Here is a 57,671-nt window from a genome sequence, read left to right on the forward strand (position 1 = left end):
AAGTTTCTATAATCAAATTTCACCACATCTACAAAACGTACATCATACCCGAAAAAAACTCAGGTACTCACAAGCACATTCATTAATAATCTAATAAACATGATAAATTATAGCTACATGTGGAAAAGCAGTCATCATAGTTAACATTGCTCAATGCAATAAACTTAGACCATCGCCATAAACACATAGCACATCTTATAGATACAGAAATTATACTAACAAAATCAATTAAAAAATATTGCAAAAATAAATAAAAAATAAAAATAAAAATAAATAATCATAATAATAGTAAATTAATAATTTATAACTAATTAATTAAAATAATATTTGATTAAAACAAAAATAAATTATAAAATTATCAAATAATTCCACAAATAATTCTAAAAAATCAAAGTAATAAAAAAAATAAAATAGTTAATAAAAACTTGAAATTTAGCATATCTCAAAATGAGCAAACACAAACACTATATAAAATTTTCTATTTAAACAAAAAATTTTCAAGAATATATTATCTTAAATTTCAATAATGAGAAATAAAATTATTTAAAAATAGCTAAAATATAAAATAAATTATAATTAAAATAAAATAAACAGAACAATATAAAATTAATAAAATTAAACTAATTTAAGATTATTAATCCATATTGAACAAAATACATTGAAAAATAGTTAAAAATTAGAAATTAACCAATCCATGAAGTCAACCTCACCAACTGGAAAATCTAGTTTATCTTCAATAACATATGAAATTACATTAACTGCTTCTTCAATTGATAATTTACTAACATCAATTTCAGAAATCTTGTCACCATACTCATCAAAAGCTTCCGCAGTACATACTCCCATTGCTTCAGCTTCCAAGTTTTCACGAATCTTGCTTTCAGAGTAATTACGGGCTTCAAGTCTTGGACGTAGAATATTTGGATTTACTCTCAAAACTATTACCTTATCCGCCCCAGAACATAAATGAGCCAAATGACCTTCAAATATGATTAACTCATCACTTTTTGAAATAATCTCTGAAACTTTTTCATCAAGCGCATCAATATCAATGATTTTATATCCTTTCTTATCATCAATTCCTAAAACAAAATCATTTTCAATAGCTAAATCATTGATTTTAATTAATTTACAATTCAATTTAGAAGACAATACTTCACTAATAGTTGTTTTACCAGTACATGGAGTACCAGTTATAAAAATAGTATTATTCATAATATCAAAAAAAAGAAGAATTATTTTTTAAGAATAATTCTTAAAACATCTTCATCGTCAAGTACATGATCAGGACCTACTTTCTGACCTGGGAATTTAACTGATGTTCCCCAAACCTTAGCATGACGGAAATTTTTCACAAACTCACGGTGAAGTTTACGGCATGCACCAATTACAGTAGTACCCTTCTTAATAACCAAAGGATCATTCATGTCTGCTTTTCTACCTTGCGGTTTTAAATAAACCCTAACCAAGTTAAGATTATCAAAAATAATATCCTTTAACTCATCGATATTAGTTTTCTTGTCAGCAGAAATTGGAATGAATTCTGGAATGTATTTCTTGAGTTCTTCAAGGTATGCATCATCTACAAGATCAACCTTATTTAATAAGATTTTCATTGGAACATATGATTTATTTCTATCAAGAACATCAATAAATTGATCCATAGTTACATCATCACGGAAAAGTATGTCTGCATTATGCATACCATACTCATTAATGATTGATCTAATGATTTTTTCATCCAAATGAGTAAGTGGGCAAGTTGATGAAATGTGAATACCACCAAGCTTTTTTCTTTTAACAGTTACATCAGGCTCTTTTTCATTAGGTCTGATACCAATATTTCTTAATTCATTTAAGATTACATCCAAGTGTTGTGGATTTAAAGTATCTAAAACAATTAAAATTAAATCTGCAGTTCTAGCAACGGATAAAATTTCTTTACCTCTTCCTTTACCACTACTTGCCCCTGTAATAATACCAGGAATATCAAATACTTGTATTTTAGCATTTTTATGTTCCATTACACCAGGAACAATATCTAATGTTGTGAATTGGTAAGCTCCAACTTTACTTTCAGCGTTAGTAATTTCATTTAAGAGAGTAGATTTACCAACAGACGGAAATCCAACAAGCACAACTGTTGCATCTCCAGTTTTTTTAACATGAAATCCTTGACCTTTATGGCCACCACTACTTCTTTGTAATGATTCTTCTTTTAATTTTGATAATTTAGCTTTAAGCTTACCGATATGATGTGAAGTAGCTTTATTATATGGTGTCTTTTGTATTTCATCTTCAATATCTTTTATTTTCTCCTCTATCCCCATTAAATCACCATATTTAATTATAATAAAAAAATAAGATTAGGAAAAATCCTAATCCAATAACTGCCAGTTAAGCTCCGGCAGTAGTTTTATCAAAGTTTACTTTAAACAGCATTACTCCATTTTCAGTGTGGACGTTTTCAAAGATGTCTTGACCTGCTCCACCATACAAGTATAATTTAGTAAACATTGAGTCTGCTAGTTCATTACTCATTAAGATTGGAGTGTACTGATTCTTTTCACCTATTAATAAAAGGGTGTAGTTTGCATCTTTTACATGTCCGACAGTTTGGTTTTTCATTACATATCCATCTTCAATAACAATTAAGTTTGAAATATTCAATGGATTATATGTAGTGTTGTTAACCATTATTTGTTCTCCACTGTCTGTATATACTGCTTCAGTATATGCAGTAGTTGAGTTGTTTCCTGAACCTCTTTGGATAACTGCATTTATAGTCATACCTTGATCATCAAGCAAGGACAATTTACCGGTTGAACCAGGATTTACTTTTACCTGTTCAGTTGGAATATAATAGTTGTAGTTTACAGAACTTTGATTTGTGAAGTTCCATGCACCGAAGTAACTCCACCAGCCAGCTTTTTGAAGCATATCGGAAGATGCAACAAATATTACCGGACGTGGGTTTTTAGGGTGTGTATAGCTAACAACCTCTTTTGCCTGAGCAGAAGTTAAATGGTACTTGCTTTGTAATGTTTTTTGAGCATCAGCAGATTTCATTGGTAAAATATCAATTAAGATATCAGTTGATTTACCAGTATCACCTGTGATGTTCACTAATGAATCAACAGCCTTTTCACCAGTTGTATCAAGCATTCTAAATATTCCTGCAGACAATTCCAAATCATCTGTTGTCATTGCCTTACCAAGCCAGAATGCACGGTCACCAGACTGTGAACCTCCATCGAATGTTACTTGTTTATCAGCAGCAATCTCAAAGAGGTAACCGAAGTCCCACCAGGATGTCAATACAGTATCATTACTTTGAGTTTCATTTACCCAAGTCATTGCATTCCACATTGAATCGCTTGTACCTGGAACAACAGTTTCTGAAGTCAAGTAAGCTCCACAAACACATGGAGTTACTAAAGCGAGTAAAATCGCTGCAATTGCAATTTGTTTTTTAAGTGGAATTGCCCTACCAGATGTTGCTTTAGGTTTGAGCACATAAATAGCTGCCGCACCAGCTGCAACAATTATTACAAATGCTAAAATTCCAAGAACAGTGTTTATAGTAGCGATTGGAACTGCAACAAAGATAGCTGCAATTGCAGTGATAGCTAACAATATTCTATCATCTGTGATTTTATTTCTGATATACTCCATTACGATACCTACAAAGATACCGGTTAAAAGAGCAAACGGCAATACAATTGTAGTAATGAATCTTGAACCTCTAGTTACAGCAAGAGCAGTTACAATAAGCCATACAACAAACAAAGTACCGTATAAGAGTGTTAATTTGTTATCAGACAATACATCAGATACAAATTCTAAATTATATTTGCTCAAATCAATTTTAAGTTTACGGGTATTGTCAAGTCTTTTAGATGATGACAATCTTTCAGATTTGTGTGGTTTAGCATTTGAATCTGTTTTGACTGAATCTCCTCTGAGTCTTAATATGTTTCTTACGAACAAGTATGCAACAGTTAAACCAGCAAATAAAACACCAATACCACCAATACCGTTTACAGCACCATTAGTGTTAGCTAGGAATAATGAGTTCATACCGCTTCCAAGCATGGATGGAATTTGCATCTCAGCAACAGATACGAGTACGTTAGGGAAACCAGAAATAGTTCTGGATGCAGATTGCAATGAAAGTAATGAAAGTAAACTTCCAAATAATCCAGTTACACCATCTAAACCTTTGAATATCGCAAGACCTATAAATCCTATAACTCCTAAAAGTACAATGGATTTCAAAGCATCTTGATGGATAAACCATTCCCATTTACTTGGATATTGTGAAGAGTCATCTTCACCAACATTAAAGTAATAGCAAGCAATTAGATAGACAACTGAGAATATTCCCATAAGACCTACATAAAATATGTAACCTGTCCATGATTGAGAGAATAGACCAATTGATACAATAGATAAAATTGCAAATAGAACTTTATACTTGATGTCTTCCGCCCTTATACATTCTATGAAGAAGAATATAAAGAACAGTGAAAATATGTAATAGAACATATCTGTATCGAAAAATCCTGGGAAAGTGTGCGCAAAGTAGTTTGGAGCAAGAGCTATAATCAAAGTTGCAACAATCGCACCATATGTATTTGTTAATCTTCTTGAGAAAATATATGCTGGAATTACTGCAAGAGTTGATATGATTGCACCGGTCCAGAATGCAACTTCTCTAACTGTATGATCTCCTCCAAAGACATCGTGCAGGAATGAAGTTACATATACAATTCCCAGTTCATAGTTAATCTCATTACCTGTAGGAGCATATCTATGCATATCCCACGCACTAACATTAATTATCTGATCACCAACATAACCATGATCAACATAATCTTCAGTCAACCTTAAGTTATAATATGAATCCATTTCACTGAAATAAGGAAGACCAGAAGAATCAACATATTCTCCTTTAGCCTCATCAGTAATTAATGGTAAATCTGCAGCAGGCATTTTTAAAGCAAAAACAACTGCGAGCAAAATTAAAATAATAAAAACTGATTTGACTATTGTCATTTTTGTTTCTTTATTCATCGAATTCCTCGTTTTCGTTTTCATAATATTGTTTCGAATTTCAAAACAATGATAATAATTATTAAAGTAAATTTAATACAAAATAAAAATATAGAAAAAATATTTTTATTAGATTATATGTTTATTTTTCAACATTATTAAGCATTATGCATATCATAAATGTTAACAAAAATGATTATAATTTAAAAAATTGTTAAAAAAATAAAGAATAATTCTAAAAATAGTAAAAAACATCATCAAAAAATATGATGACAATGTAAATTGATTAAAAATAAAGTAAACTTAAAAAGTTATTTTAGTTTACTTTGAAGTTCATCAACAGAACATGTAAACCTGCATTTCGGAAAACCCTTACAACCGATGAATTCGCCATAACGTCCAGAACGTTTTAAAAGAGGTTTACCACATTCAGGACATTTTCCAACTTCAGTAGGCTTATGAATCTTGGTTTTATCTTTCCCACAATTTGGATCCAAACATGCACGTTGGCGAGGTTTACCAAATGATATGATTGGAAGGCCACATTTTTCACAGGTTTTCTTAAGGAAATTAGTTCCCTTTGGAATTGAATAACTAGTAGTACAGTCAGGATAGTTAGCACAACCGACAAATGAACTTTTAGTTTTCGGAGAATATCTTTTTACAAGATTTCCACCACAGGCAGGACAAGTCCCAACAATATTACTTTCCTGATATGATTCATACAGTTTAGTACCTATTTCTTTTGAGTTTTTAGTAATATCATCCAAAATAACCTTAACTTCCTTTTCACCTTCATCGATGATTTCAACACGAGTTGACTTATTGTTGCTTATTCCATCAAGTTTAAGCTGCAAGTCACGAGTAAGTTCCTCTGAAGTTAAATTATTACAATATGTACTCAATGTATCGACCATATTTTCCCCTAACTGATTTACTTCAATTTGCTGAGTACCAGTTATGTATTTACGGTCATATAACTTATCAATAATATCCGCACGAGTTGCTTTAGTACCAAGTTCCCTTTTTTCAAGTTCCTTGATAAGTGAAGCCTGATTGTATCTTGCAGGAGGTTTGGTTTCTTTTTCATCGGAAATTAACTCCAAGACTTTCATCAAGTCTCCTTCCTTAACATCAGGAAAAGCTTCATCATCAATTTTTCTAAATGGATAATGTTCCATCCATCCTTTATGAGTAACTCTTCTGCGTTTGAAACGGAATTTTTCACCTTCAATGTCCAAAGTAGTACTCATGGTTTCGAATTTAGCAGCTTCAAAGAAAACTGAAATAAATCTATAAACGATGAGTTCATAAATCTTTTTATCATCTTTAGACAAACCTTGAGGCAATATTCCGGTTGGGTGGATTGCAGGATGAGCTGCATCATCTTTTTTACCATTGTTAGGTTTTAATTTGGATGGAAGCTGATTAATATGTTTTTTAAACTCTCCATCATGACTCAATTGACCGAAAATTGATTTGAAATCAAGACTTTCAGGCAATTTTTGTGAAGATGTACGAGGGTAAGATGTATATCCTGAAGTATAAAGGTTTTGAGCAATTGTCTGTGTCTTTTTAGGTGAAAAACCAAAGACATTATATGCCTCAGACTGAAGACCACCTAAGTTGAATGGTACTGGAGGCTTGGTTGTGGATTCAGACAATTTAATATTATCAACTACAGCATCTTTTCCTTGACATTTAGTCATGATCTCTTCAGCTCTAGCCTTATCAAATATTTTGCCGTCAACATGATTTACTTCAATGTCACCTTCAACAATAGCTTTGATTAGCCAGTAAGGTTCAGGAATAAAATCTTTGATTTCTTTTTCCCTTTCGACTAAAATGGATAAAGTAGGTGTTTGAACACGTCCTGCAGATAATTTTAAAAATCTGTGTTTAGCATTGCTTACAGATTTCATTAATGCTTTGGAAATGTTTACACCAAAATAATAATCCAAGACATGCCTTGCAATACCAGTATCAACCTGATTCATGTCCAATTCTATTCTATTGTCATAAGCCTCAAGCAAATCCTTTTTAGTTAAAGTGGAAAATTTCATACGAGAAACTTTGCTTAAATTTTCTTGACCGCAAGCGTATTTTAATACATTATAACCAATTAAAGTTCCTTCAGTATCGTAATCGCAAGCATGAATATAGGAATCTGCATTCTTTCCGAGTTTTTTAATAGCTCTTACATAATCTTTAGTAAATCCACTGCCTTTTTTATTAACTTCATAAGCAGGAGCCCAGTGAAGATCAAAGTAGACCTTATCTTTAGGATTATTAGGAGTAAGTGAATAAAGGTGTCCAACAGCAGATACAACAGTGATATCCTTTGAATCCTTTTTAAGTTCCCAATATTTTACTTTTTTATTATATACTTTCTTTTTTGCACTTGGAGAAAGTGCTTTTGCAATTTTCTCAGCAGACGTTGGCTTTTCACATACAATTACTTCATGCATTTTATACTACCCTCACAGTTTAAAAAAAATAATACTGAATATAATATAAACTAAGACATTATATAAAAATATTTTGAAAAAAAGTTGAGATTAAAAAATTAAAAAAAAATTATAATTCTTCATTATAAAAACGGTAAAAATCAGCACAAAAATCACAAATCGGATATTTTCCATTACGGTAGTATCCAAGTTCGGCCTTATTCATATCAAATTTTTTACCACAAATAAAACAAGTTTCGATTTTTTCTTCTGCCATGTTAAGACCTGAAAAAAATAAAAAAAGAATAGGTTAAATGCTTAACCTATGTTGTATTTTTGTAAGAGTAAAATCTCTTCGGTAGATACTTTTCCACCTTGTTTAAATTTAGCGAAGATTTCTTCAGCTCTTTCTTTTTCTTCACGGTTTCTGGTAGGTCCGTTAGAAGGTTTGTTATCAGATCTTTTTTTCTTAGGTCTGTTGGAACCTAATTTTTTGTTGATTACATGAATATCACTTAAGATAGCTTTAAATTCTTCATGTTTAGCAGATGCATTTTTACGTGCTTCGATGAATTTTTTGTGTGCTTCATCAGCTGCGGTTCTGATATCATCAGTTTTTCTGAAGTAAACAAGCATTTCTTCGTGAGCTGCTTGAGCTTTTTCGGAAAGAGTGATAACTTTTTCGTGTTCTTCTTCAGATAATTTTTTGAGTTCTTGAGATTCACCTTGAATAGATTCATCTTCATGAATTTTCATTAATTGTTTTCTGAGATCGTTTGCATTTTTAACAAGCTGATTTTCTTTTTTAATGTCTAAAACACGAGTTTCAATGATTTTATCAATTTTTTTGATTTCATTTACTATTTTAATTTTATCGCGTTTACCAGAAGACCATTCTAAACTTTTAATTTTGTTATTAGCTTCATTACGAGCTTTTTTAGCAGCTTCAACAGCTTTGTTAATTTCATTACGTTCGTTTCTGAACTCAATAGCTTTGTTTAAGTTTTCTTTTAAAGATGCATTTAATTCATCTCTAATTTTACGTTGTTCTTTAGCTATTTTGTTGAAGTTTTCTCTTTCATCAGCAACTTTGGAGATTTCAGCTTCTTTTTCATCTTTTTGTTTTTTAACACCTTCCATGGTGTCAGCGAGAACAAAATCAGATTTTGGAAGAGTGTTTTCTTCTTCAGCTTTTTCTTCTACAGTTTCAGTTTCAGCATCATCAGTGGTTAATTGATTAAGGATTTTTTCTGAGACTTTAGTTAAGTCTTTTTCATCTATTACAACATCAGCAATTTCTTTTACGGAATCTTTTGCGTTGAATGCAATTCCGTAACCTGCTGATTCAATCATGGAAATGTCGTTAGCGCCATCTCCAACAGCAACTACTTCATCTAAAGCAATTCCTGCTTCTTCAACTAATCCGTTTAAAACATCTAATTTAGAACCAGATACTAAAGGACCAGTCACTTCACCAGTTAATTTACCATCTTCGACTGTGAAACTATTAGTGTAAACTTTGTCTACTCCAAGTTTTTCACTAATTTTTTCAGCCACTGCATCAAAACTACCACTAATGATAGCTACATCTACGTCATTATCTTTTAAAGATTTGATAGTTTCTTCAGCACCAGGCATTAAAGAGAGCTCATCAGCAACTTTTTCGATGTCTTCGATTGCGACACCTTCAAGAAGTTGAACTCTGTCTTTAATAGAAGTCTCAAAGTCAATTTCACCTTGCATAGCTTTTTCAGTAATTGCAGCTATGTCTTCTTCAACATTTGCTAATTTTCCTATCTCATCTATTGCTTCACCATCAATAATAACGTTATCTAAGTCAAATACTACAAGTTTAATCAATAATACCACCAATTATATTAAATCTAGCTCACTTAATCTATCGTAAGCTCTTTCGACACCTAATTTAGCGTCGCTTTTAGTTTTAGCTCCGGTACATACTACTTTACCTGAGCCAAATAATAATAAAACCACTTTAGGGTCAGATAATCTGTATACTAAACCAGGGAATTGTTCCGGTTCATATTCAGTATCTTCGAGTTCTAAAGCTACGGCTTCTAAGTTTAATGTGGATTCTAAGTTAGCAGAAGCCACAATGTTTTGAATTTTAATTTCAAACTCATGAGGAATTTCAGTATCAATAGTCCTCATTAAATCTACAGTTTTTTTGATTGCCAATTTAGAATCATCTATAGATTTTGCTCCAGTACACACAAGCTTACCAGAGCTAAATATTAATGCTGCTGTTTTAGGATCTTTTAGTTTAAAAACTAATCCTGGAAACTGTTCACGATTAAAATTAACCCCTTCTAAAGCTTGAGACACTTCAGTAAGAACAATGTCTTTACCAATGCTTGCAGAAGCAACAATGTTTTCAATTTTTATTTCAACATCGGTCAATTTAAAACCTCCTTAATTATTAAAAGTAGAATAGTAAAATTTAAGAAAACAAAAAATTAGTTAAATTTTTACTAATAAACTATTTACTTTAAATAGTATATAAAGGTATGTTTATTTAAATGATATATTGAAAATTTAAAAAAAATCATGATTTTTTTAATTTTGAAAATAAGATTTTATTTATATATAAAATTTAAAATAATAATAAGATAATAGTTATTTATAAATGTTACTAATTTTCAGTAACTTTTTTAAAAAAATATTAGATTATAAAGATTAACTTAAAAATAAAACATATTAGTTAGATGATAAAATGATAGAAGTTGAAGTAAAAGCTAAAATTGCAAGTTTTGGTGAGATGGAAAAAAGACTAGAAAGTATTGGTGCAACAAAAAGTAAAAAAGAATTCCAAGAAGACATCTACTTTAATAGCCCTATTGTTGATTTCGCTGAGAGTGATGAAGCACTAAGAATTAGAACAACTAAAGAAAATGATGAGGTTAATATTTTTATAACCTATAAAGGTCCAAAAATAGATAAGGAATCAAAAACAAGAAAAGAAATCGAAATGGGTATTGCAGACTCCGAGAAATGTTCTGACATATTTGAAGCAATCGGTTTTAAGAAAGTGAGAACCGTCAGGAAAAACAGACAATATTATACTTATGAAAACTTCGAAATATCATTAGATGACATTGAAGGTCTTGACCCGTATATGGAAATTGAAATCGGATTAGAAGATGGAAAAGACTATTCAAATGCACAAAAAGCTATTTTTGAATTATTTGAAAAATTAGGCATCACTGATGGATTTGAAAGAACTTCATATTTAGAACTATTAGAAAACTTAAATAATAACTAACTAACATATATTTATATTCAAATTAATTTTTATAAGAAGTGATGATATTGCAATATTTTATTAGTCATTATAATAAAGAAAATGAGTTAAATTTCCCTGAAGATTTACTCATTTACGATACAACCTTAAGAGATGGGGAACAAACTCCAGGAGTTTGTTTTAGTTTTGATGAAAAAATGGAAATAGCAAGAAAACTTGATCAATTTAAGATTCACCAAATTGAAGCAGGTTTCCCAATAGTTTCTGAAAAGGAAAAGGAAACCGTAAAGGCTATTGCTAATGAAGGTCTCGATGCTACAGTAATTGCATTAACAAGAACCAAAAAAGAAGATATTGATGTAGCACTTGACTGTGATGTAGGCGGAATCATTACTTTCGTTGGAACATCAGACATTCATTTAGACCACAAAATGCACATTACACGTCAAGATGCAATCAACTTATGTGAAACTGCTGTTGATTATGCTAAGGATCATGGATTATATGTTGCATTTTCAGCAGAAGATGCTACAAGAACAGATATTGAATTCTTAAAAAGAATCTATTCAAAAGCTGAAGAATGCGGTGCAGATAGAGTGCACATTGCAGACACTACTGGTGCTATCACACCACAAGGAATTGATTACCTCGTGCGTGAACTCGTAAAAGATTTGGATGTAAACCTTGCGCTTCACTGTCACAATGACTTTGGTCTTGCAGTTATCAACTCAATTACCGGTATCTTAGCAGGTGCAAAAGGTATTTCAACAACAGTCAACGGTATTGGAGAAAGAGCAGGTAACGCTTCATTAGAAGAATTAATTATGGCATTAAGAATCCTTTATGGAAAAGACTACGGATTCAAAACCAAATACATTAAGGAATTATCCGACCTCGTATCAAAAGCTAGCGGACTTCCAATCCCATACAACAAACCTGTTGTTGGAAACAATGTATTCAGACATGAATCTGGAATTCACGTTGATGCTGTTATTGAAGAACCTTTATGTTATGAACCGTATCTTCCTGAATTAGTTGGGCAAAAAAGACAACTTGTTTTAGGTAAGCATTCAGGATGCAGAGCAGTAAGGGCTAAATTAAATGAATGTGACATTGATGTAAGTGATGATCAACTTATCCAAATTGTAAGAGAAGTTAAAAAGTCCAGAGAAGAAGGAAAATACATCAACGATAAAATATTCAAAGAAATTGTTAAAAAAATCAGCAAAAAGGAATAGATTACAATGAATATTACTGAAAAAATATTATCTGCAAAAGCAGGCCATGAAGTAACTCCTGGTGAAATCATTGAAATCCCAGTTGATCTTGCAATGTCCCATGATGGAACATCCCCCCCAGCAATCAAAACATTTGAAAAAGTAGCTGAAAAGGTATGGGATCCAGAAAAAATAGCTATTATATTTGATCATAACATTCCTGCAAATACAATCGGTTCTGCAGAATTTCAAAAAGTCTGTCGTGAATTTATTAAAACTCAAAATATTAATAAAAACTTCATTCACGGTGAAGGAATATGCCACCAAGTTGTCCCTGAAATGGGATTAGTTGAACCTGGAATGGTTGTTGTTGGTGCTGACTCACACACATGTACTTATGGTGCATTTGGAGCATTTTCAACAGGTATGGGTGCAACTGACCTTGCAATGGTTTGGGCAACTGGTAAAACATGGTTTATGGTTCCTGAAGCTATCAAAATGGAAGTTGAAGGTGAATTAAACCCACATATTGCACCAAAAGATGTAATATTAAACATCATTGGAGAAGTAGGAATTGCAGGTGCAACCTACAAAACCGCAGAATTCTGTGGTGAGACCATAGAAAACATGGGAGTTGAAGGAAGAGCAACCATGTGTAATATGGCAATTGAAATGGGTGCTAAAAATGGTATAATGGAGCCTAACCGTGAAGTTATTGATTACATTTGCCAAAGAACCGGCAAAAAAGAATCTGAATTAAATATTGTAAAATCTGATGCAGATGCAGTTTATTCAAAAGAAATGCACTTTGACATTACAGATATGGAACCACAAATTGCATGTCCAAATGACGTGGACAATGTAAAAGCAATTTCTGAAATTGATGGAACTGTTATAAACCAATGTTTAATCGGATCATGTACCAATGGTAGACTTTCTGATTTAAAAGATGCAGCAGAAATATTAGAAGGTAAAAAAATTAACGAGGACATTAGATTAATCATTCTCCCAGCTTCAAGAGAAATCTACAAACAAGCAATGCATTTAGGATACATTGACACATTCATAGATGCAGGAGCTATTATTTGTAATCCTGGATGCGGTCCATGTCTTGGAGGACATATGGGAGTATTATCTGAAGGAGAATCATGTATCTCAACTACAAACAGAAACTTTAAAGGTAGAATGGGTGACCCTAAGTCTTCAGTATATTTATCTAATTCTAAAGTAGTTGCAGCTTCAGCAATTGAAGGTGTTATTACAAATCCAAAAGATTTATAGTGATAAAAAATGTCTGAGCCAAAAAATGAAGCAAATAGAGGCCTTATTGATAAAATAAATCAAGTTGAAAAGGAATATGGTAGAAATTTCTCAAATACCCAGAAGATTTTAATGACAACTGATGGGTCAATTACCGCAATTTTAGATGTGTTGTATGGAAAGATTACTCTTTCCACTCTTGACCAACATTTCGAAGATGCAGATAAAGATCATGCAAAATTAGTAAATGTTGATGAAGGAGAAGAGATTAATTACCGTGAAGTTATAATGCACAGAGACGGAAAACCTTTAATTTATGCAATATCACACATTCCGTTATCCAGATGTACAAAAGATGTTTGTGCTGATTTAATCAGAGCAGACATACCAATCGGTAGAATCTTAAAGAATTACCATATTGAATCCAGAAGAGAAATCAAGAACATATGGATTGAAAAACCTAACGAGACTTTAAAAGAATTATTTGGCACTGATGAAGATATGCTCGCAAGAGATTATGTCATCATTAACCAGGACAGAATCCTAATGTGGATTAAGGAAGTATTCCCAATCAGCTATTTTACAGAAATATAATCAAGGTGAAAGAATGGGTGTTAAACTAAAAGATATAATTGAACCTGAATCAATTAGTTTTAAAGATTTAGAAGGAAGAACCGTATCAATAGATGCATTCAACACACTTTTTCAATTCTTATCTACAATTAGACAAAGGGATGGAAGACCACTAACAGATGAAAATGGAAACATCACATCACATTTAAGTGGAATATTATATAGAAACTCTTCAATGGTTGAAAAAGGCATTAAGCCTATTTATATCTTTGATGGTAAAGCACCAGAGCTTAAAAGTGAAACCCAAGCTAAAAGAAGAGAAGTAAGAGATGAAGCTGAAAAAATCTATAAGGATGCATTAGCTAAAGGTGATACCGAGAAGGCACGCAAATATGCGATGAGATCATCTAAATTATCACCTGAAATCATTGAATCTTCTAAAAAACTGTTAACCTTGATGGGAATTCCATATGTTGATGCAAAAGGTGAAGGTGAAGCACAAGCAGCTTATTTAGTTCAGAATGGAGACGCATATGCTGTTGCATCACAAGATTACGATTGCCTATTGTTCGGAGCTAAAAGAGTTGTTAGAAACCTTGCAGTTAATTCCAATCTTGGAAATCTAGAATACTATCAATTAGATAAAGTCTTAAGAGAATTAGACACAACAAGAGAAGAATTAATCGATATGGGAATCTTGATTGGAACTGATTTCTGTGCTGGTCTAAAAGGAGTCGGTGCTAAAACTGCCCTTAAATTAGCCCATAAAGGACAATTGAAAGAAAAAATAGCTGAACTTCAAAAAGAATCAACCCATGATTTGGATGAAGTTCGTGAAATTTTCTTAAACCATAATGTAAATACAGATTACAAAATCAAATGGGAAAAACCTAAAAAAGATAAAATTATCGAATTTTTATGTTACGAACATGGTTTTTCCGAAGATCGCGTATCCAAAGCATCAGACAAACTTAAAAACTTGACTTCATCTCAAGGTAGTCTTGATGCATGGTTCTAAAATAAAAAAAGTTGTTAGAAGAAAATTTTCTTCAAATATTATTCATTTTTAATCGCATTAGCAATAGCTTCTGCATTTTCTATTCTTTTTTCTTTTTCAGATATTTCTACCTGATTGAAAATATCATTATAGAATGTTTGACCATCACGCACATACCTAAATTTAAAATGAGAAGAAGTAGTTGCAATTTCAACAGTTCCATAACCTATAATTTTACCAATTAAACCATTACTGTATGATACTGAGTCAATTTTATTTAATGGGCTTTGCATTTGAGTGGTGGAAATTAAACCACATTTACCAAATACTCTTTTATTTGTTAAAATTAAATCATTATTTTTATAACCATAGTATCTAATTAAGAACCATATCAAACCGACTACAGTAAAGACATTAATAAAACCTAATAGAACAAAAGCTGGGAAAAATCCTGCTGAAGCAGACAATATCATTTCAAAAATCCAAATTGCAATTCCTATCCCAATAACAATTAACGGAAGATATAAACATCCGACATGAATCTGAGAACTCCTAATAACCTTTTCACCAGGAATCATATCAATTTTATATTCACTGAATGGACCATTAGCAGAATTATTATAATTTCTATTAGTTGAAGGTCCACTTTCACCAGATTTAGTTCCACATTCATTACAGAAAACAGAACCCTCTTCTAATTTGGTTCCACAATTTTTACAAAATTTAGCCATATTATCACCGAATAAAATATATTACTAATAATATATAAACAATGTTGATATACGACAATATTTAAATTGATTCCCAGGTCAATTCTTCAATTTCAAGATCATACCATTCAGAATAATAAAATTCTAAGCCATCACAATCCAAAAGAAATGATATAAAATCTTCATCAGGTTCAAATTCTCTGCATAACATTTGATAAGCAACATATTCTTTTGTTCCTGCACGATAGGGATTTTGTGGAATCTTCCAAGTTAATTCCTTATTTTCATCAAAGTATTGTATCGGATCTTCTACTTCTCCAAAATAATCCATATCCAATACTCCCTTAATTTGAACATCACGATAGAATTTATGAGTAATGTAAAAAACAACCATACAATTATTAAAATCCATTAAATTCATCTCCTTAATATGGTGGGAAATCCTTACCAAATACTTTTTCTGCATATCTCATAGCCATATGAACCTGATCAGCATGCTTTTTTAGCATTTCTTTTTCAAAGTGTTCCCTTGATGGAGAACTTAAAATTAAATTAAGCAATTCTTCATAAGTTTCAATAGCTAAATCTTTATTAAAATTATATTTTTCAACAGATTCAGAGTTTAATTTTTCAAAACAAGGAAATTCCAATGTTTTACACACAGTTTCTGTTGAAAAGTAAGTCATCCTAATTAATGGAGATACTGATGAGACCAAAACATGATTCCCCAATTTAATAAGAGGTGGAATACCTGTTTTTTTATATCGCTCCATTGAAGTTAACTTATCATAATTCTTAAGGTCATAACAATGAAGTTCCGTGTAAAAATCAGGACGTAAATCTTCAATCAAATCCAAAACTTTCAGCCCTATTTCGGATTTATAATATTTCTTATCAACAGTTGAAATATACGGAGTTTTATCAAAATTATAAAAGTAAAACTGACCATTTGATAAATTTTCATCTTTAATTCTTTTAATGAATTTTAAAGATGTTACACCTTCATTACCGTGAAGTCCTCCGATAAATAGCTTAGTTGGACCTTCACCATTATCGATGTATTTAAAAAAAGACATAAAAATAAAAAAATGAAGGAATTAGGTTCCTTCTTGCCAGTTGGACATGTAAGCTTTTTGTTTATCAGTTAATGAATCGATTTCAATTCCCATAGCTTTTAATTTCATTGTAGCTACATTGTAGTCGATTGCATCTGGTGCTTTGGTTACGCCTACAGGCAAATCATTTTCCAAAATATGTTTTGCAGATAATGCTTGTACAGCAAAACTCATATCCATAATTTCAGCAGGGTGTCCTTGTCCACGTGCTGCAGATAAGTTTACTAAACGACCGTCTGCAAGCAAGTAGATTTTACGTCCATCTTTGGTAGTAAATTCTTCAATACTTTCACGTACTTCTTTTACGCCAGTTGAAATAGCTTCAAGGTCAGGTCTGTTAATTTCTACATTGAAGTGTCCAGAGTTTGCAAGCATACATCCATCTTTCATGTATTTGAAGTCATCACCTGAGATGATATCTGCATTACCAGTTACTGTAATTATTAAGTCAGACTGTTTTACAGCTTCACGAATAGTCATTACTCTGTATCCATCCATTCTTGCTTCAAGTGCTCTGATTGGATCTACTTCAGTTACGATAACATCTGCACCGAGACCTGCTGCTCTCATAGCAAGTCCTCTTCCACACCATCCGTATCCACAGACAGTTACAGTTTTACCAGCAATTACCATATTGGTAGTTCCCATGATTGCATCGAAACTGGATTGTCCTGTTCCATATCTATTATCGAACAAGTATTTTGTGTATGCATCGTTTACTGCAATAACAGGGAATTTTAATGCACCATCAGCATGCATTGCTTGAAGTCTGTGTACACCAGTAGTGGTTTCTTCACAAGCTCCTTTAATATGAGATAACAACTCAGTTCTTTCATTGTGGAGAACCATAATCATGTCTGCACCATCATCAATGATTATGTCTGGTTTATGGTCAAGTACCATGTTAATGGTTTGGTAGTACTCTTCATCGTCTTGTTCTCTCCAACCATAAACGTTTAATCCTAAATCAGCTGCTCCTGCAACTGCATCGTCATGAGTGGATAATGGGTTACAGCCAGTCATTGCAACTTCAGCTCCACCAGCCATTAATGTTAAACCTAAGTTGATGGTTTTAGGTTCTAAATGTAAACATGAACCGATAGTAATTCCTTTGAAAGGTTGGGTTTCTAAGTATTCTTGTTTGATGTGTTCTAAAACAGGCATGTGTTTTTGAACCCATTCAATTTTCCTAACACCTTCAGGTGCTAAAGACATATCTTTAACTTTACTCATAAAAATTACTCCTAATAAGAATGATATGATAATAATTATATTTTTTATAACCTTTATAATTATAGTATTTTTTATAAAATTTATACAAAAAAACAAAACAAAACAATAAAATAATAATTAAAAAAATTAAATACCAATTAAAAAGGTGATAACATGACTCAAAAAATAGCTTTAGCATCATATGATGGAATGAGTCCAAACGGTTTAGTTGGACGTGTTGCATGTGGTGACTCCAGAAAAACTAATGACAATATAATTTCAATATGCATGGGATCCACTTCTGCAGACATTGAAGGGAAAAATAATGAAATGCTCAAAAAATACCCTATAATTGCGGTTAATGGATGCAGTGGAAATTGTGTCAATAAAATCTTAAATTCAAAAGGAATTAATTGAAGATACAATTAAAGTTCATGAAATTCTTGAGGACAGCGATTTTATATCAACAGATCCCTTTAGATTAGGGGAAGCTGGAGAAGAATGTGTTAAGTTAGTAACTGAAGAAATAAACAATAGAATTAAAAATATTTGAGAGATATTATGCCCATGTTGAAAAATCCTTGAAATTATTTGAATCTAAATTTAATTGTGCCCAATCAGTATTTGCATCATTTAGTGAAGAATTGGGTCTTGATGAAAAACAAGCACTCAAAATTGGAGGATGCTTTGGAAGTGGAATGAGAAAAGGCGAAGTCTGTGGGGCGTGTACCGGTGCATTAATGGTATTAGGTTTAAAATATGGTCAAAATGAAGTTGGAGATATTGAAAACAAATTAAAATCAGATAAAGCATCATTGAAAACAGTTATCTGCAAAAATTGTGGTAAAACATTTAAAACAAATAAAGAAACTGAGTACTGTTCAAAATGCAGAAAAAAATTAAATGAATAATAAAAATTATATGAAAATTCCAAAAAAAGCAAAAAGTATAAATATAATAGTACAGTAAAATTATATTGTTAGATGCCGGGGTGGCTCAGCTGGTTAGAGCGCACGGCTCATAGGGTAATAATGCAGTGCTCTGACATATTCCTGGGATACCGTGAGATCGCGGGTTCGAATCCCGCCCCCGGCATCCTAAAATCCCAGGAATCCATCTAACTTACTTTTTTTAAAAATTTATTTAAAATAATAATAATTTTATACTTATTTTATCAAAGTTAATAATACTTATTAGAATTATTGAGGTTTGAAATGTTATATAATACACTTGGAAAAACTGGCCTTGAAGTATCAAGACTCGGTTTTGGAACAATGAGACTACCTACAACCAATTCCAATGCAGATATTGATGAAATGGAAGCATCAAAAATGTTAACATATGGAATTGAAAATGGAATAAACATAATTGATACAGCATATCCTTACCATAGTGCAGGAATTGACGGTAATGGAAACAGTGAAAAGTTTCTTGGAAAATACTTGAAGGAAAATAACTTAAGAGACGAAATTTTATTACAGACAAAATCACCATCATGGTTAATTGAAGAAAAGGATGATTTTGATAAATATCTTGACATTCAACTTGAAAAATTGCAAACCGATTACATTGATTTATACTTACTTCATTCATTGACAGTTCCAGATTGGAATAAAGTACATGACTTAGGTGTTTTAGACTTCTTGGATGACTGTTTAAGCAGTGGTAAAATCAAACACATAGGATTTTCATCACATATAGAAGTGGACTATTTGATTGAAATACTGGACGAATATCCTAAATGGGAAGTTGCATTAACACAGATGAACTACCTCGACGAATATTACCAATCAGGAGTTATGGGACTTAATTACTTAAAGGAAATCAATGTCGGCAGTATGATTATGGAACCTCTTCGTGGAGGAAGATTAGTAAACAACATTCCAAAAGACATTCAGCAATTATGGGATACTGCAGAAAAGAAAAGAACCCCTGTTGAATGGGCACTACAATACTTATGGAACAGAGATGATGTTGACTGTGTCTTTAGTGGTATGACCAGCTTGGAACAGGTTAAGGAAAATGTTAGAATCGCATCTACTGAAGATATCATAAGTGAAAATGACCATGAATTGATCAGAGAAGTTGCAAGAACCTACAGGAGTTATCTTGGAAACAGCTGCACCAGATGCGGTTACTGTATGCCCTGCCCTCATGGTGTTGACATCATAAACTGCTTAACCGAATATAATATCGCACATATGATGCAAGATCCAAAAGCAAGTGCAATGCAGTACTTCGCATTGATTGATGATGATTCAAGGGCAGACAGCTGCGTGAGTTGTGAAGAGTGCATACCATTTTGTACTCAAATGTTGAATATTCCAGAAGAACTCCAGAAAGTATACGAATACTTCGGTAGTGAATTCGATCATTTCTAAAAAGGTGAAAAAATGCCGACTAGATACATTGGAGACGGATATTGGGAAATTGCTTCCCGTCAGATGAGCATTGTTACAAGAAGCAAACAGCAAAAATTTAAAGATTCAAAAATTACAATAATAGGTTGCGGAGGTATCGGAGGCCAAACCATTGAAATGCTTGCAAGAATGGGTGTTGGAGAGCTTATTTTAGTTGATGAGGATGCTTTCGACATGTCAAATTTGAACAGACAGAATTTTGCAACCTTGACTGATGTCGGAATACCTAAAAGTGAAGTTGCAAAAGATAAAGTCAGACTAATAAACCCATATGTTAAAGTAACAAGTTTTAATGAACATGTCGATGAAAGCAACATTGATAAAATCATTTCAGACTCAGATATTGTTATTGATGCATTGGACAATGTATTGACAAGAGTTATTGCATCAAGAAAAGCAAATGAGAAAAAGATTCCATTCATACATGGTGCAATTCATGGAACCTTAGGTCAGATTACAACATTTTTACCAAACACAAAAAGCTATGAAGAAATGTTCAACCTACCTTCCGTCGGAAAAGAGCTTACCGAAGAAGTCATTGAAAGTTTAAAAAATGTTACATCCGGCACACCCCCAGTTATTGGTCCAACACCAAATTTAATTGGTTGTATTCAAGCAATGGAAGCTTATAAAATCATAACTGGAATTGGAAAGGTTACTGTGGCTCCAAAAATTTTAACTTTTGATTTATTAGATTTAGGTTCATTTTTTATGAATGAAATCTAAACATTAAATCAAATTTTCACTCTTTTTTTTATATTGATTTGAACAAAAGCATATTTTGTTTCATAAATAAATACAATTATTTTAATTAAAATATACAAAATCTATACATTAATATAGTAAAAATTGCATAATACAAATATATAACTATTTTCTACAAATGTTTATATACTACGAGATTAAGATATAACACTCGATGGAAAGTATTTTCCGACTATGTTAAATTAATCATGATTAATTTATTATGGAGCTTGATTTGATGAGCGATATTCCAGAAGAAAAAATTGAAAAAATAACCGAAATTATGAAAGAGGATAATATCAAATTTATCCGTTTACAATTTGTTGATATTAACGGTACCGTGAAAAACATTGTAATTCCATTCAATCCAGGAGATGATATGAATGAATTATTCAATGAAGGTATGTTATTTGACGGATCATCCATTGCAGGATTCGTTGGAATTAATGACAGTGATTTAGTCTTAAAACCAGATATCAATACTTACTCCAGACTCTCTTGGAGACCAGAAGAATCTGCAACCTGTAGATTTATCTGTGACGTATGGACCCCTGAGAAAAAACCATTTGCAGGAGATCCAAGAGGAGTTCTTAAAAAATCATTATCCCACATTAAAGATATGGGATTACAATACAACATTGGTCCTGAACCAGAATTCTTCATTGTAGATATTGATGAAAACGGTTACCCAATGCCTTACGATGATGCAGGATACTTTGATGTAGAACCTCTCGACAAAGGACCTGATTTCAGAAGAGAATTAACTTTAAACTTAGAAGACTTAGACTTTGAAGTAGAAGCTTCCCACCACGAAGTAGCTCCAGGTCAAAACGAAATTGCATTCAAATTCAAAGATGCGCTTAAAACTGCAGATGCAGTAATTACATTCAAACAAGCTATTAAAGCTATTGTAGACAATATGGCTACTTTTGACCAATTAGACTACAGAGTAACATTTATGCCAAAACCTTTCTTCGGTGTAAGTGGTAGTGGAATGCACTGTCACCAATCCGTATTTAAAGGAGACAAAAATCTCTTTTCAGACCCAGATTCTGAAACTGGACTTTCCCAAGATGCACTTTACTTCATGGGAGGATTATTAAAACACGCTCCAGCAATTACGGCAATTACTAACCCAATTGTAAACTCATACAAACGTTTAGTACCAGGTTATGAAGCACCAGTTTACAGAGCATACGGATTCAGAAACAGATCCGCTTTAATCAGAGTTCCAGCAGCACGTGGAAAAGCAACCCGTATTGAATACAGATCTCCAGACCCTGCATGTAACCCATACTTAGCATTTACCGTAATGCTTGAAGCAGGTATTGACGGTATTGTCAATAAAATTGACCCAGGTGACCCTGTGGAACTTGATATCTACAGTATGAGCGAAGAAGAAAGAATTAACAGAGGAATTGAAGTCTTACCAACAAGTTTATGGGAAGCATACCACTCACTTGAAGAAGACCCATTAATCCTTAATGCATTAGGTTCCCACGTAAGTGAAAAGTTCTTAGAACTCAAATACCAAGAATGGGACGAATATCGTGTTCAAGTATTTGGATACGAACAGAAAAAATATTTAGATATCTAAATCTAAATATTATTTTTTATTTTTTTAAATTAATATTAACTGTACGAGGCTTTTTTTATGTCAGAATCTGAACACCGAATGATTGAAATTTTAAGAATATTAAGCGAACAAGAAAAACCAACCGGTTCTAAACTAATAGCTGATGAACTAAAGAACAAAGGTTTTAATCTTGGAGAACGTGCAGTTAGATACCATATGCAAATCTTGGATGAAAAAGGATTTACTGAAAGAATAGGAAATTCCGGAAGAAAAATCACAAAACAGGGCCGTGAAAAATTAGAAAAAGGATTAATTTACGATCAGGTTGATTTCATTTATTCAAGATTTGAAGAAATGATTTATTTAACTGACTTCAACTATATGACACAAGAAGGAAAAGTAGTTGTAAATACATCAACCATTTATAATGAAGAGTCAGTTGATATAATTAAAAAAGTTACTGGAAGTGGCCTTTCTGTTAGTCCTTATGTTAATTTAAATAGTACTAGCAATGATGGCAAGATAGAGGTAACAACATTATGTGGAACAACAATAGATGGAGTGCTACTTAATGAAGGAATTCCTTCCCAACCAAAATATGGTGGCCTTCTAAAAATTGAAGATTCAGAACCAATAAACTTCACTCAATTAATATCCTACAAGAAAACTTCAGTATCCCCTCTCGATGCTTTCTCAACAAAAGGATTTACATCAATTATGGATGTTCTTGAAAATGGTGATGGAATTATCCCTGCAAACTTCAGACTGATACCTGGAATAGGACGTGAAAAAGCTGCAAATATCATCAACAAATTGGACAAGATAGGAATTGGTGGAGTAATAGGTATTTCTGATGAGGGGAAAGATATTTTAGGAGCACCAGTACCTAGAGGAATGGTTGGAATAGTTGTTGTTGGTGGAATTACACCATTTTGTGCTGTTCAAGAAGAAAATCAAGATATTGAAATAAGGATATCTGAAGAAACAAGAGATTTTGCAACATTATATCCAATTACCTCCAGAATCAATCCAGTATTAAAAGAAGTGCAACATGTCCCTAGACCAAAAATATCATTCTTACTTTCAAAAACTTGGAATTTAATCCAGCAGGTTAACTTTGATATTGAAAAAAGAAAAGGAGACATCATATCAAACGTTTCATATATGGATAAAGATGACATTGACAGAGCATTGGATATAATGGAAGAAACATACAATGACAATCCAAAATACATTAATCCATATTATAAAATAATTAATCATCCAACCGATGATTCAAGAATTGGTCTTGCTACAATTTGTAGTTTGAGCATTGATGGAATTTTAATAGACAATGGAATAATGAGTAACCCAAAATATGGTGGATTGCTTGAACTTACAGAACCTCCATTATTTATTGACTTAATTTCATACAACGGGTCAACAGAAGATCCACATAAACTATTTATAGCTAAAAATATGACATCCATAACTAAGAATAATGGACCTAATAAAATTTTAGCAAGTTTTAAAGAGATACCATATATATCTCGTGAACAAAGTGTCCAACTTTTAGATATTTTAAACAATGTAGGATTTTCAATATACAAAATTGGAAAACCTAGAGAAGTAACCTACAATGCAAAAGCAGACAATTATAACTTTGGTATCGTAACTGGTAGTGGTTTGAATACTATTGGTGCAATAAAAGAAAAAGGAATAAAAGTCAAAGTTAAAGCTATTGAAAAACTATTGCCTTTTGAAAAAATGGATAGGTTATAACTAAATTACAGTTATATCCACTTCTTCACCATTTTTTGGATAATGAGTAAACTCAATTATATCCTCTTCAACTTCATAAATATCAATTTCAACTGTAGCGCCTAAACGACTTTCATCAAGAGTAACTAACATTTTAAAACCTGGTTTTCCAAAATACTCTGAAAAATCCATATTCAATACTTCACCCTCAGCAAAAATTCTATTATATGAAATTTCAATCCTATCATGAATTTCAACATTTTCTTTTAAGTAATTTACTGCATCTTTTGTTGTTAATTGTAATTCTTTCATGATAATCATCCTCGTAAAATATAGTATAAACGTTATCATATATAAACTTGTTTGTATTATCACGAACAAATAATTTTTTTATGGGAAATACAACAAGAAAAAATAAATAGGAAAAAAGAGAGAAATTACAAAATTTCTATAATAAGTTCTTTTTCGTCAGTAATATGACGCATTTCAATTAAATCATCTTCAAGCTCGTTGAAGTCTAGTTCAATAGATTGATTTAAAATTTCACCAGTTAATTGAAGCCCAACTCTAAAACCTTCACCAGTGACTTCATCTGGTTCTGTGAATCCTAAAACTTCACCAGGAGCAAAAATACGATTGTAAGATAATTCTAAAAGATCACCAACTTCCACGTTGGTTTTAACATAATTTAATGCTTCTTCAAAGCTCATTTCTACTTCTTCTACCATTCTATACACCTATATTAATTTTTAAAAAAAAAGAAAAAGAGAGAGGAATTATAAATTCCTGTATTCTCTGATTGAAGTATATTCGTCGTCAATTTCTCCGTAAGATGCTAATTTTTCTTTGTTAGCTTCAGCACCTAAGTAAAGGTTACCTTTACCGTTGAGACCAATATCTCCAGTGTATTTAATATATTTACCTTCGAAAGTGATTCCATCAACTTCTGGGTTTTCGACAACACCATCGAGAACGAATCCTTCGAGTAATCTTCCGAGGAATCCGTGAATAACGATGTTACCGTTTTTCATTTGTCCACCAGGCCAACGGTTTACGTCACCGTCAATTTCGATAATACCTTTGGTCATGTGAATACCAGCTAAAATATCACAGTTTCCTTTAACGTGAATTTTACCACCAGTTAAACATTCACCACATTGTTTACCAGCGTTACCGCCAACAACAATTTCTCCTCCAGTCATACCTCTCCATTCACCAATGTAAGAAGCACCAGTGAATTCTTTGGTATTTCCTTCGATTTCAAGGTATCCGCCAGACATTTCTCTTCCTGCGTGAGCAGCTGCGTTACCTTTAACGAGAATGGATCCACCAGACATTTCTGCACCTACGTGTAAATCTACACTACTGTTACAGACGATGTCTCCACCGCTCATTTTACAACCGATGTATTTTACTCTGTTTAAATCCCCGTTGAGAATCATTTTAACTTCATCAGGTCCTGCTGCTTCTCCTTCAACAGTGATGTCGAAGAAGTCAGTGATTGGGAATCTGGAATTTCCAATAGGAACTTGATATTTTGCGAAATCAGCTTCAGTCCATGCGAAAATTTCGTCAGGAATTAATTCATCGAATTCTAAAGCGATTGAAGAAGTTTTGATTTGATCAAATGTAATTGTTTTCAAACTAAACACCCCTATTTACCTTCAACGTCTACTCTAATTGGGTTGGATACGTAGTGATCGTGTACTGGGTAGTTTTCCCATTTGACTGAGTAATATTGAGTGAAGAACGGCATAATGTTGTCGATAACTTTTTGCTCGTTTTGTTCCCAACCTTTTACGTTAACCCAAATGTTTTGACTTTCTTTAACTTTTACAATTTCTTTGTCTTTTACTAAGATTTGACCATCTTTAATAGTGTATTGAGCAATATCGAAACCTTTTTCGATTTCAGCAGCTTGTCTGGATGGGTCAATTTCATTAGGATTTATGTCATATACAGCAATGTCTGCTCTGTAACCAGGGGTGAGTGCACCTCTGTCTTGGAATCCGTAGATTTTAGCAGGAGCAGATCTTGTAATAGTTGCAATATCGTAGAAATCGTATTCTCTGTCGAGAGTTGCAAGGGTGGTTCTTTTTTCTGCCCATTTGTGAACTTCTCTGTTTTCAATCATTTCCATTCTTCTTTGGTTACTCATTAACCAAGAGATAATTCTAGGATATCTAGTGAATGGACCTGCGTTAGGGTGGTCAGTGGTTAAACATACTTTCCATGGGTCATCAATGTGTAAGAACAATTCAAGACCAATAGCCCATTGTAAAGTGTTAACAGGGTTTTTAGCTGAGTAAATACATGGAATAATACCTGCTGCGGTTTCACATTCAATATCTTTGTTGGTCCATTTTAAACCAGATAATTTGAATAAGTCGTATTCCATAGGAGCGTCAGCAGTCATGGTAGTAGTTTCATCAAAAGTAACTTGTCCTACATCACAAGTAACGTGGTCGTTTTTGTTAATGTATTTAGCAACTTCTTCAGCACCAGATGCAGCATCTTTCCAACTGTTACCAGTGTAAGAGTGGAATTGTAAGTGACAAAGGTGCATAATTTGATCTCTGACATCAGCAGCGCCTGAACCTTTTTTGATACCTTTTACTGCTTCCATGGTTTCGAGAGTAGTAGGTACGTTTCCAGGGTGTCCTAAGTCATTAGGGTGAATGTGGATAGAGTGAGGTAAGTTTAACATTTCGTTAGCTTTTGCTAAAGCAATAACAACTTCTTTAGAAGTTACGTCAAAGTATGGTGCTTTATCGTTAATACCATGTACGTTCATACCCCAACCCCATGCTTCACTTCCACATGGGTTTACGATTTTAATTCCGTAACCTTTTGAGATTTTTAACCATGCAGATACAAATGCTGCAATGTCTTCAATATTGTTATCTTTTGCGTATTCCATTACAAACCAGTTGTTACCGAATAATGGTAAAGCTGGAATGTCTAATTGAGGAATAGTTGCAATTTCTTCGTGAGTGTGTTTTGCTTCAAGAGGCGGCATAGCTGCTTCAACAACAGTACCGTAACCTAATCTTGAGTATCTGTAACCAGTTGCAGGACAACTTGGGATAGAGAATCCAGATTCAGATCTTAATACTTTAGTTTTTTGAGTAACACCTCTTCTGGAATCTTCAGGCCTGTATAATCTTCCGACTACAAGTTTTGGACCTGCAACGTGAGCGTGAGGGTCAATACCTGCTGGCATGACTATTTTATCGGTAACGTCTAAGACTTTAGCATCTGCAGATACATCATCTACAATAATACCATCTTTGAACATAACGTCTTTTTTCTCACCGTTAATTTCATTAGCTGGGTCGTAGACAATACCATTTTTAAGAATATATTCCATTATATCACCTTATAATGCGTTTGGATTTGGTACGAATTTTGGAGCTACGTTAGGCTCTTCTCTGAGTTTCATTACTCTTTCTTTCAATTCACGGACAATCCATTCGTCGTCACGACAAGTTTCAGGTTTGTCGATTGCTTTTTTCATGTATATAGGAACTCCATCCATACGGTAACTTGTACCAGCACATTCAACAGCAATGAATGAACCTGGTAATACTACGTCAGCGAGTTCGGTGGAAGGTCCCCAGTGAATATCGATTTGGATAACAGGAATGTTAGCTAAGTGTTGGTTTGCTCCATTAGGGAAGTGAGCACCAGGGTCCGCTGCAATAACCATGAAACAGTCAGGTTCTTTTCTGACTAATAAATCGATAGTGTTGGTTTCACCTAACATATATCTTGGGTATCCTCTACAGTAGTCAACACCGAAAGCGAATCCACATTCAAATGCCATGAAGATGTTGAATCCGTTTACGTTAAAGTGACCTCTCATAGGAGTGAGTCCCCATTTACTGTATTTGTTTAAGTCTTGTACCATTTTAATAGCAATATCAATGTTTCTTTGTTTTGATAAAGTGTGGGTTAAACCTAAACCGAAGAAGAGAACACCAAATTCAGCTTGTTTCATTTCTTCTGCTAATTCGTAAATATCTTCTTTAGGAATTCCAGAAATTACATCTTGGTATAATTCTTTTCCTCTGAGTACAGCTCTAATAGCGTTGTAGAAACCGTAGTCCCCGTTTTGTTCGAATCCAATCCATTTATCAGAACATTTTGCAGTATCTGAGAATTTAGGATCCATAGTTACAACAGTTCTGTCGAATCTTCCTCTTTGTCTGAAGTATCCACGACAGAAAGCAGCGTATCTAGCTAAGTGTCTAGGGTGAGAGTTCATAGCATTACTTCCAGAGTAAACAATCATATCAGCTCTGTTTTGAACTTCCCCTAAAGTTTGGATAGGGTAACCTGCGTTTTGTACAGCTTGGAGAGAAGGACCGTGACAGATAGTAGCTTGGTTATCTAATACAGCACCGATGTACTCACCTAATGCTACACCTTCTTTCATACATTCAGTAGAAGTTTCAGACCAACCGTAGAATACAGGCCTAATTGAGTTTGCAATGTATTCAGCAGCAGTGTCTAAAGCAGTATCCCAGTCAACTTCTTTGAGTTCTCCGTTTTCATCCCTAACCATAGGCACAAGTAATCTTTGGTCCATATCTTCCATGATTTTACTTGCTCCTAATCTGCATGCGTGTCTTACAGCAACAACGTGATTATCTTTTACTAAGTAATCTAAATCGTCACAGTTACAACCACAGAATGCACAAGTACAATTTTCAACAATGTGATCGTAATCAGTTACAGGTGGTTCATAAGTCATGATCAATCAACTCCTCCCATTTACGTCCGTGATAAACAGGTAATTCACCTAAAGATTCCATGTTTTCAACAACATCATCATCTTCTTCATCAACGTATTTTTTGTACACCCATCTCATTAAGTCAGCCATGAGTAATACTTTTCTATCAGTTTTTTCTACAGTACATTTAATACCTTTGTAAGTAGGGTCGGAACAACAGTAGGTATCGTGGCTTACAATAGTGTTAGCCCATGGACCTTTACAAATGAATACAGTACCTTCGTGAGGTGCATCTCTTGATACAGCACAGTTTACAACAACTTCACCGAAATCGGTTTTTACAAGAACAGTATCCCAGTTGTTTACACCTAATTTAGCCATGTCCCTAGGGTCCATGTAACAGGTACCAGATACGTTTTTATATTCTTCTTTTAAAGTGGATCCTCTTTTTTTACAAGCACCTTGGTAGATGTCAGATCCAGTGTTTAACATACATTTAAGAACATCAGTAGTTCCTTCACCAGTAATTTTTACATCAGGTACTACAGGTTTTTCTAAATAAGTATTAGCGTAATGCATTATATAATCCCCCTTATTCTAACCATATAGCATTTACTGGGCAAAACATTTGACATGTTCCACACAATTCACATTTTTCAGGACTGAAGAGTTTGATAAATCCGTTTTCGACCATCATAACAACTTCTTCGGTCTTTGCACCATTACCACCAGCATTTTCTGGACTGATAGCTGCATTAACAGGACATGCGATAACACAAATACCGCATCCTAAACAATTATCTTGATTTACTTTAAGTTCCATCCTATCACCTAATCTTTAATAGCGTCTAAAGCTTCTTTCCAAGTAGCGGAGTTAATAGGAGTGTGGTCAACTTCAGTTCTTTTTACAGTAATAGCATCGTTAGGACATGCTTTTGCACATGCTTTACATTTTACACAGTAATCACTGTAAGCAACAACGTGTGCCATTCTGGAACCAGGACCAGTAGATACAGGGAATGCTAAAGCATTACATTGACAGATATCTACACAAGCACCACAAGCTTGACATTTTTCATCATCAACTTCAATACTACCTTCAAATGGTTTTTTAACTTTTGCAGCATCGGTAGGACATACGCCTTCACACCATCCACAGTAGACACAAAGGTCAGAGTCGATAATGGAGTTACCTTTAACAGCTGCTTTTGAAGGATCTAAATCATATTCTCCGTAGTTACATGCTCTACAAATTGCTTTAATAGCGTTGGTAGGGCAGGATTTTTTACATACGAGACAATATACACAAGCATCTTTATCAATAACAATGGATTCTTTACCAGTTTCGTGATCAACGATGATTGCTTCTGCAGGACATAATTCTTCACATACACCACAGTAAATACATTCGTCTTCATCAACATCGATTTCACCAGTTACTAAATCAGCACGGTCTGGTAAAACTCTGTCAATAACGATTGCATCACGAGGACATGCGATTTCACATCTTTTACAGTAGATACATTCATCATCATCAATTTCTGAGAAAGCGTTGTAATGAGGATATGCTTCAATTTCTTTAATTGGTGTGCCGTCAATAGTTAATACTAATGCATCTACAGGACATAATCCACTGCACATACCACATAATACACATTTACTTTCGTCAATGCTTACTCTTTGAACATCAAAGTCTTCATGGAAGTTTTGAGCAATCTTTTCGTGTCCACTGAAGTAGATGTCGTTAGAAAGTCTGTGACGAGCATCGATAGCAACTGCATTTAATGTAATTGCTTCTACAGGACAAGTAGATTCACAAATCCCACAACCTAAACAAACATGGTCATTGAATGACAAGTTTCTTACTTCATCAGCAGACCTTGTAATGTCAAAGTTATTGTCTTTAACCTCTTTTAAATTTCTAATCATATTAAATCTCCAAAATTTTTATCGAATTAGTTGGGCATTCATCTTCACAAAGCTGACAACCACAACATTGCATGGAGTCTGCATGCGCTTGCAATGAAACTAATTTAATTGCCTTCATAGTGCATGCATTTACACATAAGCCGCAACCAATACAAGAATCTTCTACTTTTGCTTCAAAATTTCTTTCTCTGCAAATATTCACAATTTTACGACTCTGTTCTGGATTATGAAATATTGCCTCTGTCATCATTAAAAAATCTCTGGGAGATAAGTCGATGATTGTCCTTGCAACATCAATTGAGTTCCAAGACAAGTTTCTACCATTCAAGTAGTGTGAAATAGTAGATCTATCAACGCCTAACTCATCAGCAATTTCTTGATGACTTCTACCAGCCATTTTTAATTTGACTGCTGCAATATATTTTAAACCAGACGCAATATGTTTTGGCATTTGAACCACCAATGTGTAATGATTACACATATGTTTCTTTATATAAATATAGTTGCTTACTAGATTTAAGACACAATACTTATATACTACTATGGGAATACTACACAATTTTTTTAACAAAAATTAATATACGCTCTTTAAATAATAAAATAAAATATAAATGAGAATTATAGAATAAAATAAAAGTAAATATTTTAAATTAATAAAAATTAATTAATAATAATACGTAAATACCCAAAAAAGTATCAAAAATAACAAAAATTAGTAATAAAAATAATAATAAAAAGTATTACAAAATTAAGAAAAATAACCCATAATTTTTTTGTTAACCTAAAATGTGTAGTAACTACACATAAATCATTTAGAAATTCTTAATTAATACCACTTACAATATATAATATTATAAGGGGAGAATATTATGAAAATAGTATCTATAGTCGGAAGAAAAAATACTGGAAAAACTTCATTAACTGTAAAAGTTATTGAAGAACTTACAAAAAGAGGCTACAATGTAGCATCAATTAAGCATTCCCACCACACTATGGAAATGGATAAAGAGAATACCGATACCTGGAAACATAAACAGGCCGGATCCAATGTGGTTGTTGGTATTGGCTCAACAACTTTCTTCAATGTGAGAAAAGAAATGGATTTGAATAGATTACTATTTTTAATAAAACATATGGATATCGTTGATTTCGTTGTCATAGAAGGATTTAAAAGATACAACTACTCAAAAATTGCAACATCCCCCGATGTAGTTGATGAATACACAATAAAAGAAGTAGATTCATTTACCATTGATTATGATGGTTTAAAAGAATTGGTGGATCTTATTGAAGAAAGGTCACATGACATTGTAGATACATTATTTGCAAACAACTGTGGTTTTAACAATGGAGAAACTATCGCATCTGAAATTCGTAAAGGAAACCTAACCGTTGATCAGTTAGATAAAGTTCACAGTTACTTGTCAATTGATGGTAAAGTAGTTGGATTAAACAGATTTGTAAGCGATTATTTAAAACAAAATGTGCTTGGTGTGATTAATACCTTAAATCTTGATGAATATAATGTTGAAAGCATAGCAAATATTGAGTTAATAATCCCTGGTGAATCCTCTGAAAAACCAATTGATGCAAAATGCACAATTTTAATTAATGACAAGAATTTGGATATAAACCACTTTACAGAAAATATTGTTGCAAACTCAATAAAAGGAATGATCAATTCCATAAAAACCGAAGACAACGTCAAGACAATTGACATAGCAATTTCAAATATTGAAAATAATAAATTAGAAAATGCTGAAATTGAACTTAAAACAAATGACCATAATGTTGAAATTAATAAATTCACACAAGGAATCTTGAAAGAAACTATTTTTGCAATTATAAATTCCTTAAAAACCAATGAAAAAATTACAGAATTAAAAATCAAAGTGGAAGAATGATATCATGTTAGAAAATGTAGTTAAAGATAAATTTGAAAGACCTATCCTTTCACTAAGAATCACAATAACAAATAGATGCAATGAAAACTGCATTTACTGTCATCACGATGGAATGGTTTCATCAAAGGAAGAAATGACACCTGATGAATTATACACAATAAGTAAAATAGCTAAAAAAATTGGCGTTAAAAGAATGAGACTTTCAGGTGGAGATCCATTAGTTAGAAAAGACATTGTGGAAATTGTTGAAAAAATCGCAAGCCTTGATTTTAAAGATATTTCATTAACAACCAATGGAGTATTACTTGAAAAGTATGCTCAAGGTCTTAAAGATGCAGGACTAGATAGAGTCAATGTTAGTTTAGATACATTAAACAGAGACACATACAAATATGTAACAAACATGGATTATCTAAACCAGGCAAAGGCAGGAATCCTAAAAGCTGTTGAAGTTGGATTATATCCTGTTAAAATCAACATGGTAATAATGAAAGATATTAATGAACATGAAATAAAAGACATGTTCGAATTCTGTAAAGAACATGGAATTATCCTTCAGTTGATAGAATTAATAGAAAGTGAAAACTGTGAAGACGACGAATTCACAATTGAACACCACTATCCATTGGAATCTCTTGAAAATAAATTAACTGATATAGCTGATAAAGTACATGAACGTAAATTTATGCAAGGGCGTAGAAAATTTTACATTGATGGTGGAGAAATCGAGATAGTTAGACCAGTTGATAACGCTAAATTCTGCGCAAGTTGCTCCAGATTAAGGATAACCCCTGATGGAAAAATTAAACCTTGCTTACTTAGAAACGATAATCTTGTAGAAATAATTTCACATATAAGAAATGGCGAAAGTGAAGAAGAACTTGTAGAACTATTTTTAAATGGAATTAATAATCGTGAACCATTCAATAAAGAGGATTAATTCTCTTTTTTATATTTTTTTAAAAGAAGAATATAACATTGTTATATTAAATGAGTAAAAAAATAATAAATGGATAAAGGGGAGAACCCTTAAATCCATTTAGCTTTGGATACGTGGTCAGTGAATGGGAGAGGTTCGTCAGTGCCCATACCTGGGATGTATCCGTAGATTTCTCTTACTTTGTTGTTTACAGTACTCCATACTTTAGCTACAGGGATTTCACATGGACATACTTCGGAACATTGTCCACAGTTGGTACATGCGTCGACCATGTGTACTAAACGAGTTAAGTGGAAGAAAGGAGCTGCAGGAGTGTATCCACCAGGTACCCATTCAGGACCTTCAGTTTCGAGACAGCAGTCTTCACAGAAACATAATGGACATGCTTCGCGGCAACCGTAACATTTCATACATTTGGAGAATTCATCTTCATACATGTGGAATACATCAATAATATCTCCAGTAGTACCTGCGTAGTCAACTTCTTTTTTCTCTTGGGACTCTTTGAGCATGAAGTTGTTAATGTTTTCTCTGATTTTGATTCCCTTTTCGAGAGGTTCTTCGGTAGCGATTAAACCAGCATCGATAACTTTTCCTAAAGCGTCAGCACCTTTTTCGGTGAATACTTCAACGAAAGTTGCTTTACCTGCTAAAGGTCCAATTACTCCCCAGTTACCTAAAGCCATATCAGCGTTGGAAGGGATTTTAAGATTACATCTTTGACAGTTTTCTCTTCTACCTAATCCTTGTGCTTCTAATTCACCGATAGCGATTCCTTTTTCACCGTCAGCGGTTTCCATAATGAGTTTTCCTTTGGAAATTTCTTCTTTAACAACATCTTTAGGATCTAATTCGTATACATCTCTAATCATGTTCATAGTTGGTACAGGGGAGAAAGTACCTCCACAGTTTACACCAATCATAATAACGTTGTCTTCGATGATTTTTCCTTTTTTCATTAATTCTCTGATGGTCATTGCATCACAAGGTTTACATGCAACTGCGAGTTTCATATATCTTGCACCATCTAAGTATTTGGATACAAATTTAGCAATGTTTAAAGTACCACAGTGTACGGAACCAGCGGTTTTAATTACATCTGCAGGATCGGTTACGAGAATAGGTACACCATCATACATATCGTGACCTTCGGTTACACCGACAACACCGTCAACGATGCCTTCTTCTAATAAGTATTTCATGATAGTGGTTACTACTCCACCGTACTCTCCTTTTTCTTTGATATCTTCGATAGCAGAGTATGCGTAGTACATATCGTTAATTTTTGCGCTCATTTAAATCTACTCCTTGTTTATTTACCTACTTTAATGGTGGTAGTAGCCATGTTTTCAGCTTTAATTTCAGTGTCGGTACCATTTTTGTAGACTTCTCCTTTCATTTCTAATACTTCAGGGAGTTTTTCTACGTTAATAGCACAAGCTTTTAATTCAACCATTTTAGATTTAGGGTCGAAAGAATCGGAGTTAGTTAATACGTTTGCAGCACATTCTACAAAGTGCATTGGGATGTTTACAATACCTTCTCTGATGTCATCAGTTACACGTGCAGGAATTGCAATTTCTCCTCTTCTGGAGTAAGCTTTTACAACTTCACCATTAATAATTCCTCTTGCTTCAGCATCTTTAGTGTTGATTTCGATGAATCCGGTTTTTACCTCATTACTTAAGGTTTCACATCTTCTGGTCATTGCAGCGTGATAGTGGAATAATACTCTAGTAGTAGTTAAGAGTAATGGGTATTCTTCATCTACAGTTTCAACAGGTCCTTTGTGTTCTAATGCTTGGAAAATTCCTAATCCGTCAGGGTGAGCGAATTTTTCTTTGTGCATTAATGGTTGACATGGGTCGTCTTCAGAAGGACAAGGCCAGTGGAGAGCTTCAGGAGTGTCTAATCTTTCACGGTTCATACCTGCCATGATAGGAGCACATTCTCTGATTTCGTTGAAGATATCTTCAGAAGTTTCGTAGTGGAAGATGGATCTAGGTACGCCCATTCTAACTGCGATTTCTTCCATGATTTTCCAATCTAACCATGCGCCTTCAGGTGGTTCTTGAGCTTTGTGTAAGCATTGTACTCTTCTTTCACCACTGGTGAAAGTACCTTCTTGTTCACCCCAACCTGCTGCAGGTAATACAACATCAGCACATTGTGCAGTATCAGTTAAGAAACATTCTTGAACAACTAACATTTCTAAGTTTGCGAGTGCTTCTTTGGTGTGTTGTACGTCAGCATCGGAGAGTACAGGGTCTTCCCCGTGGATGTATAATACTTTTAAGTCACCAGCGTGAGCTGCGTTCATCATTTCAACTAAGGTTAAACCAGGAGTGGTTGGTAAGTTTACTTCGTAACCTTCAGCACTGTAGTAGTCGTTGAACCATGCAGTGGTTTCAGGATCTTTAACTTTTCTGTAACCTACGTAATCTGAAGGTAATGCACCCATATCACAAGCACCTTGTACGTTGTTTTGTCCTCTTAATGGGTTTACTCCAGTACCTTCTCTTCCGATATTACCAGTTAACATTGCGAGGTTTGCAGTGGACATTACGTTGTCTGCACCGTGGGAGTGTTCAGTAATACCTAAGGAGTATACGATAGCTGCTTTTTCAGCAGATGCGTATTCTACAGCTAAGTGTTCAATAGTTTCAGGTTTGATACCAGTAATTTCGGAAACTTTGTCTAAAGTGTATTTTTGGACGGTTTCTTTCATTTCTTCGAAACCTTTGGTTCTGTTTGCAATAAACTCATCATCTTGCAAGTCTTTGTCGATGATGACTTTAATCATAGCGTTCATTAAAGCTACGTCAGTACCAGTTTCAAATTGAACATATTCGTCTGCAATTTTAGCAGTAGGAGTGAATCTTGGGTCCAATACTACTAATTTAGCACCGTTTTGTTTAGCTTGGATTATTTTACGTCCGAATAATGGGTGAGCTTCCATGTTGTTGGATCCAATACAGAAGATGTAATCAGCTTCTTTAATACTGTCGAATCCGTTGGTCATAGCACCTGATCCGAAGGTGTTTGCTAAACCTGCTACAGTAGGTCCGTGACAGATACGTGCACAGTGGTCTACGTTTTGGGTTCCACAAGCTACTCTTGCTAATTTTTGAGTAATGTAAATGTTTTCGTTAGGTGAACGAGCACATGCATAGAATCCTACTTTGTTAGGATCTTCGTCAGATACTTCTTTGAGTTTGTTAGCAACAAGGTCTAATGCTTCATCCCAAGATGCTTCTCTAAATTCACCGTTTTCTTTTATTAAAGGAGTAGTTAATCTGTCTTCCCTATTAATAAATTGGTATCCAAAGTTTCCTTTTGGACATACTTTACCCTCGTTTACAGGGCTTCTTTTTAAAGGTTCTACACCAACAATTTTTCCGTCTTTTACAACGAAATTGAGTCCACAACCAGTACCACAGTATGGACAGATTGTTGGAACATATTTAATTTCAACCATTTTATAATCTCCAAAATATATATCTTTTTAAAATATTTAAAATTTAAAAGAAGCTTAAATTATAAGCTTCTTTAAAGTTCATAACGAGCTTATTCTTTAAGGTAAGTGTACCAGTAAATACAAGCTACAAAGAGTCCTCCACCAATAATGTTACCAATAGTAACTGGGATTAAGTTGTTTACAATAATAGTAGACCAAGTTACACCTTTAGCTCCTAAGAACATACCTAATGGGATGAAACACATGTTTGCAACACTGTGCTCAAATCCGATGGTAACGAAAGCCATAATTGGGAACCAAATACCAACGATTTTACCGATGATATCATCAGATGCGTTAGCTAACCATACTGCTAAACATACTAACCAGTTACAACCGATAGCTTTAATCATAGCAACGGTGAATGGCATAGTTACTTTACCTTCTGCTACTGCAATAGCTTTAGCAGAAATAGCGTAAGCAGGTGCGGTTGCGTCAGTAGGACAGATACCACCCATGAATGCTAAAACGTATGCAACGAATAAAGCACCAACAAAGTTGAAAATCCAACTGATAACCCAGTTTTTAGCGAGACCGCCAACAGAAGCGGAACCGTCTAAAACACCAATTGTCATAAACATAACATTTCCAGTGAATAATTCAGATCCTGCAAGTACAACAATAATTAAACCTACAGGGAACACTGCACCAAATACGAATTTTTCTAAACCGAGTGGAGCACCAGCTTTTAACATGCCTGCGCTTGCTACTACAGCTAATAATCCACCAAATGCAATATATGCTCCTGCTAAAAAGGAGAGTAATATTACATTAACAATATTTGCAGAGTCTTTTGCTCCAGCTGTTTTAGATATTGCTTTTGCAGTATCTACTGGACTTTTAAATGAACTCATTTTATCAACCTCTTTATTCCCTTTATAAATTAATTTTATAATACTTGATGAATTCCACATATAAGATGTTTCATAGTATTATGGTTCTATATTACTGGTTTAATATATAAAGGATTTGTCATTAGAAAATAAAAGAAATATTTAAATATAAAGAATATCAGAATAATCTTAATGATAAATCATGATGAATGTTATTAACATCGTGGTAAAACTCTTTTTTATTTATTTTAGATTATATAATTATTAATTTTAATATAATAATTATAAAATCGATGGAAATTTAAAATAGCGTGATTTAAATTTATAAAATAATTTTTAAATGATTTTAAGTGGAATTATAATTTTACATTTTGTAAAAAAAGTAAGTAGGAAGTCATTTTTAGATGACTTCATAATATGATTCATTAGCACATGATTCACAAATAGGTTTACCTGCCCTAATTAAATGGTAATCATCTGTAATTTTTTCACCACAGACACTACACCAGGAAGTAGTATGTTTTCCTCCTGGTTGCTGAGCTTCTTTGAATGGTCTGACTTTAACTTTTTCAACATTGAACAATTCTTCAGCAGGAGTTTCCCTGAATCTTTTAACCATTTCTTCCCTTGTTTCCTTAGGTTTATCTTTTATATTTGCATCAGCATCGGAAACTCTATATGCTTCACCAGTATCCATATTCATAAAAGTAGCTGCAAATCTTCCATAATAGACTAACTTTAAAGATCTTTTACCAATACTGCATTTAGTTACAGCCTGAATACCATCTGAAGTACATCTTTCACTTTCCAAAATTACAATTAAATTCTTATGCCTCTTGTTCAGTTCCATGCCCAAAAGTTCAAGACCATACATACCAAGTTTTGTTCCAATAGCTATACCACCACAAAGTTCACCATGGAACTCAACAGCTTTTTGCAATTGTTCATCATAATCTTCAATATTCATATTTTTTCACCTCGTCAATATGTTATATTATAATATAATATATTATATAACTTAAGGAATAGTAATATAACTACAACATTGAGGGAGATAAAATAAAAATTGAAGAAATCGATGCGATCAAATATAAAAATGACCAACACGAAGAAGTTCGTGAAAATGTTGTAAAAGATGAAACCATTACATTAACAATAAATGGAGACATATCCCGTAGTTTATCTGCAATTGAAGACTCACTTAAAGAGTTTGCAGTAGGATACTTGTTTAATGAAAATATGGTAAGGTCTTTAGAGGACATTAAAAAAATAGAAATTGACGGCATACAAATCAATGTAGAGATTGATGATACATTACTTAAAACCAATGAAACAGTTTTATGTTCCGATTCCGCAGGCGGATGGAGAAGTAAAATAAAAACTGTAAATCCTGTTGAATCTGATTTTCAAGTTTCTGTTAAAGAATTAATTGATAGAATTGAAGAATTAAGAGAAAATGCAGAAATCTGGCAGGCTACCGGTGGAACACATGTTGCTGGAATCGTATATGACGGACAGTTTGTTGTAAAAGAAGATGTGAGCCGCCACGTTGCAGTTGACAAAGTAATTGGATACGGAATATTAAACGGCTTTGACTTAAACCATTCCTATGTAATTTACAGTGGAAGAATGCCTGCAGACATGGTAATCAAAATGACCAGAGCAGGTGTGCCTCTTTTAGCATCAAATGCATCACCAGCAAATTCCGGATATAATATTGCAAAAAAAGGAAATATTACTCTTGTTGGATTCCTAAGAGGCCAACGTTGTAATATATATAATAATCAAAATAGAGTAATTTTTGACTAAATTACTCTAATACAGTATGTCTTGCTTTTAGGTCGCTTTCAGTTTGTTGCATTTTTTCCATCAATTCAGAAACAATAGCATCTAAGAATACTAAAGTAGTCAATTCAAATGCAGTACCTAAAGGTGTTAAAGATGTATAGTTACCATGGATTTGACGTTTCATATAGTTTTCGTCATCCACTTCTTTTTTAGTTCTTCCTTTAACAAGAACATAAGCATCACATAATTGTCCTAAAGTGGATTCAGGGTAAGATGTTAAAGCTAAAACTTTTGAACCTCTATTTTTAGCAATTTTTGCAGCTGAAACAATAGTGTTTGTTTCACCGGAACCTGAAATAGCAATAATACAATCATCTTCATAAATAGCCGGAGATATAGTTTCCCCTACAACATAAGCACTTAAACCTAAATGCATTAATCTCATTGCAAAAGCTTTAGCAGCGAGTCCAGATCTTCCAGCACCAGTAACAAATATATTTTTTGAATTAATAATTATTTCCTCAAATTCATCAATTGCTTTTTCATCTAAAAATTCTTCAGCGTTTTTAATATTATCTAATATAGCTTTAATAGAAGTTTTCATTATTTCCATTTTATCTAATCCCAAAATCGATATTATTAATTATGATTAAAATTTTATTTATAATTGATGGAATTTGAAAGTAAAGGATTGATAAGTTTAGAGATAAATGGTGAAGTTTACGGATATAGACTATATGAAAGTCTTGATTCCCTATCAAAAACCAAATCTCAAAGAAGGTCTGCAAAAGAGCTAAATATTTCTCATACAGTATTTAATAGAAGAATACTCAAAGCAGAAGAAAAGTTAGGATTTAAGCTTACAAAAAAAGTGGGAAATGGAACTGCACTTACACAAGAAGGGTTGGATTTACTGGAAGAATTTAAGAAATATGCAATCCAAATCGAAAAAACTTCCACCATCAACATTGTCGGAGGCCACATAAGCACTGGTCTTTTGGAAAGTATAGATCTTCCATTCAAAACAAATATTTATAGTAGCAACGATGAAGATGCATTTGAACTTGCTAAAAGAGGAGTTGTTGACCTATTAACACTTGATGATCCTTTAATAGCATTTGAAAGGGACATAAATTTCTACCCAATAGCTTACGATTATTTGGTTCTTGTATCAAGCCCAAATTCCAAAAAAATTGAAACAATTTCAGACCTAGAAAACCTTGATTTTGTAAGTGTATCCGGATCTGCACAAAGGCTTGCATGGGACAGTTTGAGGCACTATGATATACATGTAAACATTAAAGAAAGTGTAAGTTCACAATTTGATGCATACAAATTAGTCAGAGACTCAAAAAATTTGCATACTTTTTTAAATGCAAGCTATTTTAAAGGCAATGAACTTTTAAAATTCGATACACAACATGTAATCAGTTTAGTTAAAGTTAATGAAGACAAAACAGAAGTGAATGATTTCATTAAATACTTAACTAATGAAGAAGGTCAGAAAACCATTGAAAAACAAGGTTTTACCCCAATGTAATATTACTTTCCAAATGCTCTAAGAAAAACTAAAATTATATTATATAATATATTATTATACATCACTCATATGACCACATTATTTTGTGATTTATCACATTATTTGATTTTTCAAAACATTAAATAATGATAAGAAACAATATAAAATTAAAGTATTTGAAGGCGATATTATGGCAAAAAACAGAGATTTACTAGCGATTGGTCACTCTGCTCATGACTACATTATTAGAGTGCCTGAATTTCCAAAAGCAAACTTTTCAGCCCCAATAACCAATATGAAAACATTTAATGGTGGAGCTGCAGCAAATGTTGCTTGTGTTGGGGCCAAATTAGGATTAAAAACTTCCTTGGTTTCAGCAGTTGGTGGAGATTTCAAAAAAACCGAATATTATGAACACATGCAAAATTTAGGTATTGACACTGATTCATTAATCATTGTTCCGGGAGAATCAACACCTACAGCATTTGTTTTAACTAATGATAATGATGACCAAATAAGTTATTTCTATTGGGGTGCTGCACGTGAATTTGCAGAAAGTAAAGTACCAGCATCTGCAATTAAAAATACTGAAGCAGTTCATTTAGCAACAGGAGACCCTGAATTCAATTGGAAATGTTCAGAAGAAGCTAAAAATGAAGATTTACTTATTTCATTCGACCCAGGTCAAGACCTTGGAATGTACGACATCAAAAAATTAAGGGACGTAATTGAAAACACAACTATTCTCTTCGGTAATCATCATGAAATTGGAAGAATCTTGGAATCACTCGAAGTAGATTTAGATGGTCTTAGAGCATTAGGTCCAAAAATAATTGTTAAAACATGCGGTGCTAACGGTACTGAAATCTACTCAAATGAAGAAAAAATTAAAATCGATGCAATTGAAACCACTGTTGTCGACCCAACAGGTGCAGGAGATTCATTTAGAGCAGGATTCTTATCAAGATTCTTAAATGGAGAATCATTAGAAGCATCCGCTAAATTCGCATCAACCGTTTCATCATTCATTATTGAGCATCAAGGTTGTCAAACCAACATGCCTACTTTTGATGATGTATTTGAAAGAATGAATAGATTCTACTAAATCTATTCTTTTTTTAACTTTTTTTAAAGTATACTTTATTTTTATCAATATGACTTTATTTCCTTATTTAGAAACTAAAAACACTATTTTTTCAAAAACACTTGACACATATCAATAATATTTTAATTAAAAGATAACCTATTAATTTAAATACTAATAAATAAATATAAGAGATTATCAAATTGATATGAAAGTTAATTAAATTAAATTTGACTGTTTTAAATCTTATTTGAAAATGGTGTGATAACATGACTCAAATTAGTGATGCTAAAAAAGGAATTTTAACTGAAGAAATGAAACATGTCGCAAAAATAGAAAATGTTTCAGAAGATTTTATTTTAAGATCAGTAGCAGAAGGTACTATTGTAATACCAGGTAACGTAAACAGAGATATTGAAGCTTCAGGTATTGGTGCAGGACTCAGAACTAAAGTAAACGCAACCGTCGGAACTTCAACTGATCTTGTTGACTTTGATGAAGAAGTATTAAAAGCACAAATTGCAATCGACAATGGTGCAGACTGTTTAATGGAATTAAGTATTGGTGGAGACTTAGATGTAATCAGAAGAAGAGTTCTCGACATGTCCCCATTACCAGTAGGATCAGTACCAGTATACCAAGCATCCATTGAAAGTATCAGAAAACATGGTTCCGTAGTGGATATGACTGAAGATGACTTATTCAATGCTATCGAAAAACAAGCAAAAGATGGTATTGACTTCATGGCAATTCACAGTAGTATCAACATTGAAACCTTAACCAGACTCAAAAGACAAGGTCGTGTAACAGGACTCGTATCCCGTGGAGGTTCTTTCATGTCTGGATGGATTGTTGAAAACGAACAAGAAAATCCATTATACTCAAACTTTGATTATGTTTTAGAACTTGCTAAAGAACATGATGTTGTTCTTTCACTTGCAAACGGTATGAGAGCAGGATCTATTGCTGATTCAACCGACAGGGCTCAAATCCAAGAATTGATCATTTTAGGAGAATTAATCGATAGATCTCGTGAAGCTGGAGTACAATGTATGATTGAAGGACCTGGACACATCCCTATTAACGAAATCCCAACAAACGTTATGATTCAAAAGAAAATGTGTTCCAACGCTCCTTTCTACATGCTCGGACCTATTGTATGTGATGTAGCACCAGGTTACGACCACATTGTATCTGCAATCGGTGCAGCATCTTCTGCAAAAGCTGGAGCAGACTTTATCTGTTACGTAACTCCTGCTGAACACCTCGCTCTCCCTGACCCAGACGATGTAAAAGAAGGTGTAATTGCAACTAAAATCGGAGCTTACGCTGGTGACCTCGCAACCGGTATAATCGATGGTTCCCAAGATTTAGCAATGGCTGAAGCTCGTAAAAGATTAGACTGGGAAGCACAATATGAATGTGCAATGTTCCCTGAAGCTGCACGTGCAAAAAGAGATCAAAGACCACCTGAAGATGAAGACGCATGTACAATGTGCGGTAACTTCTGTGCAGTAAAAATCGTTAACGAATGGTTAGACAAATCTGATTCTGACCTAATCAAATAGATAGATTTTCTATCTATTCTTATTTTTTATATTCATTTCCCAAAATATGATGTAATAAACCACGTGTTTTACATCATATACTAACTATTTTTTAAAAACTTTGAAAAAATAATCATCAAATCACTTAGTTTTACTAATCTTTTTATATAAATAACAACAAATATTATTTTAATATAACTTATTTTATGATAATTTTTTTATTAAAACGGTGAATATAAATGACACATTGGATTGAAAACATAGCTACTGAATTAGCAGAAAGAGATGTAGAAGAACATGTTATTGCAAGTGGAACCTCCATTTCAGGTTCAATTCACATTGGAAACTCATGCGACATATTTATTGCTAATGCAATTGGAAAAAAATTAAGGGAACTCGGAAAACAAGCAAAAACCATCTGGATTGCAGATGACCACGATCCATTAAGAAAAGTTCCATTCCCACTTCCTGAAGATTACGACAAATACTTAGGTATGCCATACTCCGTTATCCCATGTCCTGACGGCTGCTGTGCAAACTTTGTAGAACACTTTGAAAAACCTTTACTTTCAGTAATGGACGATTACGGAATTGAAATGGAAACCAAATCCGGTTTTGAAATGTATAAAACTGGAGTTTACAACGACTACATTAGAACCTCTCTCGAACACGTTGATGAAATCAAAGAGATTTTCAACGAATACAGAAGAGAACCATTAGCAGATGACTGGTTACCATACAACCCGATTTGTGACGAATGTGGACGTGTAAACACAACTTATGCTTATGACTTTGACGGCGACATCATCAAATACAGATGTGAATGTGGCCACGAAGGTGAAATGGATATCAAATCAGGTAACGGTAAACTTACCTGGAGAGTAGAATGGGCTGCAAGATGGAAAATCTTCGGAACCACATGTGAACCATTCGGAAAAGACCACGCAGCTAGTGGCGGATCCTACGATGTAAGTAGCATTATTTCAGAAAAAATCTTTGATTACCCTGCACCATTCCCAGTACCATACGAATGGATTACTCTCGATGGTGAAGCAATGAGTAAATCTCACGGAGTATTCTTTGCTCCAGAAGAATGGTTAAAAATTGGACCTGCAGAAAGTCTTAACTACTACTTGTTCAGATCCAAACCAATGAAAGCAAAAGACTTCTCACCAAAAATGTCTTTCTTAGACTTTATCGACCAATTTGATACCGTTGAAAAAGTATTCTACGGTGAAGAAGAAGCACCATCTGAAAAAGAAGGTAAAAAATTCAAAGAAATCTATGAAATCGTACAAATCAACGAAGGTAGTCCTTTACCATTCAGACCACCTTTCAGATTCCTCGTTAACGCTTACCAAATTGCTGGAGACGACTTAGAAAAAATCTTTGGAATTTTAAAAAGAAACTCCCAATTATCAAAAAGCTTTAAAGACAAAGAATTTGGCGACTTAAATGAAACTGAATTAGCTCAATATCGTGAAAGAGTTGACAACGTAATTTACTGGTTAGATACTTATGCACCTAAATTCGTAAAATTCCAAGTGCAAGAGAAAAACATTCCAAAATTACCGTTGACCGAAGATCAAGACAAATTCTTAGCTGACTTAGCTGACTTGATGGAAAACAATGAATTCTCAGAAGCAACTGAATTGCACGATGCAATGTATGAAATCTTAGAAGCACAAGAATTAAAACCTCAAAAAGGATTCCAAGCCATTTACAAAATGATTCTTGGTCAAAAACAAGGTCCAAGAGCAGCTTCATTCTTGCTCAGCTTAGACAAAGATTTCGTTGTAAAAAGATTAAGAAAAGAAGCTTAATCTTTTAAATTTTCTTTTTTTACTCATTTTTATATCCATTTAAATTAAAGATATGAAAAATAATTTTTATCAATTTTATAACAACTTAAAAATAAAAATAGCTATCTTCGATTATTTCAATAGCTTAGAAAAAAAATAAAAATAAAGTGAATGAGATATAGATTCACTTCTTAATTCTTATGGTGTTTGTAATTTTTGAATAACCATATGTGGATTTGACAGTATATTTTCCAACTTTAAGATTTTTCAAAATCAAACAGGCATATCCTTTGCTGTTGGTTTTTACCTTGTAAGTTTTGCCCTTAAACTTAATAGTTATTTTTTTACCTTTAACGATTTTACCGTTCTTATTAACAAGCTTAACTTTGAATGTGACCTTTTTAACTTTTATGCCCACAATATTCTTAGCAGAAATAAGTGATTTTACAGTTATCTTATTGGATACTTTAGTTCCATTATAAGTTGTAGTTATTGTATATTTGCCCGGTTTTAAACTAATTTTTAATGATGCATATCCATTTTTATCAGTTTTAACCGTGTAGGTTTTTTTATTAACTTTGAATACAACCTTACAACCAGCACCTACAGGATTATGGTTTGTTGTATTGTAGATACGCACTTTGAAATACTTTCCTGCACCATAATATTGTGTCAAATCCTTATTTCCCATTATTTTTGTATAAATCCTGATTGTATTTACAACTTTTTCACCTGTTTGCGGATTTACCGCAGTTATTTTGTAGGTTCCAGGATTTATATTAATGTTTAATCTCACAATACCATTTGCAAGAGTTTTGACTCCATATACTTTTCCATTGATAGTGAACTTAACCACTGTATTGGCCAAAGCCTTACCTTCTGATGTAAAGAACATTGCAAAGTATTGAGTTCCTGACCCATAGAGCTTTACCACATCTGTTGAGTTTATTGTAGATAAGACTGTAATTTGTGCAGTAGCATTAGCTGCCTTGTGAGACAATGTCTCTTCAAAGATTACTTCTGCAAGATATTTCCCAGGATTCAAATCAACATCCAATACTGCTTTTCCTTCATCATCAGTTGTTAGTTCATATTCCTTGTTTCCGATTTTAACAATGACAATTGCTCCTGAAATAGCTTTATTGTTTGAATTCAATTTTATTTGAAGTGATTGTGATCCTTTATAGTATGAAGTAACATTACCCACAATTAATTCTGATTCCAACAAACCGCTGGCAACTTTGAAGCTTCCACTAACAGAGGTTGTTGAGTAATCATCATCCCCAGAGCATACTGCTGAAAATATATAATTTCCAGGTTTTAATTTACCAATTACCAATTTACCTATGCCCTTTTTAACATCAACATTATAGGTTTTACTGTCTATAGTTAAACCAACTTTACCAGTTATTGCTTCCCCATTGATGTCAGTTAACTTAATGTTTGCAATTACCCTATCATTTACGGAAGCATCATTGATTGAAACTGACAATACTGATTTTATCTTAGATACCTTGAGTACAAATGTCGCACTTGAAGAATTATAGTTTGCATCACCCGCATAACTTGCAATTATTGTATATTTACCTGCATCAAGCGGTGAGATATACCAGAAAGCAATTCCATTATCAATTTGTTTAATCCTTTTTGAGTACTGCCCGATCATTTCAAAAGAGACTTCACCGGTTGCATTTTGCGGTAGATATGCATAAATCATTATGTTTTCGCCCAAAGTAACCTCACCGGTTACAATGTTAATTGTTGAGTTTGCCTTTAGAACATTTGCAAATCCATAAATACTGGATGCTATGAATGTTGAATCACCACTATAAGTAACATCCACCCTATAGGTTCCAACATTTAAACTTTCAAATTCACAAATAGCTTCCCCATTGATTATATCCACTGTTTTTGAAATATCATTTATGTTGAAAGTAACATATCCAGTAGCAGCATTATTCAATATTGCTTTGATTATCAAGTCCTGTCCATAATATGAATCATTAATATCCAATGAAATGGTTGTGGTTTCATTTCTGACTGAAAATGAAACTTGACAGCTTACATTGGTATAATTTTCATTTCCATCATATGTAACAATTACATCATATTTTCCGATTTCCTGATTGTTAAGTGCCAATATAGCTTTTGAATCATTTATTTCAACAATATAAATTGAATCATTGACTTTAATTGTAACTTCACCATGAATGTTTTCGGAAAATGATACTTCAATCATTTCCTCTTCACCAGGGAGAATATTTTCTGTCTTAACTGTTATAGTCGGAACTGCCTTTTTGACTTCAAATGTTGAGTTTAAATTCTTTGAGATAATTTCATTTTGATACGTTGCACTAACATCATATTTTCCTATTTTAAGACTAGAAATATTTATTGAAGCTTTAGAGTTGACTACATCAACACTTTGAATAATATCACCAATTTTAAAAGTAACAGTGCCTGTAACATTGCCTTCAAAAACGACAGTTATGATTTCATCTTCACCATATGAAATATTATTTGAATTCAATATAAAATTCAATTGTTTTACAATGATATTACTTGTCACTGTTTGATTTAGATAGCTTGCAGATATTGTATAAACTCCACTAGCCAGATTTAGAGTGATTCCAGCCATTCCATCATTGTCTGTAGTCAAATTATATATTTGATTATTGAATCTGATAGTGACATTACGGTTTGGCATTGTAATTCTATTCTTTTCAACTAGAACAATAGAATATGTGAAATTGTTGTATTCAACAGCTTCAACATCCTCACAGACAATTATGAAATCCTCATCTATTATTATTGTTGTGTTGTAGGTTGCATTTTCAAAGTTTCTGTCCCCTTCATAAAATGCAAAGACATAGTTTGTTCCGCTGTCAAATGTGACATTGAAAGTTGCACTGCCATTTGTTAAATTCAAATAGACAACTTCAAAATTGACATATACTCCAACACGACCAGTACAGTTTGCATTTGTATTTATCTGTATTATTCCAGTTCTATTTTCTCTTGTAATATCAATATCAAATTCCGGATTGTTTTTCAATACATTGAATGATGTTGATGCAATTGATGGTGAGTATAGATTATCACCTTTAAAGATAATTGAAACATTATATTTACCGCCACCAAGATTTGAAATAGAAATATTTGTATTGTTCTTAATCAAAACAGTTGAATTGACACCGTTTATTGACAATACAACATTTCCAGTGAAATTATAAGCAGAAATTTGTGCAACTGCATTTTCACCTACATTTATGTCATCCACTTTAATGCCAATTTTTGGATCATACCTTCCAACACTGAAAAATGCAGATGCATTTGCTGAGAAATAGTTTTCAGTTTCAGAAATCATGAGAGTAATATTGTATTTACCTTCATGGAGATTTCTAAAAGTTAAGTTATTAACAGAATCATTTAGATAAATTGTTTTATTGAATATTCCATTGATGTAAAGATTTGCTGTGACAGGACTTACGTTTGGATTCAATATAATTTTTGCATCTATTCCTTCATCTGCCTTAATGTCTGAAACATTTTCAATTGCAAGTGTTACATGCATCTTTGCTACAGTGATTTTTGTCTGGTTGAATGCCTTGAAATGGTCAGCATCTCCTGTATACTCCACATTTAAATCATATGTTTTTGCATCCAAATCATCGAAAGTGATTGTTCCTTTACCATTGATGATTTTCACAGTATAATTTTTGTTGTTTAGGGCAACTGTGATTTCTTGATTAACATTACATGTAAATTCCACAACAACATCATTAGGATATGTAACATTACCTGTGGTGAGATATATGTATACTGGGATTTTGCCAACATCAATTGTTGCCTGTTTTGTAAATCCACATGAAGTTGCAGATACTGTATATGAACCTTTATTTTGGGTTTTGTCAAACATGAAAGGACCATTGATGACAGTTGTTTTCCCATCTGTTAAAGTTATGTTAAATTCTGGGAAGACATTTTCTTTTATATATTCACCATTGCTAAGTTTAAATGATGCTTCAATGGATACTGACTCATTGATATTTAATGCTGAGTATTCAGGAGTTATATCCAAAACAATCCATGTATTAACAGTGTTTCCAGTGTTTACCTTGTTTGTAGCTAACGGATCATCTCCACCCCACCAATTGTTATCAAGTGAAATGTATTTTGCACCATTGTTAAAAAGGTCAATTGAAATACTATTGAAGTAAACATTTCCAATGAATGCATTATATGATAAATTTAGATAACTACCAACATTATAAATTGTAGGAGATCCTTCATACCAAGTGTTTGGCTTTACATATTTACCAGTGTTATTCCTGAATATGTTTCCAACAGCAGTTAAATTTCCCTGATTGTATACATTTCCACCAATATAATTAAAGTTAAACCTCTCAATAGTATTATTTTCAATTATTGAATTTAACATAAAACATTTACCATTGTTGAATAATGCTGCTCCTTTTGATTCTTCTTTAGCATATGCATTAGCTATTGTTGTCTTGTTTATTGTCAAATCACCATTGTTGAAGATTGTAGCGCCGTTAGTGTGTGTGCACCCATTAGAGTTAACAAATACTGAATTTTCTACATATAAATTTCCTTCATTTGAGATAGCTCCTCCTTGAGTATACTCATCGACTAAGTTATTGTTATTAAAATAAGAATCATAAATTTCCAAATGGCCAAGATTATTGATTGCCATTATGTTATCTGTAAATGTACAGTTTTGAAGAATTACTGTACTTGACTTTTCAATATCAAATACCGCACCGTTTCCGGATTTATAAAAATTAGTAAATTTGATATTCTTAAATGTGACTTGGGAATTGCCTTTGATTGTAAATAAAGAATTTTTAGATTCACCATCAAATGTAGTATCATAATCCCCAATTATTGTTAAAGATTTATTAATTGTAACATCACTGTCTGTATATGTTCCATTAGACAATTGTATTGTATCCCCATCGTTTGATGTGTCCAATTGGTCAGTGAATGTTATTGTATTATCTTTGAGGGTATCAGTTTCGTTAATGTTTGCACTTACCGCTGAAATCATCATCATTACTATTACTAATGAGACGAACATTAACACAATTCTATTTAATTTCATTTTAACACTCCAAGATTAAATTAAAACAGTTAAAAGATAAATTTACATCTTTTAACTGAGTTTTATTCATAATTTGAATCACGACGTTTATAACCAATTATTAATAAAATTAAAGCAATTATAACCATGAATACTGATGGAATGAAATCTTGAGTATTTTTCATTGCTTCCTCAATTTCAAATGCTTTTTTACTAACACTTGGCTGATTTGATTGACTTACTTGACTGCCACCAATAGGACCATCGTTTCCACTTAAATCAGGTGTTGCATCAGTGTCATTTGACAATGAATTCACATTTGCACCATCCATAAAAGAAGAATCCTCTTTTTGTATCTCAGTATTGGTGGTCTTGTTTGATTTTTGATTGTTGTCAAATACCTCATCAGAATTTATATTATAAACTTCATCAAATTCTCCATTTTGAGAACTTGTGCCATCTCCTAATCCAGTATTATCAGACTCTCCGGACTTGTCAGTTATTCCATGAGTGTCAAAATAACCCGGAATCAATGGATTGGAATCATATTGAGTTGTTGGTTGGGAGTTATATGAACTTCCGTCAACATTAGAAGTTGACTCACCACTTGGCCTTGAATTATCTGTATTTCCACCATCAACATTGTTCAAGGTAGCCAAATAATCCCTGATATTTATAACAACATTATTGTTGGCATTGTCATTATCATGTGAATAATAACCTCTGCCGTAAGCATCAGATCCTGTTTGAGCATTTTCATTATATGAAATTAATGTATTTCCAGATATATCCGAATCGGTAGAACTCAATAGATAAACTCCAACATAACCGTCAGTAAATGCAGTATTGTTTTGAATCACATATGTATGGTCACCTGCAGTGAATTGACGATAGCTAATTGCATAAAGATTATCGCCAACATTTACTTCACCTACGCTGTGAACTTCAATCTGATTATTTACAATTTCTGCACTTGAGTCTTGAGATTCAATACCTGTTACCAACGCCCATTCATGAGTTCCTGCAAGTCCAGTTACATTAATGGTATTGTTCGCAATTAAAATGGATGTGTCTCCATAAAAATTTTGAGAATAAATACCAATGTTCGGCCCATTTGAAAAGGAGTATAAGTCATTGTTTGTTACTTTAACATCCTCCATAGGACCATTTAGCTGAATTGGATATGCAGTACCCAAAGCCAGTTTACCTCCAGTCGTAATTATGGAGATATTATTTGAGTCCATAGTCAAATTATTTAATGAATGAACATTAACACCATACAAATAATTCTCAACACCAGGATTTGTGACAAAATCCGTCATGTAAATTGTGTTATTATACATCAAGACATCATCAGACCTGCTCAATACCACACCATCAAGGGTAGGGTACTGGTAAGCCGGCCTTTTATTGACATCCGAAATTATTTGATTTCCCTTCAAAACAAAATTGTTACAGCCTTCAATTCCAAAACTGTAGACAAAAAGACCATCTAAAGTGGCCCCATCTACACCGTATTGAACTTCATTTAATGGATATGAACCTACAATTGTAGTATTTTCCATTGAACTGTCGTGGAAATTAGTTAATTTAACTGCACAATTATATTTTTGAACTTCATCATTGTGAGCTTCAAAGTAAAAAGTGGAATTTATAATCTTAAGATTTCTTAATGGGTACCATTCGTTTGCTTCGCCACAGACGACGTAAGCATTAACATTGTATGGAACTACATAATTTACATACAAATTAATTAAATTAACATTATCAGCACCAACATATATTGCTGCACCATCAACTTCTTCATAACTAGTATCTAAATCCATTGTAATGTCCATTAAAGTGACATTATTACCTGAAATATCAAATACTGTATTTTTTAGATGAGCCCCAGGAGCTTTAATAGTGACAAAATCTGATTTAATTTTTAAAACACCAATGTCTGTGAATTCCCCACTGAACACCAATGTCTTATTCTTATACTTGTCATCTAGAGTATTATCTGGAAAGTAAGTATTAACATTGTTCGAATTAACGTAGAATGTATCATTACCTGCCAAATCTGGAACATCAGGAGTTAATGTAGTATTAATTGAAAAAGTTTCCCCAATTTCAGTTGAAGAAACATTTGTATCATTCATTTGTGCAAATACACATGATACATTAAGTATACAACATAATAATACCAATGCACATATTAATTTATAATTCATATTTCCACCTCCCTTGAAGTTATTTGAAGGCATCATGATTCAAATCACATGATTGAATAAACATGAATAAAAATTAAAGTTAAATTAATCATTAATTATTTATTAATCATCAAATTATCTTTAATAAAAATAAGTTTGTTGTTCAACATTAATAAATATATTTAAAAAAAAGAGTTATATTAAACTTTTAAATTCCTTTTTCATTAAAAGTTCATCTACGAATTTGTAATCCAATTTTTCAAAAATTTCAATTAGAATATCCTCATCACTGTCAAAATTGACAACTACACTTTTAAATTCATAGTCCATAGCTATCTTTTCTAGCTGTCTTATTAATTTATATGCTATTTTTTCACGGTCATCATATGAATTTAAGAACAATGTAGTGATTTCAGCAGATTCTGCATCATAGACCTTAAAACTGGCACACCCAATGGTTTTACCGAAGCTATTTAATAATAAAACAACCTGAGGATCATCCAAAAAGCATTCAAAAGATTTACAAAATTCAATAAATCTTTCATCCATTTCATTAGTTACAATAATCTCCACTATTTCACCTCAGTAGTATTTCCAACTTTTTTAAGTTCATCTTCCCATACACCAGGATTGTCTTCGACGAATTTTAAAAATAAATCTTTGCACTTCAAATTATTTAATACTACTACTTCAACATCATTATCCTGAAGAAAATTTTCAGCACCCATCAATGTTGTATTCTCACCTATGACAACTTTTGGTATATTATATAATATTATAGCGCCTGAACACATAGGGCATGGAGACAGTGTTGTATAAATGGTGCATTTAGTATAATCTTCATAGTTTAGACGACCCGCATTTTCAATTGCATCCATTTCAGCATGCAAAACTACAGAACTCTTTTGAATTAATCTATTATGGCCTCTAGATATTATTTCCCCATCTTTAACGATAACTGCACCAATAGGAAGTCCACCTTCATCTAAAGATTTTTGAGCCTCAATAATGGCTTCACCCATAAAATAATCATCATTTGTCATGTTAAAAAAAAAGAATAGATTAGATGAAATTAATCATCTATTTAAATCGTTTGAATAATCCTTTGTTGGATTCTTTTTCCAAATCTTCTTCAAGTTTTGCAACTTGTTTTTTCAAATCAGCAATAGTTTTGCCAGATTCATTGGATAATTTATCATAGCTGCTTTCCTTAACTTTAAGTTTTGCAGTAAGTGATGAAATTTCCTCTTTTAGACCTTCAATTTCTTTTTTGTTTTGGCTATCAACTTCATCTTTGTAATTGCCAATTTCTATTATTTCATCTCTTAATGTTTTAACTTCACTGGAAAGTTCAACATTTTCTTTTTTAGCTTTATCCAATTCAGTTTTGACCTCATTTAATTCAACAGACAAGTCATTGTTTTCTTTTTTCAACTCATCAATATTTATTGAATCAAGCTTTTCTTTGTACTGATCTATTTTAGCTTGTAATTCCTCCTTAATGGAGTTGAGTTCATTTTCCAATTTATCTGCTCTTACTTTGTTTACCGCACCTTCAGCACCAAGCTTTCCAATTTGATTGCTCAAATCTGCATTAATGTCTAATTGGTCAAAGTATTTTCTGGTACTTTTTTCAAGTGCATCAGTCAATTCTGTTTTAAGACCCTTTAATTTAGCATTTTCCTTTTTAAGGTTAGGAATTATTTTATTAGTTAAGTAGTTAAGTTCACTAGACTGATTAGATAATTTCTTCTCTCTTTCGCTTAATTTAGTTTTTAAACCATCCAATATACTGGAATCAATTTTTTTGGAAGGTTCTTCATCAGGCGTTTCATCTTCTTCAGGAATTTCCTCAACGATTTCATCAGCAGGTTTTTCTACAATATTTTCTTCAGAAACATCATCAACTGGTTCTTCGATGATTTCTTCACTAACCTCTTGTGAAACTTTTTCAACCGCAGTCTCTTCAACTACTGGTGCTTCTACAGTTTTTTCAACAGATTTTACTTCAGTATTTTCTTTGCGATTTCTTTTGAGCTTATCTAAGTCTAATTTCATTTTGCTACCGTACATAGCATTGATTGGTTTATCGTTTGACATTAAAATCACCAAAACAGCAACATTAATTAAAAAAATTCAACTACACTTTACACTTAAAAATTTGAATTTTTCAATATTTAAGTATTATTAAATTATGAATATCAATAGTGATTTTTAAAAATTACAAACATTATTAAATTAGTAAAATCAATAGATTATATGTTAAATTAATTTTGTAACTTGTGGCGATACCATGGATTATTTTGATAGATTAGAAGCTGATACCCATCACCTATACGAAATAGCTAATGAAGCAAGATCTAAAGGACTGGATGTTGAATTGGAAACAGAAGTGCCTCTTGCAAAGGATTTAGCTGAGAGAGTGGAAGGGCTTGTTGGTCCTGAAGGTGTGGCTAAAAGAATTAAAACATTAGAACAAGACATAACTAGGGAAGAAGTTGCTTTTGAAATTGCAGCAGAGATTGCTTCAGGTAAGTTCGAGCTTACTGGTGAGAAAGCAGAATGGGACACAGAACAAAGATGTGACCAAGGTCTTAGAACTGCACTTGCTATCCTTACAGAAGGAGTAGTAGCAGCACCTCTCGAAGGAATTTCTGATGTTAAGATTAAAGACAATTTTGATGGAACAAAATACATCGGAGTATATTTTGCAGGACCTATCAGAAGTGCAGGTGGTACTGCAGCCGCATTAGCCGTGCTTTTAGGAGATAAAATCAGACGAGCTATCGGTATTGATGCATTCAAGCCTATTGATGATGAAATTGAAAGATATGTGGAAGAAGTCGAATTATACGAATCAGAAGTTACAAATTTACAATACTCACCAACACCAGAAGAAGTGAGATTTGCAGCAAACCACATTCCAGTAGAAGTTTCAGGAGAACAGACTGACAAGGTAGAAGTATCCCACCGTGATTTAGAACGTGTTGAAACAAACAACATTCGTGGTGGAGCATTGCTTGCGATGGTTGAAGGAGTTATCCAGAAATCAAAGAAAATCAAGAAGATTTCAAACAAATTAGGTCTTGATTGGGATTGGCTTGAAGAATATTCCAAACCAAAAAAGGATGACTCAAAAGAAGAATCAGATTCAGACATCGTTCACGAGCCAAAATACATTCAAGATATTATTGGTGGAAGGCCCGTTCTTGGATATCCCTCTGAAAAAGGTGGATTTAGATTAAGATATGGAAGATCAAGAAATACAGGTCTTGCAACTATGGGAGTTCATCCAGCAACAATGGCATTACTTGATTTTTTAGCAGTGGGAACCCAACTTAAAATTGAATACCCTGGAAAAGGTAACTGCGTAGTACCTGTAGACTCAATTGAAGGACCTACAGTTAAACTTAAAAATGGTGATGTATTAATCCTTGATTCAGTTAAAAAAGCACGTGAAGTCAAAAAGGACGTTGTTGAAATCCTGTTTTTAGGAGACATGCTTGTTGCATTTGGAGAATTCTTAAGAAACAACCAACCTTTATACCCATCTGGATGGTGTGAAGAATGGTGGATTCAATTGTTAATGAGAAGTGAAGACTTCGATGCAGACAATACTAATTTGGATTTACACAAACTTGAATATGAATACTTAACAGCTATCGAAGCATTTACATTATCCAAAAAATATGACATTCCTCTTCACCCTAAATACACATATTGCTACAATGACGTGACCATTGATGATTTAAATTCATTGATTGATTTGATTGAAAGAGGAAAATCAACATTCAACCAAGATGAAGGAATGCAACTTGATTTATCATATGAAAAAAGAGTTCTTGAAATCATTGGCGTTCCCCATATCATACGTGACAATAAAATAATCATTGATAAAGATCATGCTTACTCACTTTTAGTAACATTATCTGGAAAGTTACCTGAAAAAGAAACCACAATTGAAGCTGTAAATGAGGTTTCACCTGTTGAAATTAAAAATAAAGCTCCAGCATACATCGGTACTCGTGTGGGTAGACCTGAAAAATCAAAAGAAAGATTAATGAGACCTGCTCCTCACGGATTGATTCCAATTGGAAATAATGGGGGAGCTAGAAGATTAGTTGCAACAGCTGCTAAAAAAGGCAGTATAAAAATAGAAATTTCCAGAAGAAAATGTACAAACCCAGAATGTGGAATCAGCTCATTTGGAGCACTTTGTCCTAAATGTGGCAGCCCCACTGAAATGGGAAAACCATCCCAAAAGACAATTCCACTTGCAGCCATGCTTAAAAAAGCATCTGACAATGTCAAAGTAAGACGTGTCGATGAAGTTAAAGGTGTAGTAGGTATGATTTCCGAGTCCAAATTGCCAGAACCTATTGAAAAGGGAATCCTCAGAGCAAAACATGAAGTATTCACATTTAAGGATGGAACCATCAGACACGATTCAA

The 57,671-nt window shown here is 33.0% G+C and carries 49 protein-coding genes and 1 tRNA gene (1 of these 50 running past the window's edge); 20 read left to right on the forward strand and 30 right to left on the reverse strand.

Going from position 1 to position 57,671, the window contains the following annotated elements; genetic code table 11:
• Window positions 1-669: 669 nt before the first annotated feature.
• From MR875_06730 to MR875_06760, 7 genes are all read right to left on the reverse strand, one after another.
• Window positions 670-1,215: an adenylate kinase family protein gene (locus MR875_06730; protein MCI6994530.1), complete on the reverse strand. Its 546-nt coding sequence runs from the start codon at window positions 1,213-1,215 to the stop codon at window positions 670-672.
• A gap of 20 nt (window positions 1,216-1,235) precedes the next feature.
• Complete coding sequence (locus tag MR875_06735; GenBank protein ID MCI6994531.1) at window positions 1,236-2,330, reverse strand: GTP-binding protein; 1,095 nt, start codon at window positions 2,328-2,330, stop codon at window positions 1,236-1,238.
• A 67-nt stretch (window positions 2,331-2,397) separates the two neighbouring features.
• Window positions 2,398-5,076, reverse strand: a complete 2,679-nt coding sequence (locus MR875_06740; protein ID MCI6994532.1) for a dolichyl-diphosphooligosaccharide--protein glycosyltransferase subunit STT3 — start codon at window positions 5,074-5,076, stop codon at window positions 2,398-2,400.
• A 290-nt stretch (window positions 5,077-5,366) separates the two neighbouring features.
• Window positions 5,367-7,523, reverse strand: a complete 2,157-nt coding sequence (topA, locus tag MR875_06745; protein ID MCI6994533.1) for a DNA topoisomerase I — start codon at window positions 7,521-7,523, stop codon at window positions 5,367-5,369.
• A 109-nt stretch (window positions 7,524-7,632) separates the two neighbouring features.
• Window positions 7,633-7,779, reverse strand: a complete 147-nt coding sequence (locus tag MR875_06750; GenBank protein ID MCI6994534.1) for a hypothetical protein — start codon at window positions 7,777-7,779, stop codon at window positions 7,633-7,635.
• 41 nt (window positions 7,780-7,820) lie between these two features.
• Window positions 7,821-9,362 carry a phosphoserine phosphatase SerB gene (serB, locus tag MR875_06755; GenBank protein ID MCI6994535.1) on the reverse strand — a complete coding sequence of 514 codons (1,542 nt, stop codon included), beginning with the start codon at window positions 9,360-9,362 and terminating at the stop codon, window positions 7,821-7,823.
• Between the two features lie 12 nt (window positions 9,363-9,374).
• Window positions 9,375-9,920 carry a TATA-box-binding protein gene (locus tag MR875_06760; GenBank protein MCI6994536.1) on the reverse strand — a complete coding sequence of 182 codons (546 nt, stop codon included), beginning with the start codon at window positions 9,918-9,920 and terminating at the stop codon, window positions 9,375-9,377.
• A 313-nt stretch (window positions 9,921-10,233) separates the two neighbouring features.
• On the opposite strand from MR875_06760, the gene cyaB reads away from it, so the two are divergent.
• The 5 genes from cyaB to fen are packed head-to-tail and all read left to right on the forward strand — an operon-like array spanning window position 10,234 to window position 14,829.
• On the forward strand, window positions 10,234-10,782 hold the full coding sequence (gene cyaB / locus MR875_06765) for a class IV adenylate cyclase (protein ID MCI6994537.1): 549 nt from the start codon (window positions 10,234-10,236) through the stop codon (window positions 10,780-10,782).
• Window positions 10,783-10,829: 47 nt separating this feature from the next.
• A complete protein-coding gene (locus MR875_06770; GenBank protein MCI6994538.1) occupies window positions 10,830-11,999 on the forward strand; it encodes a homocitrate synthase family protein in 1,170 nt (389 codons plus the stop codon).
• 6 nt (window positions 12,000-12,005) lie between these two features.
• Entirely contained in the window at window positions 12,006-13,259 is a 1,254-nt protein-coding gene (hacA, locus tag MR875_06775; protein MCI6994539.1) for a homoaconitase large subunit, read from the forward strand.
• Between the two features lie 9 nt (window positions 13,260-13,268).
• Entirely contained in the window at window positions 13,269-13,832 is a 564-nt protein-coding gene (locus MR875_06780) for a chorismate lyase (protein MCI6994540.1), read from the forward strand.
• Between the two features lie 13 nt (window positions 13,833-13,845).
• Window positions 13,846-14,829, forward strand: a complete 984-nt coding sequence (gene fen, locus MR875_06785; GenBank protein ID MCI6994541.1) for a flap endonuclease-1 — start codon at window positions 13,846-13,848, stop codon at window positions 14,827-14,829.
• A gap of 38 nt (window positions 14,830-14,867) precedes the next feature.
• On the opposite strand, the gene MR875_06790 is transcribed toward fen, so the two are convergent.
• The 4 genes from MR875_06790 to MR875_06805 all read right to left on the reverse strand — a co-directional run bounded on the left by MR875_06790 (window position 14,868) and on the right by MR875_06805 (window position 17,866).
• A complete protein-coding gene (locus tag MR875_06790; GenBank protein ID MCI6994542.1) occupies window positions 14,868-15,539 on the reverse strand; it encodes a PH domain-containing protein in 672 nt (223 codons plus the stop codon).
• 61 nt (window positions 15,540-15,600) lie between these two features.
• Complete coding sequence (locus tag MR875_06795; protein ID MCI6994543.1) at window positions 15,601-15,930, reverse strand: hypothetical protein; 330 nt, start codon at window positions 15,928-15,930, stop codon at window positions 15,601-15,603.
• 13 nt (window positions 15,931-15,943) lie between these two features.
• Window positions 15,944-16,594 carry a DUF2119 domain-containing protein gene (locus MR875_06800; protein ID MCI6994544.1) on the reverse strand — a complete coding sequence of 217 codons (651 nt, stop codon included), beginning with the start codon at window positions 16,592-16,594 and terminating at the stop codon, window positions 15,944-15,946.
• 21 nt (window positions 16,595-16,615) lie between these two features.
• Window positions 16,616-17,866: an adenosylhomocysteinase gene (locus MR875_06805; GenBank protein ID MCI6994545.1), complete on the reverse strand. Its 1,251-nt coding sequence runs from the start codon at window positions 17,864-17,866 to the stop codon at window positions 16,616-16,618.
• 153 nt (window positions 17,867-18,019) lie between these two features.
• On the opposite strand from MR875_06805, the gene MR875_06810 reads away from it, so the two are divergent.
• The 7 genes from MR875_06810 to MR875_06840 all read left to right on the forward strand — a co-directional run bounded on the left by MR875_06810 (window position 18,020) and on the right by MR875_06840 (window position 24,346).
• A complete protein-coding gene (locus MR875_06810; GenBank protein MCI6994546.1) occupies window positions 18,020-18,262 on the forward strand; it encodes a putative zinc-binding protein in 243 nt (80 codons plus the stop codon).
• A 164-nt stretch (window positions 18,263-18,426) separates the two neighbouring features.
• Window positions 18,427-18,756: a C-GCAxxG-C-C family protein gene (locus tag MR875_06815; protein MCI6994547.1), complete on the forward strand. Its 330-nt coding sequence runs from the start codon at window positions 18,427-18,429 to the stop codon at window positions 18,754-18,756.
• 74 nt (window positions 18,757-18,830) lie between these two features.
• Window positions 18,831-18,940 (forward strand) — tRNA-Met (locus MR875_06820).
• A gap of 119 nt (window positions 18,941-19,059) precedes the next feature.
• On the forward strand, window positions 19,060-20,226 hold the full coding sequence (locus MR875_06825; GenBank protein MCI6994548.1) for an aldo/keto reductase: 1,167 nt from the start codon (window positions 19,060-19,062) through the stop codon (window positions 20,224-20,226).
• 12 nt (window positions 20,227-20,238) lie between these two features.
• Entirely contained in the window at window positions 20,239-20,991 is a 753-nt protein-coding gene (locus tag MR875_06830) for a HesA/MoeB/ThiF family protein (protein MCI6994549.1), read from the forward strand.
• A 256-nt stretch (window positions 20,992-21,247) separates the two neighbouring features.
• Entirely contained in the window at window positions 21,248-22,606 is a 1,359-nt protein-coding gene (gene glnA / locus MR875_06835; GenBank protein MCI6994550.1) for a type I glutamate--ammonia ligase, read from the forward strand.
• A gap of 57 nt (window positions 22,607-22,663) precedes the next feature.
• On the forward strand, window positions 22,664-24,346 hold the full coding sequence (locus tag MR875_06840) for an NrpR regulatory domain-containing protein (GenBank protein MCI6994551.1): 1,683 nt from the start codon (window positions 22,664-22,666) through the stop codon (window positions 24,344-24,346).
• On the opposite strand, the gene MR875_06845 is transcribed toward MR875_06840, so the two are convergent.
• The 9 genes from MR875_06845 to MR875_06885 form a co-directional block, all read right to left on the reverse strand.
• Complete coding sequence (locus MR875_06845) at window positions 24,347-24,637, reverse strand: DUF2097 domain-containing protein (protein ID MCI6994552.1); 291 nt, start codon at window positions 24,635-24,637, stop codon at window positions 24,347-24,349. It lies immediately after the preceding gene.
• A gap of 125 nt (window positions 24,638-24,762) precedes the next feature.
• Window positions 24,763-25,053, reverse strand: a complete 291-nt coding sequence (locus tag MR875_06850) for a DUF2097 domain-containing protein (protein MCI6994553.1) — start codon at window positions 25,051-25,053, stop codon at window positions 24,763-24,765.
• A 48-nt stretch (window positions 25,054-25,101) separates the two neighbouring features.
• Window positions 25,102-25,977, reverse strand: a complete 876-nt coding sequence (locus MR875_06855; GenBank protein ID MCI6994554.1) for a formylmethanofuran dehydrogenase subunit C — start codon at window positions 25,975-25,977, stop codon at window positions 25,102-25,104.
• A gap of 2 nt (window positions 25,978-25,979) precedes the next feature.
• On the reverse strand, window positions 25,980-27,698 hold the full coding sequence (locus MR875_06860) for a formylmethanofuran dehydrogenase subunit A (GenBank protein ID MCI6994555.1): 1,719 nt from the start codon (window positions 27,696-27,698) through the stop codon (window positions 25,980-25,982).
• A 6-nt stretch (window positions 27,699-27,704) separates the two neighbouring features.
• Entirely contained in the window at window positions 27,705-29,081 is a 1,377-nt protein-coding gene (locus tag MR875_06865) for a formylmethanofuran dehydrogenase subunit B (protein ID MCI6994556.1), read from the reverse strand.
• A complete protein-coding gene (locus MR875_06870) occupies window positions 29,071-29,640 on the reverse strand; it encodes a formylmethanofuran dehydrogenase (GenBank protein ID MCI6994557.1) in 570 nt (189 codons plus the stop codon). The genes MR875_06865 and MR875_06870 overlap by 11 nt, the downstream gene beginning before the upstream one ends.
• Window positions 29,641-29,653: 13 nt before the next feature.
• A complete protein-coding gene (locus MR875_06875) occupies window positions 29,654-29,884 on the reverse strand; it encodes a 4Fe-4S binding protein (protein ID MCI6994558.1) in 231 nt (76 codons plus the stop codon).
• An 8-nt stretch (window positions 29,885-29,892) separates the two neighbouring features.
• Complete coding sequence (locus tag MR875_06880) at window positions 29,893-30,990, reverse strand: 4Fe-4S binding protein (protein ID MCI6994559.1); 1,098 nt, start codon at window positions 30,988-30,990, stop codon at window positions 29,893-29,895.
• A 1-nt stretch (window position 30,991) separates the two neighbouring features.
• Entirely contained in the window at window positions 30,992-31,453 is a 462-nt protein-coding gene (locus MR875_06885; protein ID MCI6994560.1) for a 4Fe-4S binding protein, read from the reverse strand.
• Window positions 31,454-31,859: 406 nt separating this feature from the next.
• On the opposite strand from MR875_06885, the gene mobB reads away from it, so the two are divergent.
• The gene (gene mobB, locus MR875_06890; protein ID MCI6994561.1) at window positions 31,860-32,894 is read left to right on the forward strand and encodes a molybdopterin-guanine dinucleotide biosynthesis protein B; all 1,035 of its coding nucleotides are present in this window, start codon (window positions 31,860-31,862) and stop codon (window positions 32,892-32,894) included.
• Window positions 32,895-32,898: 4 nt separating this feature from the next.
• Window positions 32,899-33,834 (forward strand): GTP 3',8-cyclase MoaA, encoded by a 936-nt coding sequence (gene moaA, locus MR875_06895; protein MCI6994562.1) that lies wholly within the window; start codon window positions 32,899-32,901, stop codon window positions 33,832-33,834.
• An 89-nt stretch (window positions 33,835-33,923) separates the two neighbouring features.
• On the opposite strand, the gene MR875_06900 is transcribed toward moaA, so the two are convergent.
• The 4 genes from MR875_06900 to MR875_06915 all read right to left on the reverse strand — a co-directional run bounded on the left by MR875_06900 (window position 33,924) and on the right by MR875_06915 (window position 39,151).
• A complete protein-coding gene (locus MR875_06900) occupies window positions 33,924-35,129 on the reverse strand; it encodes a Coenzyme F420 hydrogenase/dehydrogenase, beta subunit C-terminal domain (GenBank protein MCI6994563.1) in 1,206 nt (401 codons plus the stop codon).
• 17 nt (window positions 35,130-35,146) lie between these two features.
• Window positions 35,147-37,312, reverse strand: a complete 2,166-nt coding sequence (gene fdhF / locus MR875_06905) for a formate dehydrogenase subunit alpha (protein ID MCI6994564.1) — start codon at window positions 37,310-37,312, stop codon at window positions 35,147-35,149.
• An 89-nt stretch (window positions 37,313-37,401) separates the two neighbouring features.
• Window positions 37,402-38,205, reverse strand: coding sequence for a formate/nitrite transporter family protein (locus MR875_06910; GenBank protein MCI6994565.1), 804 nt, complete (start codon window positions 38,203-38,205; stop codon window positions 37,402-37,404).
• A gap of 379 nt (window positions 38,206-38,584) precedes the next feature.
• On the reverse strand, window positions 38,585-39,151 hold the full coding sequence (locus tag MR875_06915; GenBank protein ID MCI6994566.1) for an FmdE family protein: 567 nt from the start codon (window positions 39,149-39,151) through the stop codon (window positions 38,585-38,587).
• 200 nt (window positions 39,152-39,351) lie between these two features.
• Here MR875_06915 and fdhD point away from each other — a divergent pair, with 200 nt between their 5' ends.
• The gene (gene fdhD / locus MR875_06920) at window positions 39,352-39,993 is read left to right on the forward strand and encodes a formate dehydrogenase accessory sulfurtransferase FdhD (protein MCI6994567.1); all 642 of its coding nucleotides are present in this window, start codon (window positions 39,352-39,354) and stop codon (window positions 39,991-39,993) included.
• Between the two features lies 1 nt (window position 39,994).
• On the opposite strand, the gene hxlB is transcribed toward fdhD, so the two are convergent.
• Window positions 39,995-40,585, reverse strand: a complete 591-nt coding sequence (gene hxlB / locus MR875_06925) for a 6-phospho-3-hexuloisomerase (protein MCI6994568.1) — start codon at window positions 40,583-40,585, stop codon at window positions 39,995-39,997.
• Window positions 40,586-40,642: 57 nt separating this feature from the next.
• Here hxlB and MR875_06930 point away from each other — a divergent pair, with 57 nt between their 5' ends.
• The 4 genes from MR875_06930 (at window position 40,643) to lysS (ending at window position 45,945) form a co-directional block, all read left to right on the forward strand.
• Window positions 40,643-41,512 carry a LysR family transcriptional regulator gene (locus MR875_06930; GenBank protein ID MCI6994569.1) on the forward strand — a complete coding sequence of 290 codons (870 nt, stop codon included), beginning with the start codon at window positions 40,643-40,645 and terminating at the stop codon, window positions 41,510-41,512.
• Between the two features lie 169 nt (window positions 41,513-41,681).
• Window positions 41,682-42,596, forward strand: a complete 915-nt coding sequence (locus MR875_06935) for a carbohydrate kinase family protein (protein ID MCI6994570.1) — start codon at window positions 41,682-41,684, stop codon at window positions 42,594-42,596.
• Window positions 42,597-42,844: 248 nt separating this feature from the next.
• Complete coding sequence (gene thiC, locus MR875_06940; protein ID MCI6994571.1) at window positions 42,845-44,143, forward strand: phosphomethylpyrimidine synthase; 1,299 nt, start codon at window positions 42,845-42,847, stop codon at window positions 44,141-44,143.
• Window positions 44,144-44,361: 218 nt separating this feature from the next.
• On the forward strand, window positions 44,362-45,945 hold the full coding sequence (gene lysS, locus MR875_06945) for a lysine--tRNA ligase (protein MCI6994572.1): 1,584 nt from the start codon (window positions 44,362-44,364) through the stop codon (window positions 45,943-45,945).
• A gap of 163 nt (window positions 45,946-46,108) precedes the next feature.
• Here lysS and MR875_06950 read toward each other — a convergent pair whose 3' ends face one another.
• The 5 genes from MR875_06950 to MR875_06970 form a co-directional block, all read right to left on the reverse strand.
• Window positions 46,109-51,049: an Ig-like domain-containing protein gene (locus tag MR875_06950; protein ID MCI6994573.1), complete on the reverse strand. Its 4,941-nt coding sequence runs from the start codon at window positions 51,047-51,049 to the stop codon at window positions 46,109-46,111.
• 62 nt (window positions 51,050-51,111) lie between these two features.
• Complete coding sequence (locus tag MR875_06955) at window positions 51,112-53,241, reverse strand: right-handed parallel beta-helix repeat-containing protein (GenBank protein MCI6994574.1); 2,130 nt, start codon at window positions 53,239-53,241, stop codon at window positions 51,112-51,114.
• Between the two features lie 174 nt (window positions 53,242-53,415).
• Window positions 53,416-53,793, reverse strand: coding sequence for a hypothetical protein (locus MR875_06960; GenBank protein MCI6994575.1), 378 nt, complete (start codon window positions 53,791-53,793; stop codon window positions 53,416-53,418).
• Entirely contained in the window at window positions 53,793-54,263 is a 471-nt protein-coding gene (locus tag MR875_06965; GenBank protein ID MCI6994576.1) for a nucleoside deaminase, read from the reverse strand. The genes MR875_06960 and MR875_06965 overlap by 1 nt, the downstream gene beginning before the upstream one ends.
• 37 nt (window positions 54,264-54,300) lie before the next feature.
• Window positions 54,301-55,320 carry a hypothetical protein gene (locus MR875_06970; protein ID MCI6994577.1) on the reverse strand — a complete coding sequence of 340 codons (1,020 nt, stop codon included), beginning with the start codon at window positions 55,318-55,320 and terminating at the stop codon, window positions 54,301-54,303.
• A gap of 193 nt (window positions 55,321-55,513) precedes the next feature.
• Between MR875_06970 and polC the strand changes: the two genes are divergently transcribed.
• On the forward strand, window positions 55,514-57,671 hold the 5' portion of the coding sequence (gene polC / locus MR875_06975) for a DNA polymerase II large subunit (protein ID MCI6994578.1). The gene runs 1,136 nt beyond the window's last position; the window shows 2,158 of its 3,294 coding nt (coding positions 1-2,158); its start codon is at window positions 55,514-55,516; its stop codon lies off the right edge, out of view.

Origin of the sequence: Methanobrevibacter sp. (genome assembly GCA_022775905.1) — an archaeon.
In the GTDB taxonomy this organism is placed as follows: domain Archaea; phylum Methanobacteriota; class Methanobacteria; order Methanobacteriales; family Methanobacteriaceae; genus Methanocatella.

Coding starts and splice junctions, on each gene's coding strand:
- MR875_06830 (MCI6994549.1), top strand. CDS start 20,239: ATGCCGACTAGATACATTGGAGACGGATATTGGGAAATTGCTTCCCGT.
- MR875_06750 (MCI6994534.1), bottom strand. CDS start 7,779: ATGGCAGAAGAAAAAATCGAAACTTGTTTTATTTGTGGTAAAAAATTT.
- fen (MCI6994541.1), top strand. CDS start 13,846: ATGGGTGTTAAACTAAAAGATATAATTGAACCTGAATCAATTAGTTTT.
- MR875_06800 (MCI6994544.1), bottom strand. CDS start 16,594: ATGTCTTTTTTTAAATACATCGATAATGGTGAAGGTCCAACTAAGCTA.
- moaA (MCI6994562.1), top strand. CDS start 32,899: ATGTTAGAAAATGTAGTTAAAGATAAATTTGAAAGACCTATCCTTTCA.
- MR875_06935 (MCI6994570.1), top strand. CDS start 41,682: ATGGCAAAAAACAGAGATTTACTAGCGATTGGTCACTCTGCTCATGAC.
- MR875_06955 (MCI6994574.1), bottom strand. CDS start 53,241: ATGAATTATAAATTAATATGTGCATTGGTATTATTATGTTGTATACTT.
- MR875_06810 (MCI6994546.1), top strand. CDS start 18,020: ATGACTCAAAAAATAGCTTTAGCATCATATGATGGAATGAGTCCAAAC.
- MR875_06795 (MCI6994543.1), bottom strand. CDS start 15,930: ATGGATTTTAATAATTGTATGGTTGTTTTTTACATTACTCATAAATTC.
- MR875_06900 (MCI6994563.1), bottom strand. CDS start 35,129: ATGAGCGCAAAAATTAACGATATGTACTACGCATACTCTGCTATCGAA.
- lysS (MCI6994572.1), top strand. CDS start 44,362: ATGACACATTGGATTGAAAACATAGCTACTGAATTAGCAGAAAGAGAT.
- MR875_06930 (MCI6994569.1), top strand. CDS start 40,643: ATGGAATTTGAAAGTAAAGGATTGATAAGTTTAGAGATAAATGGTGAA.
- MR875_06970 (MCI6994577.1), bottom strand. CDS start 55,320: ATGTCAAACGATAAACCAATCAATGCTATGTACGGTAGCAAAATGAAA.
- thiC (MCI6994571.1), top strand. CDS start 42,845: ATGACTCAAATTAGTGATGCTAAAAAAGGAATTTTAACTGAAGAAATG.
- MR875_06865 (MCI6994556.1), bottom strand. CDS start 29,081: ATGACTTATGAACCACCTGTAACTGATTACGATCACATTGTTGAAAAT.
- MR875_06730 (MCI6994530.1), bottom strand. CDS start 1,215: ATGAATAATACTATTTTTATAACTGGTACTCCATGTACTGGTAAAACA.
- MR875_06910 (MCI6994565.1), bottom strand. CDS start 38,205: ATGAGTTCATTTAAAAGTCCAGTAGATACTGCAAAAGCAATATCTAAA.
- hxlB (MCI6994568.1), bottom strand. CDS start 40,585: ATGGAAATAATGAAAACTTCTATTAAAGCTATATTAGATAATATTAAA.
- MR875_06825 (MCI6994548.1), top strand. CDS start 19,060: ATGTTATATAATACACTTGGAAAAACTGGCCTTGAAGTATCAAGACTC.
- MR875_06915 (MCI6994566.1), bottom strand. CDS start 39,151: ATGAATATTGAAGATTATGATGAACAATTGCAAAAAGCTGTTGAGTTC.
- fdhF (MCI6994564.1), bottom strand. CDS start 37,312: ATGGTTGAAATTAAATATGTTCCAACAATCTGTCCATACTGTGGTACT.
- MR875_06840 (MCI6994551.1), top strand. CDS start 22,664: ATGTCAGAATCTGAACACCGAATGATTGAAATTTTAAGAATATTAAGC.
- MR875_06870 (MCI6994557.1), bottom strand. CDS start 29,640: ATGCATTACGCTAATACTTATTTAGAAAAACCTGTAGTACCTGATGTA.
- MR875_06875 (MCI6994558.1), bottom strand. CDS start 29,884: ATGGAACTTAAAGTAAATCAAGATAATTGTTTAGGATGCGGTATTTGT.
- topA (MCI6994533.1), bottom strand. CDS start 7,523: ATGCATGAAGTAATTGTATGTGAAAAGCCAACGTCTGCTGAGAAAATT.
- mobB (MCI6994561.1), top strand. CDS start 31,860: ATGAAAATAGTATCTATAGTCGGAAGAAAAAATACTGGAAAAACTTCA.
- glnA (MCI6994550.1), top strand. CDS start 21,248: ATGAGCGATATTCCAGAAGAAAAAATTGAAAAAATAACCGAAATTATG.
- MR875_06965 (MCI6994576.1), bottom strand. CDS start 54,263: ATGACAAATGATGATTATTTTATGGGTGAAGCCATTATTGAGGCTCAA.
- MR875_06850 (MCI6994553.1), bottom strand. CDS start 25,053: ATGGTAGAAGAAGTAGAAATGAGCTTTGAAGAAGCATTAAATTATGTT.
- MR875_06780 (MCI6994540.1), top strand. CDS start 13,269: ATGTCTGAGCCAAAAAATGAAGCAAATAGAGGCCTTATTGATAAAATA.
- MR875_06735 (MCI6994531.1), bottom strand. CDS start 2,330: ATGGGGATAGAGGAGAAAATAAAAGATATTGAAGATGAAATACAAAAG.
- cyaB (MCI6994537.1), top strand. CDS start 10,234: ATGATAGAAGTTGAAGTAAAAGCTAAAATTGCAAGTTTTGGTGAGATG.
- MR875_06805 (MCI6994545.1), bottom strand. CDS start 17,866: ATGAGTAAAGTTAAAGATATGTCTTTAGCACCTGAAGGTGTTAGGAAA.
- MR875_06950 (MCI6994573.1), bottom strand. CDS start 51,049: ATGAAATTAAATAGAATTGTGTTAATGTTCGTCTCATTAGTAATAGTA.
- MR875_06880 (MCI6994559.1), bottom strand. CDS start 30,990: ATGATTAGAAATTTAAAAGAGGTTAAAGACAATAACTTTGACATTACA.
- MR875_06790 (MCI6994542.1), bottom strand. CDS start 15,539: ATGGCTAAATTTTGTAAAAATTGTGGAACCAAATTAGAAGAGGGTTCT.
- MR875_06845 (MCI6994552.1), bottom strand. CDS start 24,637: ATGAAAGAATTACAATTAACAACAAAAGATGCAGTAAATTACTTAAAA.
- MR875_06740 (MCI6994532.1), bottom strand. CDS start 5,076: ATGAATAAAGAAACAAAAATGACAATAGTCAAATCAGTTTTTATTATT.
- hacA (MCI6994539.1), top strand. CDS start 12,006: ATGAATATTACTGAAAAAATATTATCTGCAAAAGCAGGCCATGAAGTA.